Source organism: Paractinoplanes maris, assembly GCF_023544465.1.
GTDB lineage: Bacteria > Actinomycetota > Actinomycetes > Mycobacteriales > Micromonosporaceae > Actinoplanes > Actinoplanes maris.
Genome location: NZ_JALPVL010000015.1, coordinates 221,429 through 278,189, shown reverse-complemented (window position 1 = coordinate 278,189; position 56,761 = coordinate 221,429). Strand labels below are relative to the sequence as shown.

At 71.6% G+C, this 56,761-nt stretch carries 55 protein-coding genes (2 of these 55 cut by a window edge); 27 read left to right on the top strand and 28 right to left on the bottom strand.

Going from position 1 to position 56,761, the window contains the following annotated elements; translation table 11 throughout:
* Together NAG42_RS37880 and NAG42_RS37875 are read right to left on the bottom strand one after the other, a co-directional pair.
* Positions 1–278, bottom strand: the 5' end (the start) of a protein-coding gene (locus NAG42_RS37880; protein WP_250037163.1) for a ferritin-like domain-containing protein. The gene continues 640 nt to the left of window position 1, outside the view; only the first 278 of its 918 coding nucleotides appear in the window; the start codon lies at positions 276–278; its stop codon lies beyond the left edge, outside the window.
* A 248-nt stretch (positions 279–526) separates the two neighbouring features.
* Positions 527–1,537, bottom strand: coding sequence for a lipid II:glycine glycyltransferase FemX (locus NAG42_RS37875; protein WP_250037162.1), 1,011 nt, complete (start codon positions 1,535–1,537; stop codon positions 527–529).
* A 177-nt stretch (positions 1,538–1,714) separates the two neighbouring features.
* On the opposite strand from NAG42_RS37875, the gene NAG42_RS37870 reads away from it, so the two are divergent.
* From NAG42_RS37870 to NAG42_RS37825, 10 genes are read left to right on the top strand one after another with little or no spacing between them, the layout of a single operon-like run.
* Positions 1,715–2,485, top strand: coding sequence for a polysaccharide deacetylase family protein (locus tag NAG42_RS37870; RefSeq protein ID WP_250037161.1), 771 nt, complete (start codon positions 1,715–1,717; stop codon positions 2,483–2,485).
* Positions 2,478–3,620, top strand: a complete 1,143-nt coding sequence (locus tag NAG42_RS37865) for an aminotransferase class I/II-fold pyridoxal phosphate-dependent enzyme (protein WP_250037160.1) — start codon at positions 2,478–2,480, stop codon at positions 3,618–3,620. The genes NAG42_RS37870 and NAG42_RS37865 overlap by 8 nt, the downstream gene beginning before the upstream one ends.
* A 7-nt stretch (positions 3,621–3,627) precedes the next feature.
* Entirely contained in the window at positions 3,628–4,911 is a 1,284-nt protein-coding gene (locus tag NAG42_RS37860) for a glycosyltransferase family 4 protein (RefSeq protein WP_250037159.1), read from the top strand.
* Positions 4,912–4,915: 4 nt separating this feature from the next.
* On the top strand, positions 4,916–6,532 hold the full coding sequence (locus NAG42_RS37855) for a tyrosine-protein kinase domain-containing protein (protein ID WP_250037158.1): 1,617 nt from the start codon (positions 4,916–4,918) through the stop codon (positions 6,530–6,532).
* Positions 6,525–7,811 carry a lipopolysaccharide biosynthesis protein gene (locus NAG42_RS37850; protein WP_250037157.1) on the top strand — a complete coding sequence of 429 codons (1,287 nt, stop codon included), beginning with the start codon at positions 6,525–6,527 and terminating at the stop codon, positions 7,809–7,811. Before NAG42_RS37855 ends, NAG42_RS37850 begins: the two co-directional genes overlap by 8 nt.
* The gene (locus tag NAG42_RS37845) at positions 7,808–9,016 is read left to right on the top strand and encodes an O-antigen ligase family protein (RefSeq protein WP_250037156.1); all 1,209 of its coding nucleotides are present in this window, start codon (positions 7,808–7,810) and stop codon (positions 9,014–9,016) included. Before NAG42_RS37850 ends, NAG42_RS37845 begins: the two co-directional genes overlap by 4 nt.
* A complete protein-coding gene (locus NAG42_RS37840) occupies positions 9,013–10,140 on the top strand; it encodes a hypothetical protein (RefSeq protein ID WP_250037155.1) in 1,128 nt (375 codons plus the stop codon). The genes NAG42_RS37845 and NAG42_RS37840 overlap by 4 nt, the downstream gene beginning before the upstream one ends.
* Entirely contained in the window at positions 10,137–11,150 is a 1,014-nt protein-coding gene (locus NAG42_RS37835) for a GNAT family N-acetyltransferase (protein WP_250037154.1), read from the top strand. The genes NAG42_RS37840 and NAG42_RS37835 overlap by 4 nt, the downstream gene beginning before the upstream one ends.
* A gap of 9 nt (positions 11,151–11,159) precedes the next feature.
* On the top strand, positions 11,160–12,389 hold the full coding sequence (locus NAG42_RS37830; protein WP_250037153.1) for an FAD-dependent monooxygenase: 1,230 nt from the start codon (positions 11,160–11,162) through the stop codon (positions 12,387–12,389).
* A gap of 2 nt (positions 12,390–12,391) precedes the next feature.
* Positions 12,392–13,396, top strand: coding sequence for a GNAT family N-acetyltransferase (locus NAG42_RS37825; protein ID WP_250037152.1), 1,005 nt, complete (start codon positions 12,392–12,394; stop codon positions 13,394–13,396).
* A 574-nt stretch (positions 13,397–13,970) separates the two neighbouring features.
* Here NAG42_RS37825 and NAG42_RS37820 read toward each other — a convergent pair.
* The 8 genes from NAG42_RS37820 to NAG42_RS37785 all read right to left on the bottom strand — a co-directional run bounded on the left by NAG42_RS37820 (position 13,971) and on the right by NAG42_RS37785 (position 21,064).
* Positions 13,971–14,327 carry a VOC family protein gene (locus NAG42_RS37820; protein WP_250037151.1) on the bottom strand — a complete coding sequence of 119 codons (357 nt, stop codon included), beginning with the start codon at positions 14,325–14,327 and terminating at the stop codon, positions 13,971–13,973.
* Positions 14,328–14,570: 243 nt separating this feature from the next.
* Complete coding sequence (locus NAG42_RS37815) at positions 14,571–15,026, bottom strand: MerR family transcriptional regulator (protein WP_250037150.1); 456 nt, start codon at positions 15,024–15,026, stop codon at positions 14,571–14,573.
* Complete coding sequence (locus tag NAG42_RS37810) at positions 15,023–15,358, bottom strand: hypothetical protein (RefSeq protein ID WP_250037149.1); 336 nt, start codon at positions 15,356–15,358, stop codon at positions 15,023–15,025. The genes NAG42_RS37815 and NAG42_RS37810 overlap by 4 nt, the downstream gene beginning before the upstream one ends.
* Positions 15,359–15,457: 99 nt before the next feature.
* Positions 15,458–16,024, bottom strand: a complete 567-nt coding sequence (locus NAG42_RS37805; protein ID WP_250037148.1) for a GNAT family N-acetyltransferase — start codon at positions 16,022–16,024, stop codon at positions 15,458–15,460.
* A 144-nt stretch (positions 16,025–16,168) separates the two neighbouring features.
* The gene (locus NAG42_RS37800) at positions 16,169–17,272 is read right to left on the bottom strand and encodes a PLP-dependent aminotransferase family protein (RefSeq protein WP_250037147.1); all 1,104 of its coding nucleotides are present in this window, start codon (positions 17,270–17,272) and stop codon (positions 16,169–16,171) included.
* Positions 17,262–17,915: a sugar transferase gene (locus tag NAG42_RS37795; protein WP_250037146.1), complete on the bottom strand. Its 654-nt coding sequence runs from the start codon at positions 17,913–17,915 to the stop codon at positions 17,262–17,264. The genes NAG42_RS37800 and NAG42_RS37795 overlap by 11 nt, the downstream gene beginning before the upstream one ends.
* Positions 17,912–19,168, bottom strand: coding sequence for a nucleotide sugar dehydrogenase (locus tag NAG42_RS37790; RefSeq protein WP_250037145.1), 1,257 nt, complete (start codon positions 19,166–19,168; stop codon positions 17,912–17,914). Before NAG42_RS37790 ends, NAG42_RS37795 begins: the two co-directional genes overlap by 4 nt.
* A 9-nt stretch (positions 19,169–19,177) precedes the next feature.
* The gene (locus NAG42_RS37785; RefSeq protein ID WP_250037144.1) at positions 19,178–21,064 is read right to left on the bottom strand and encodes a nucleoside-diphosphate sugar epimerase/dehydratase; all 1,887 of its coding nucleotides are present in this window, start codon (positions 21,062–21,064) and stop codon (positions 19,178–19,180) included.
* Between the two features lie 338 nt (positions 21,065–21,402).
* On the opposite strand from NAG42_RS37785, the gene NAG42_RS37780 reads away from it, so the two are divergent.
* A complete protein-coding gene (locus NAG42_RS37780; RefSeq protein ID WP_250037143.1) occupies positions 21,403–22,473 on the top strand; it encodes a glycosyltransferase in 1,071 nt (356 codons plus the stop codon).
* Here the strand turns inward: NAG42_RS37780 and NAG42_RS37775 are convergent.
* Together NAG42_RS37775 and NAG42_RS37770 are read right to left on the bottom strand one after the other, a co-directional pair.
* Positions 22,446–23,003 (bottom strand): VanZ family protein, encoded by a 558-nt coding sequence (locus NAG42_RS37775; protein ID WP_250037142.1) that lies wholly within the window; start codon positions 23,001–23,003, stop codon positions 22,446–22,448. The two genes, NAG42_RS37780 and NAG42_RS37775, sit on opposite strands and share 28 nt — an antisense overlap.
* A gap of 14 nt (positions 23,004–23,017) precedes the next feature.
* Positions 23,018–23,623, bottom strand: a complete 606-nt coding sequence (locus tag NAG42_RS37770) for a response regulator transcription factor (RefSeq protein ID WP_250037141.1) — start codon at positions 23,621–23,623, stop codon at positions 23,018–23,020.
* Positions 23,624–23,970: 347 nt separating this feature from the next.
* On the opposite strand from NAG42_RS37770, the gene NAG42_RS37765 reads away from it, so the two are divergent.
* The 6 genes from NAG42_RS37765 to NAG42_RS37740 all read left to right on the top strand — a co-directional run bounded on the left by NAG42_RS37765 (position 23,971) and on the right by NAG42_RS37740 (position 30,005).
* On the top strand, positions 23,971–24,480 hold the full coding sequence (locus tag NAG42_RS37765; protein WP_250037140.1) for a SigE family RNA polymerase sigma factor: 510 nt from the start codon (positions 23,971–23,973) through the stop codon (positions 24,478–24,480).
* Positions 24,477–25,868: a hypothetical protein gene (locus NAG42_RS37760; RefSeq protein WP_250037139.1), complete on the top strand. Its 1,392-nt coding sequence runs from the start codon at positions 24,477–24,479 to the stop codon at positions 25,866–25,868. Before NAG42_RS37765 ends, NAG42_RS37760 begins: the two co-directional genes overlap by 4 nt.
* Before the next feature lie 80 nt (positions 25,869–25,948).
* Positions 25,949–26,908 carry a nucleoside hydrolase gene (locus tag NAG42_RS37755; protein WP_250037138.1) on the top strand — a complete coding sequence of 320 codons (960 nt, stop codon included), beginning with the start codon at positions 25,949–25,951 and terminating at the stop codon, positions 26,906–26,908.
* 11 nt (positions 26,909–26,919) lie between these two features.
* Positions 26,920–28,212 carry a sugar ABC transporter substrate-binding protein gene (locus tag NAG42_RS37750; protein ID WP_250037137.1) on the top strand — a complete coding sequence of 431 codons (1,293 nt, stop codon included), beginning with the start codon at positions 26,920–26,922 and terminating at the stop codon, positions 28,210–28,212.
* Complete coding sequence (locus NAG42_RS37745; RefSeq protein WP_250037136.1) at positions 28,209–29,099, top strand: carbohydrate ABC transporter permease; 891 nt, start codon at positions 28,209–28,211, stop codon at positions 29,097–29,099. The genes NAG42_RS37750 and NAG42_RS37745 overlap by 4 nt, the downstream gene beginning before the upstream one ends.
* Positions 29,100–30,005, top strand: coding sequence for a carbohydrate ABC transporter permease (locus tag NAG42_RS37740; RefSeq protein WP_250037135.1), 906 nt, complete (start codon positions 29,100–29,102; stop codon positions 30,003–30,005). It abuts the gene before it with no gap.
* Here NAG42_RS37740 and NAG42_RS37735 read toward each other — a convergent pair.
* The 4 genes from NAG42_RS37735 to NAG42_RS37720 are packed head-to-tail and all read right to left on the bottom strand — an operon-like array spanning position 29,998 to position 34,916.
* A complete protein-coding gene (locus tag NAG42_RS37735) occupies positions 29,998–30,810 on the bottom strand; it encodes an inositol monophosphatase family protein (protein ID WP_250037134.1) in 813 nt (270 codons plus the stop codon). The genes NAG42_RS37740 and NAG42_RS37735 overlap by 8 nt on opposite strands.
* The gene (locus tag NAG42_RS37730) at positions 30,803–32,119 is read right to left on the bottom strand and encodes a hypothetical protein (RefSeq protein ID WP_250037133.1); all 1,317 of its coding nucleotides are present in this window, start codon (positions 32,117–32,119) and stop codon (positions 30,803–30,805) included. The genes NAG42_RS37735 and NAG42_RS37730 overlap by 8 nt, the downstream gene beginning before the upstream one ends.
* A 27-nt stretch (positions 32,120–32,146) precedes the next feature.
* The gene (locus tag NAG42_RS37725; RefSeq protein ID WP_250037132.1) at positions 32,147–33,589 is read right to left on the bottom strand and encodes a mannitol dehydrogenase family protein; all 1,443 of its coding nucleotides are present in this window, start codon (positions 33,587–33,589) and stop codon (positions 32,147–32,149) included.
* 22 nt (positions 33,590–33,611) lie between these two features.
* Entirely contained in the window at positions 33,612–34,916 is a 1,305-nt protein-coding gene (locus NAG42_RS37720; protein WP_250037131.1) for a sigma-70 family RNA polymerase sigma factor, read from the bottom strand.
* Positions 34,917–35,066: 150 nt separating this feature from the next.
* On the opposite strand from NAG42_RS37720, the gene NAG42_RS37715 reads away from it, so the two are divergent.
* Entirely contained in the window at positions 35,067–35,648 is a 582-nt protein-coding gene (locus NAG42_RS37715) for a GAF domain-containing protein (RefSeq protein WP_250037130.1), read from the top strand.
* Positions 35,648–36,361 (top strand): GAF and ANTAR domain-containing protein, encoded by a 714-nt coding sequence (locus NAG42_RS37710; protein ID WP_250037129.1) that lies wholly within the window; start codon positions 35,648–35,650, stop codon positions 36,359–36,361. Before NAG42_RS37715 ends, NAG42_RS37710 begins: the two co-directional genes overlap by 1 nt.
* A 99-nt stretch (positions 36,362–36,460) precedes the next feature.
* Here the strand turns inward: NAG42_RS37710 and NAG42_RS37705 are convergent, their stop codons facing one another.
* The 9 genes from NAG42_RS37705 to argC all read right to left on the bottom strand — a co-directional run bounded on the left by NAG42_RS37705 (position 36,461) and on the right by argC (position 45,610).
* Positions 36,461–37,192 carry an HAD family hydrolase gene (locus NAG42_RS37705; RefSeq protein ID WP_250037128.1) on the bottom strand — a complete coding sequence of 244 codons (732 nt, stop codon included), beginning with the start codon at positions 37,190–37,192 and terminating at the stop codon, positions 36,461–36,463.
* An 83-nt stretch (positions 37,193–37,275) separates the two neighbouring features.
* On the bottom strand, positions 37,276–38,697 hold the full coding sequence (argH, locus tag NAG42_RS37700; RefSeq protein ID WP_250037127.1) for an argininosuccinate lyase: 1,422 nt from the start codon (positions 38,695–38,697) through the stop codon (positions 37,276–37,278).
* Positions 38,698–38,703: 6 nt separating this feature from the next.
* Positions 38,704–39,906 carry an argininosuccinate synthase gene (locus NAG42_RS37695; RefSeq protein WP_250037126.1) on the bottom strand — a complete coding sequence of 401 codons (1,203 nt, stop codon included), beginning with the start codon at positions 39,904–39,906 and terminating at the stop codon, positions 38,704–38,706.
* Positions 39,907–39,918: 12 nt separating this feature from the next.
* Positions 39,919–40,428, bottom strand: coding sequence for an arginine repressor (locus NAG42_RS37690; protein WP_250037125.1), 510 nt, complete (start codon positions 40,426–40,428; stop codon positions 39,919–39,921).
* Entirely contained in the window at positions 40,425–41,384 is a 960-nt protein-coding gene (gene argF, locus NAG42_RS37685; protein WP_250037124.1) for an ornithine carbamoyltransferase, read from the bottom strand. Before argF ends, NAG42_RS37690 begins: the two co-directional genes overlap by 4 nt.
* Positions 41,381–42,535, bottom strand: coding sequence for an acetylornithine transaminase (locus NAG42_RS37680; protein ID WP_250037123.1), 1,155 nt, complete (start codon positions 42,533–42,535; stop codon positions 41,381–41,383). Before NAG42_RS37680 ends, argF begins: the two co-directional genes overlap by 4 nt.
* A complete protein-coding gene (gene argB / locus NAG42_RS37675) occupies positions 42,532–43,443 on the bottom strand; it encodes an acetylglutamate kinase (RefSeq protein WP_250037122.1) in 912 nt (303 codons plus the stop codon). Before argB ends, NAG42_RS37680 begins: the two co-directional genes overlap by 4 nt.
* On the bottom strand, positions 43,440–44,612 hold the full coding sequence (gene argJ / locus NAG42_RS37670) for a bifunctional glutamate N-acetyltransferase/amino-acid acetyltransferase ArgJ (protein WP_250037121.1): 1,173 nt from the start codon (positions 44,610–44,612) through the stop codon (positions 43,440–43,442). The genes argB and argJ overlap by 4 nt, the downstream gene beginning before the upstream one ends.
* Positions 44,609–45,610, bottom strand: a complete 1,002-nt coding sequence (argC, locus tag NAG42_RS37665) for an N-acetyl-gamma-glutamyl-phosphate reductase (RefSeq protein ID WP_250037120.1) — start codon at positions 45,608–45,610, stop codon at positions 44,609–44,611. Before argC ends, argJ begins: the two co-directional genes overlap by 4 nt.
* Positions 45,611–45,746: 136 nt before the next feature.
* Here argC and NAG42_RS37660 point away from each other — a divergent pair, with 136 nt between their 5' ends.
* The 3 genes from NAG42_RS37660 (at position 45,747) to NAG42_RS37650 (ending at position 49,056) form a co-directional block, all read left to right on the top strand.
* Positions 45,747–46,421: a Crp/Fnr family transcriptional regulator gene (locus tag NAG42_RS37660; RefSeq protein WP_250037119.1), complete on the top strand. Its 675-nt coding sequence runs from the start codon at positions 45,747–45,749 to the stop codon at positions 46,419–46,421.
* Between the two features lie 34 nt (positions 46,422–46,455).
* Positions 46,456–46,689, top strand: coding sequence for a hypothetical protein (locus tag NAG42_RS37655; protein ID WP_250037118.1), 234 nt, complete (start codon positions 46,456–46,458; stop codon positions 46,687–46,689).
* A gap of 114 nt (positions 46,690–46,803) precedes the next feature.
* Positions 46,804–49,056 carry an exo-beta-d-1,3/1,6-glucosidase gene (locus NAG42_RS37650; protein WP_250037117.1) on the top strand — a complete coding sequence of 751 codons (2,253 nt, stop codon included), beginning with the start codon at positions 46,804–46,806 and terminating at the stop codon, positions 49,054–49,056.
* On the opposite strand, the gene NAG42_RS37645 is transcribed toward NAG42_RS37650, so the two are convergent.
* Positions 49,046–49,762 (bottom strand): GNAT family N-acetyltransferase, encoded by a 717-nt coding sequence (locus NAG42_RS37645; protein WP_250037116.1) that lies wholly within the window; start codon positions 49,760–49,762, stop codon positions 49,046–49,048. The two genes, NAG42_RS37650 and NAG42_RS37645, sit on opposite strands and share 11 nt — an antisense overlap.
* A 42-nt stretch (positions 49,763–49,804) precedes the next feature.
* Between NAG42_RS37645 and NAG42_RS37640 the strand changes: the two genes are divergently transcribed.
* The 5 genes from NAG42_RS37640 (at position 49,805) to NAG42_RS37620 (ending at position 55,583) form a co-directional block, all read left to right on the top strand.
* Positions 49,805–50,485 (top strand): SanA/YdcF family protein, encoded by a 681-nt coding sequence (locus NAG42_RS37640; protein WP_250037115.1) that lies wholly within the window; start codon positions 49,805–49,807, stop codon positions 50,483–50,485.
* A gap of 57 nt (positions 50,486–50,542) precedes the next feature.
* Positions 50,543–51,865 carry a hypothetical protein gene (locus NAG42_RS37635; protein ID WP_250037114.1) on the top strand — a complete coding sequence of 441 codons (1,323 nt, stop codon included), beginning with the start codon at positions 50,543–50,545 and terminating at the stop codon, positions 51,863–51,865.
* Between the two features lie 64 nt (positions 51,866–51,929).
* The gene (locus NAG42_RS37630) at positions 51,930–52,934 is read left to right on the top strand and encodes an LLM class flavin-dependent oxidoreductase (RefSeq protein WP_250037113.1); all 1,005 of its coding nucleotides are present in this window, start codon (positions 51,930–51,932) and stop codon (positions 52,932–52,934) included.
* A gap of 83 nt (positions 52,935–53,017) precedes the next feature.
* Positions 53,018–53,749 carry an ATP-binding cassette domain-containing protein gene (locus NAG42_RS37625; protein ID WP_250037223.1) on the top strand — a complete coding sequence of 244 codons (732 nt, stop codon included), beginning with the start codon at positions 53,018–53,020 and terminating at the stop codon, positions 53,747–53,749.
* Between the two features lie 10 nt (positions 53,750–53,759).
* On the top strand, positions 53,760–55,583 hold the full coding sequence (locus NAG42_RS37620) for an FtsX-like permease family protein (protein WP_250037112.1): 1,824 nt from the start codon (positions 53,760–53,762) through the stop codon (positions 55,581–55,583).
* Between the two features lie 77 nt (positions 55,584–55,660).
* Here NAG42_RS37620 and NAG42_RS37615 read toward each other — a convergent pair whose 3' ends face one another.
* Complete coding sequence (locus tag NAG42_RS37615) at positions 55,661–56,458, bottom strand: alpha/beta fold hydrolase (protein WP_250037111.1); 798 nt, start codon at positions 56,456–56,458, stop codon at positions 55,661–55,663.
* 28 nt (positions 56,459–56,486) lie between these two features.
* On the bottom strand, positions 56,487–56,761 hold the end of the coding sequence (locus NAG42_RS37610) for an alpha/beta hydrolase (protein WP_250037110.1). The gene runs 532 nt beyond the window's last position; the window shows 275 of its 807 coding nt (coding positions 533–807); the start codon falls outside the window, past its right edge; it ends in the stop codon at positions 56,487–56,489.

Sequence of the window (56,761 nt, the reverse complement as noted above, 5' to 3'; positions counted from 1 at the left end):
GTGCCGGTGCCGGTGGTCATGCTGTCGGCCAAACCGTGGCCGTGCACGGCGTAGGAGTAGAACTCGGCCTCGAGGTATTCGAGGTTGAGCGCGAAATTGAGGACGGCGCCGTCGCTGGGTCCGTCCGCGTCCTCGGCATGGGCGGCCACGGTGCCGAGCGCGCCCGCCCCGACGACGCCGAGCCCGAGCGCTCCGGCGCTCCGCAGGAATCGGCGGCGGTCCTGGCCGTTCTCGGCGCTACGGCTGATCATCTGCCCGACGAGCTTTTTTCCGAACACGAGTTGCTCCTCAGTGCTGGTGTCGACGCCCGCGGCAGGCGGGCGTGAGGGGTGGTGCTGATGGGGCTGCCGTCGCCACTCGGGCATGGCTGCGCCACGGAGTGGGTCAGCGGAGTGGGGCGGGCAGCGCCGTCGAGCGGGAGCTACACCAGTGAGGACGAACTCCGTTCATTCCGTGGTGCCGCTCGCACCCTCACCGAACGTACGAGCACGCCGGAGCGCTGTCAGCCGGACGACCAAATTGCGAATCAGCCTCGGGCGCCGGTCAGCCGGGCCACGGTCCGCTGCTTCAGGGCGAACCCCTGCTGGGCGGCGTCGCGCAGGGTGGCGACCAGCGGTGAACGGGAGCGGCGAGCCCACGGGACGGGAACCTCGACGGTCCCGTACTTGGCCTTGTAGGAGTTTCCGCCGACGAAGTCGAACTCGGTCACGCCGCGAGCCTTGGCCCAGCGCATCGCGTGCCAGATGAGTGTCTCGTTAGGACGGAGGTGCTGGTGCTCCCGATAGCTGGCCCCGCCCCAGAAATACATCGTGCGGTGATACCACGGCAGGATCGCGGTGGCGATGCAGCGGCCGTCGCCGTCGCGCGCCCGGAGCAGGAGCAACTGCCCGGACGGCCCGACGTGGCGAATGAGCGAGCGGACCCGCTCGATCGAATAGGTCGGCACCAGATTCTGCTTGGCGAAAACGTCGCGTAACTGGTCGTGGAAATCGACGGCGAATGTCGGATCGTCGACAACCTCCTCGACTGTCACTCCGCTCTTGGCGGCCTTACGGATATTGCGCCGGCAGGCGCTCGCCATCGCACCGAAGAGGGCGTCCTCGGACGGGTTCAGGCCGATCACCGCGGTGGGGGCGTCGGACCAGCGCAGGCCCAGCCCGCCGAGGTCGCCGGGGGTCAGGCCGCGGTCGCGGATCTCGAGGTGGGCGCAGCCCAGGTCGGTGAAGGCGAACGGCATCAACGCCTCCAGGGCGGCCCGCCGCGACACCCCGGGATCCAGCGTGAAGCCCACATAGGACGTGGTCCAGCCGGCCATCGGGCTGCCGAGAATGCGCAGGCCGAAGCGCTTGGTGACCAGTCCGGTGAAGTGGCCGACGGTCCGGTCGCCGTCGGTCACCCGGGCCAGCACGGGCTCGGCTCGTTGCGCCTCGGCGACGAAGCGCAGCCACGGCTCGGTGTGGAAGATCAGGCGGTCGTCGTAGCCCTCGCGCTCGGCCCAGACGTCGGCCGCCGGCGCCACCCGGTGCAGTCGCAACATGCGTCACCCTCCGTGGGGCCGGGCCCCGAAAAGGCGATGATGCGCCGCCTCGAACCCATTCCGCAAGGGCCCCGAAATTGATGTGAAGAACTCTCACGTACCTAATGACAATTGCTACTGATGCCGCGCCACCCCCATTTGCGAGGGTCGTTCCAGACCGCGAACCGGAGGGTGCCCATGCCGTCGCCGACCTTGATCAGGAAGCGCCTGAACGAGCTCGAGCTGCGCAGCCGGCTCCGGGCCCGGCCCCGGGTGCAGGGCCGCGTCCTGGCGCCGGCCGGCGCGTTCCGCCGCCTGCCGCGCGCCGCCGGGCTCTATTTCCCCTTCTACCACGACGTCCTCCCCGAATACGCCACCGACCTGCGCCGCCACCTGCTCACCTTTCGGCGGCACGGTGAGCTCGTCTCGTGGGACGAGGCCCTCGGCATCCTGGCCGGCCGGCGACCGATGCACGGCCCGGTCTTCTGCCTCTCGTTCGACGACGGGCACGCCACCTGGCGCGACGTCGTCACGCCGGTGCTGCACGAGATCGGCGTGCCGGCGATGTTCTTCGTGACCACCGACCTGATCGGCCGGCCCGGCAACCTCACCTGGAGCGACTGCCGGGCGATGGCCGCGGCCGGTTTCGACTTCGGCTCGCACACGGTGACCCACCAGCGGCTGGCCGACCAGGACGACCGGGCGGCGGCGCACGAGCTGATCGACTCCAAGCACGAGATCGAGGATGAGCTCGGCTCCGAGATCCGGGACTTCGCGGCCCCGTACGGGCATCCGGCCGTCGATTACGGCCGGCGCGACGTCGAGATCGCGCGGGGCGCGGGTTATCGCAGTTTCGCCAGCACTCTCCGCCCGGCGATACACGCCGGCGACAGCCCTCTGGCCATCAACCGGCAGGGCCTGCACCCGGCCTGGCCGCTCTGGGCGGTAAGGACGCGCATCCATGACTGATACCCGCATCTGGCTGTCACCCCCGGACGTCGGCGAGCTCGAGCGCAAGTTGCTGCTGGAGGCCTTCGACTCCAACTGGGTCGCGCCGGTGGGGCCGGACCTCGACGCCTTCGAGGCCCAGATGGCCGAGATCGTCGGCGTCCGCCACGCGGTCGCGCTCAGCAGCGGCACCGCGGCCCTGCACCTCGCCCTGGTCGCGGCCGGCGTGCGCCGGGGCGACACCGTTCTCGTGCCGTCCTTCACCTTCGCCGCCACCGCCAACGCGGTGATGTATCTGGGCGCCCGCCCGGTCTTCCTGGACAGCACCGCGGAGAGCTGGAACGTCGACCCGGCGCTGGTCACCGAGGAGCTCAAGCGGCGCTGCGCCAAGGGCCGCCCGCCCCGCGCGGTGATCGCCGTCGACATGTACGGGCAGTGCGCCGACTACGAGCCGCTGATCGACGCGTGCGACCGCTACGGCGTCGCGCTCATCGAGGACGCGGCCGAGGCGCTCGGCGCGACCTATCGCGGCCGCCCGGCCGGGTCGTTCGGGCTGGCCGGCGTCCTGTCGTTCAACGGCAACAAGATCATCACCACCGGGGGCGGCGGCATGCTGGTCACCGACGACGACGGCATCGCCCGCCGGGCCCGGCATCTGGCCACTCAGGCCCGCGAGCCGTTCCCGCACTACGAGCACCGCTCGGTCGGCTACAACTACCGGCTCAGCAACCTGCTGGCCGCGGTCGGCCGGGGCCAGTTGCAGCGGTTGCACTCGATGATCGCCGCGCGGCGCGAGACCGGCCGGCACTACCGGGCCGCGCTGGGCGACCTGCCCGGCGTCACGTTCATGCCGGTCGCCGCCTACGGCGAGGCCAACTCGTGGCTCACCTGCCTGCTGATCGACGCCGAGCAGTTCGGCGCGAGCCGGGACCGGATCCTCGAGCGCCTCGCCGCCCAGGACATCGAGGCCCGGCCGACCTGGAAGCCGATGCACCTGCAGCCGGTCTTCCGTGACTGCGTCATGCGGGGTGGCGAGGTCTGCGCCGACCTCTTCCGCCGGGGGCTGTGCCTGCCCAGCGGTTCCGCGCTCACCGACCACGACCGGGATCGCGTCGTGGCTGCCGTGCGGGCGGTAGCCGCCGGAACGAAGGGGTAGCCACGACATGCACATCGTCTACATCCACCAGTACTACTGCAATCCTCGGATGGCCGGCGGCATCCGGTCGTACGAGCAGGCCCGCCGGCTCGTCGCCCGGGGGCACACGGTCGACGTCATCACGACCGACATCACCGGCACCCCGGCCCGGGCCGGCTGGCGGCAGACCGACGACGACGGCATCCGGGTGCACTGGTATTCGGTCCCCTACAACAACTCCATGTCGTACGCCCGCCGCATCCGCGCGTTCGCCCAGTTCATGGTCGTCGCCACGGCCAAGGCGGCGTCGATCAGAGCCGACCTGGTCTTCGCGACCAGCACGCCGCTGACCGTCGCCGTCCCCGGTGTGCTCGCGGCGAAGCTGCGCCGGGTGCCGTTCGTCTTCGAGGTGCGCGACCTGTGGCCTGAGGTGCCGATCCAGATGGGCGCGCTGCGCAACCCGGTGCTGCGCAGGGCGGCCGGCGCGCTGGCGAACTTCGCCTACCGCAACGCCGAGGAGGTCGTCGCCCTCTCCCCCGGCATGGCCGCCGGCGTCGTGGCCCGTCGCCCGTCGACCCGGACGACGGTCATTCCCAACGCCGCCGATCTGGCCATGTTCGAGGTCGGCGCGGCCGACGTCGAGGCCTTCCGGCGGCGGCACGAGTGGCTGGGTGACCGGCCGCTGATCGTCTACACCGGAGCGCTGGGCGCGGTGAACGGCGTCGACTACCTGGTGCGCGCGGCCCAGCGGATGCGCGAGCTGGACCCCGAGATCCGGGTGCTGATCGTGGGGCACGGCAAGGAGTGGGAGCCGACCAAGCGGCTCGCGGCCGAGCTCGGGTTGCTCGACGACACCGTACGGATGTGGGACAAGGTGCCGAAAGCCGAGCTGCCGCTGATCCTGGGCGCCGCCACGATGTCGACCAGCTTCGTGCGGCCGATCCGCGCGCTGTGGGAGAACTCGGCCAACAAGTTCTTCGACGCGCTCGCCGCCGGACGGCCGATCGCCATCAACTACGGCGGCTGGCAGGCCGGCCTGATCGACGAGTTCGGTGCCGGGCTCGTGCTCGACCCGACCGACACCGGCGACGCCGCCGAGCAGTTCGTCAAGCACTGCCGGGACGAGTCGTGGCTGGCCCAGGCCCGCGCCGCCGCACACCGGCTCGCCGTGGAGCAGTTCTCCCGCGACCTCCTGTTCGACCGGTTCGCCGACGTCCTCGACCGGGCCGCGCACAGCAAGAACGCCTTCGGCCGGGCCGCGCACAGCAAGAACGCCTTCGGCCGGGCCGCGCACAGCAAGAGCAGGAGTTGAGAGCGTGGAACTGCGCGAGTACGTGCGGGCGTGCCGCCGCCGCTGGGTCTGGATCGTCGTGCCGATCCTGCTGGCCATGGGCGCGGCGGCCGGGCTGTCGCTGACCCGGGAGCCGGCGTACCGGTCCTCGATGATCCTGTTCGTCACCACCGGGTCGGGTGACCCGGATGCCAAGGCGAGCCGTCTCAACTCGTACATCACCCTGCTCACCGGCCCGCGGGTGGCGCAGAGCGTGGCCACCAAGCTCGGCGCGCCCGCCACCGCGGCCGAGGTCAGCAAGAGCCTGTCGGCCGAGGTCCAGGCCGGCACCGATCTGCTGGTGGTGACGGCCAAGGACGCGTCGGCCGAGCGCAGCCGCACGATGGTCACGAGCGCCACCTCGGCCCTGGTCGCGCTGGCCAAGAAACTCGATCCGCCGGTGGCCGCGGCCGACGGGCCCCCGCCGCAGATCACCGTCGCCCAGGAGGCAGTGACCACTCAGGAGCCCGGCACCCTCGTCCGCGATGTGGGCTTCTCGGCCGTGCTCGGACTCCTCGTGGGGGGAGTCGCGGTCGCGGTGCGCGAGGCCACCCGCCGGACCGTGGCCGAGGAGGACGACCTGCGCCGGCTCGGCATCGGCACGGTCGGGGTCATCTCGCTCACCGGCCGCTGGGTCCGGTCCGGGCAGGCCGATTCGGCGATCGCCGAGGGTTTCCGGCGGCTGCGCAGCCTGCTGCCCGAGACACCGAGCCTGCGCCGGGGCGACCCCCAGGGCACCGCGCTGATGCTGACCGCGGCCAACCCCAAGGAGGGGACGACCGCGGTCGCCTGCGGGCTGGCGATCGCGATGGCCGAGACCGGCGCGCGGGTGCTGCTGGTCGACGCGAACCTGCGCTCGCCCGGGGTGGGCCGCTATCTCGCGATGGAGGGCGGGCCCGGCCTGGCCGACGTGCTGGCCGGCAACGCCCGGGTGAGCGACGTGCTGCGCGACCCGCTGGACGGGCGCCTGACCGTCCTGCCGCCCGGCGACCGGCGATCCGACCCGGGTCAGGTTCTCGCCTCGCCCCGGCTCGCGGCGACCGTACGCGAGCTGACCTCACGCTTCGACATCGTGCTGATCGACGCGCCGCCGTTGCAGGGGGTGGCCGACGCGGCTGTGCTGGGCAAGGTGACCGACGGCGCGCTCCTGGTGGTGCGGGCCAACCGGACCCGTACGGCCGACGTGCAGCGCTCGACCGACCTGCTCGAGCGGGTCGGCACCCGGCTCGTCGGCGCGGTCCTCAACGCCCTGCCCCGCCGTCTGCCGACCGAAGCCGGCCCGGCCCAGCCGCGCATCCCCGCGGCGCAGGACGACGGTCTGGTCACCACGCTGCTCGGGCATCGGGAGGAGCCCGAGCAGGCGCCGGTCTCCCCGGCCAACCCGGTCAGCGGCCGGGCCCGGGTGGCCGGGACCGCGGTCGCCCGCGCCGGTCAACCGGCGAAACCGGCCGAGGTCATCCAGCAGCGGCAACCCGACGACGGCGGGACCACGCAGAAGATCGCTTTCACGCCGATGGACGGCATCACCACGCAGAAGATCAAGCCGATCAACGGCAGCGACCTGGCGCGCAAGGCGGAGAAAGCGGAGCCGAAGGATGAGTGAGCTCCAGGCGGAGCGCCCCGCGGCGGAGGTCACCCCTCCCCGGCGGACCGGCGCGATCGCCTGGGCCGGCGGGCAACTGCGCGAACCCTTCGTCCAGCTCTTCGCGTCCCAGTTGCTCACCGGCGGGGTCGCCTTCGTCGCGAACATCCTGATGGTCCGGGCCCTCGCCCCCGCGCACCGCGGCGAGGTCGCGCTCATGCTCCAGGTCGTCTATCTGGCCACCCAGTTCATGTTGCTGGGCACCGAGCGCAGCTTCGTGGCGAGTTATCACGAGATCACCCCGGCCGCGGCCGTCCGGGCGTACGGGAAGCTCTTGATCGTCCCCTGTGCGGCCGGAATCGCACTGGCCGCCGGATTCGAAATGGTGGCGCCCGGCCATTACAACCCGGGCCTGCTGGTGATCGGGCTGATCACCCTCTACACCCTGGTCGAGGTGGCCGGCCTGGCCACCCGGGCGATCGCCATCGCGGCCGGGCGGGTCGGCGACTTCCTGATCTGCCGGGTCGTCGAGGCGCTGCTGCTGCTCGGCCTGCTGGTGGTGCTCTTCGTCGCGAACACCACCACGCCGGCACTCTGGATCGTCGCCTACCTGATCGCCGGTCTGGTGCCGACCACCGTCTACATCGTCCTGTGGCTGCGCCGGCCGGCACCGGACGGATCGGCCCTGCCCGACCGCAACCGCCTCGTCCGCAAGGAGGGCCTGGCTCTCTTCCCGGCCGCCATCTCCAACATGGCGATGCTGCGCTCGGACCGGCTGGCGCTGCCGGCGCTCGCCTCGACCTCGGCACTCGGCCTCTATGCCGCCGTGGCCACGATGACCGAGCTGCTGGCCTGGCCGATCCGGGCGTACGCCGACTCGCGGCTGGGCAAGTGGCGGCGGGACCACCAGAACGGCGGCCTGCCGACCCGCCCGATCCTGCTCGCCGTCGGCCTCTACTGCGTGGTGGTCACGCCGATCGCCGCCGGTGGGCTCTACCTGCTCATCGTGCCGGTCTTCGGCCAGGACTACGCGCCGGCCAAGGCGGTCATCGTGCCGCTGGTGGCCGCGGCCGGGCTCTACGCCATCTCCCGGGTGACGCTCGGGCTGCTCATCGCCAAGGGCCGCGGCAGCCTGGTGTCGGCCGCCGAGATCACCGGTTTCGTGGTCAGCTTCGTCGCCTACCTCACGCTCATCCCGGCCTTCGGCATCCTGGGCGCGGCCTACGGCTCCCTCGTCGGCTACGGCTCGTGCCTGCTCTTCGCGCTGGTCGCCAACCGCCTGACCGGTGAACCACGATGACGTGGCTGCGCACCCCGCGGGTCTTCCTGGCGCCCGGGCTGATCCTGATCCTGGTGGCCATCGGCGGCCGGTTCACGCTCGACCGGGCCGGATACACCGATCTGGCCTGGGTCGACCTGCGGGTGGCCGGTCTGCTGGTGGCACTGGCCGTGCTGCTGGTCGACGTCGCCCGCCGGCCCCGGGTCCCGGCGGGCGGGCGACGCGAGGGCTGGCTCGTCGCCACCCTGCTGTTCTTCCTGTTCCAGATCGCCTCGGCGCTGTGGTCGCCGGCCGCCTCGCGGGTCGGGCCGCAGACGCTCGACCTGGTGCTGATGGGCGCCCTGGTCGTCGCTTTCTACGTCTACGCCGTGGGCAACCCGGAAGCGGTCGTGCGCACGGCGTTCCTGCTGTTCTATGTCGCCGCGATCGTCTTCGCGCTGGCCGCGCTCTTTGTCAACGGCCCGGGCGATCAGGGCCGGTATTCGGCGTTCGGCGGCGGCCCCAACGTTTTCGTCCGCATCGAGATCCTCGGCATCATCAGCGCGGTGGCACTGGCCCTGTTCCACCGCCGCCTGCTGCCGCTGCTGGCCACTCCGCTGTTCGGCCTGGCCGCCGTGCTCTCCGGCTCCCGGGCCGGTCTGCTCGCCGGTGCGGCCGTGGGAGCGGTGGCGCTCTTCAAGATCCGGCGCCGGTTGCACCCCGGGGCGATCGCCGGTGCCTTCGCCTTCGTCGCGGTGGCGGTGGCGGCGATCTGGGCGCTGGCCCCGCCCGCGTTCACCAACCTGTTCCAGGAGCGGTTCGTCGAGCAGACCGTGCAGGACCGTTACCTCTCCGACCGCACCGACATCTGGGCGGCGGCGTGGCGGCTGGCGGTCGAGCATCCGCTGGCCGGCGCCGGGCTGGACGGCTTCTACGGCTACATCGGAGTCAACCAGTTCGTCGAATACCCGCACAACTACGTGCTCGGCGTCGCCGCCGAGGGCGGCCTGATCGGCATCGGGCTGCTCACCGCAGCCGTACTGCTGTGGACCGCGACCGTGCGCGGCGGCGGGCTCCGGCCGCAGCTGACCGGCCTGGCCGTGGCCGCCGCCGTCTTCGTCGGGCTGAGCAGCCTGTTCTCCGGCGACTACTACGACTCCCGGCTGGCCTGGCTGTTCGCCGCGATGGCGGCGGCCGCGGCGTCGGTCCCCTCTGTTCAACCCGATCATCAGGAGGTGCCGGCGTGACCGCGCACATCGGCCGCCGGGCGTTGCTGCTGGCCGCACTCGGCTCGCTCGCCGCCTGCACCACACCACAGGACGAATCGACCGCGACCCTGTCGCCGCTGCCCGCCGAGCCCGAACCGGTGGTGAAGGCGGCCACCCTGAAGCCGGTCAGCCACTGGGCCGGGATCTTCCTGCGCGGCTGGAACTACCAGGCCGAGGTGGGGCTGCCGCTGAGCAGCTCGGGCGACAGCTGGGACCACTACGAGCTCTCCTACTCGGTCGACGCCTGCGTGGCGATGTTCCGGGCCACCGGCGAGCGCCGCTACCTCGACCGGGCCCTGCAGTTCGTCGAGAACGTGACCGGCTCGGCGAAACCCGTCCGCGGCGGCTATCTGGGGTGGACGTCGGCCAACGAGGACGGCGACGAGGTCCCGCTCTACGAGAGCTACTTCTGGCGGTACGGGACGGCGCTGCTGGTGGCCATGCGGGAGAACGAATCCGTGTACGGCAACGTGCAGTACCGCGCCCGGTTCGACCGCCTGCTGGCCTTCGCCGAGAAGAACGTCTTCGACAAGTGGCACGCGCGCGGGCCCGAGGACACGATCTATCGGGAACGGACGCACATGGCGTCGCACTGGGGTCTGATCGCGCTCAACCTGTCCCGGGTGACCGGCGACCCGGCCCGCAAAAAGCGCCTCCAGACGGTCGTCGCCGACGTCGACCAGCACGTGCCGGGGCACAGCGGCGGGCTGCGGCAACAGATGCGCCGCAACCCGGCCGAGGCGACCGCCTACTTCTGGAGCGACGTGTGGGGTTCGGCCCAGCGGCCGGGCCAGGACGTCAGCCACGGCAACGGTGTGCTGGCGTACGTGGTGGAAGCCCGCGACCGCGGCCGCTTCTGGACCAAGGCCGACCTCGCGGCCTTTTCCCGCACGCTGACCCGCGTCGTCTGGCCCAGCGGCACAACCTATCGGGCCAATGTGGACGGCACCGGCTCGGACAACGGGTGGTTCTCGGACGGGTTCGTCAAGCTCGGCCGCTCCGACCCGGCCGTCCAGCAACGGCTGGAGAGCCATCAGGTCGTCAACGACCAGTTCGCCGCCAACATGGCGCTCAACGCCTTTGTGTTAGGAGCAATCAGATGACCGCAGCGCTCGTGGGACCGGCGGCCCGGGAGTGGAAGGAGGCTCTGCACCGCACCCGGCACGACACCTACCACCTGCCCGGCTATGTCACGCTCGACGCGGCTCTGTATTCGGGCACGCCGGCCGCCTTCTGGTATTCCGACGGCGACCGCCAGCTGCTTCTCCCGCTGATCCTCCGCGACATCCCCGGCACCGGATTGCGCGACGGCCTTTCCCCGTACGGGTATCCGGGGCCGGTCAGCGATGCGATGCCCGGCGACCGCGACTTCTGGGAGCGGGCCGGCGTGGCGATGCTCGAGACGCTGCGCGACGAGGGGATCGTGACGGCCTTCGTCCGCATGCACCCGCTGCTGCCCGCGCCGCTGACCGTGCTGGGCCGGTTCGGCACGATGGTGCACCACGGCGAGACCGTCTCGATGGACCTCACGGTCAGCCTCGACGAGATGTGGAAACAGACCCGCAGCGACCACCGCAACCACATCAACCGCGCGCGACGGGCCCGCACCGAGGTGGTCTTCGACGACTGGGACCGGCTCGGCGAATGGGTCGAGGTCTACCACGACAACATGCGGCGGGTCGGCGCGTCGGGCTACTACTTCTTCAGCCACGAGCACCTGGCCGCCCTGCACGACGTGATGGGCGACCGGATGCACCTCGCGGTCGCGCTCGAGGACGGCGAAGTGGTCGGCGGCAACACGTTCTTCGAGCATCACGGCATCGCCACCGGCTACGTCTCGTCGACCCGGCGGGCGCCCAAGCGATACGCCGACGAGTTGCTCTACGACGAGGTCCGGCGCTGGTGCAAGGCGCGCGGTGACACCGTCTTCCACCTGGGCGGGGGCAAAGGTGGCGAACAGGATTCGCTGTTCTCGTACAAGGCCGGGTTCTCGCCGCGGCGGCACGCGTTCCACACCTGGCGCGTCGTGACCGACCGGATGGCGTACGAGGATCTGGTCTCCGCCGCCGGCCGGGACACCGACGAGTCCGGCACCTTCCCGCCCTACCGTTAGGAGTGCCCCATGCGGATCACCTGTGTCGGCGGTGGCCCCGCCGGTCTGTACTTCGCGGTGCTGGCCAAGCTCGCCGATCCCGGCCACGAGGTCACCGTTCTCGAGCGCAACCCGCGCGGGACCACGTACGGGTGGGGGGTCGTGTTCTGGGACGACCTGCTCGACGACCTGTTCGCCTACGACCCGGTCAGCGCCGGGCAGATATGGGAGGCGGCCTGCCAGTGGGACGAGTACGAGGTGCGGGCCACCGGTAAGGAAGTCACCCATCTCGCGGGGTACGGCTTCAGCCTGGGGCGGCACAAGCTGCTGTCCTTGCTCGAGTCCCGCGCTCTGTCGCTCGGGGTGGACGTGCGGTGGTCGGCTTCCGAGGCCGACATCCCGGACTCGGATCTGATCGTGGCGGCCGACGGTGCCGGCAGTTCCCTGCGGGCACTGGACGCGTCCCATTTCGGCACGTCGGTCGAGATGGGTGGCAACAAGTACATCTGGCTCGGGACCTCACACGTGTTCCGCACGTTCACGTTCGGCTTCGAGCGGACCCCGGCCGGCTGGATCTGGTTCCACGCCTACCCGTTCGACGACACCACGAGCACCTTCATCGTCGAGTGCACGCCCACCACGTGGGCCGCGCTCGAGCTCGACCGGCTCGACGCCGAGGCCGGTTGCGCCCGCCTCGAGACCATCTTCGCGGCCCACCTGGACGGACAGCGACTGGTCGACCACCGGGCGGACTCCGGGGGCACCGGGTGGATGAACTTCCGCCGCGTCACCAACCAGCGCTGGGACAACGGCAACGTGGTGCTGATGGGCGACGCCGCGCACACCACCCACTACGCCATCGGCTCGGGCACCAAGCTGGCCCTGCAGGACGCGATGGCGCTGGCCGACGCGCTGTCGTCGGGCGGGCCGCTGGCCGCGGCCCTGGAACGGTACGAGCATCGCCGCCGCGCCGCCCTCGCCCCGCTGCAACGGGCCGCCCTGGCCAGTAGCGAGTGGTTCGAGCGGATGCCGGATTACGCCGGCCTGCCGTCGATCCGCTTCTCCTACGCGCTTTCCGACCGCCGCGGCGAATATCCACTATGGCGCTATTTGCTGCACCGGGCTACCCAGCAGGCGGTGCCGCGGGCCATGCTTCGCTGGGCACTGAACGCACGACGATGGACTCGGGCACGCCGCCGCCCCGGCGCCGCCCCCTCCGCGCCGTCCGCCCGGGCGGCGCCCCTACCCACAGGAGGTTGACTATGGCCGATGCCGCAGTGCTGTCACCCCCGGACCCGGCTTGGAAGGAGGCACTCGACCGGGTCCGGCACGACATCTACCACGTCCCCGAGTACGTGCGCCTCGACGCCGGCCTGACCGGCGGCACTCCGGTGGCTTTCCGATACTCCGAGGCGGGACGCGTCCTTCTGGTTCCCCTGCTGCTCAGGCCGGTGCCCGACACCGACCTGCAGGACGCGACCTCGCCGTACGGATATCCAGGCCCCGTCGGCAGCAACGATGCTGCCTTCTGGTCACGCGCGGCCGGCGCGATGACCGAGCTGCTCTGCACGCAGGGTGTGGTGACCGTCTTCGCCCGCCTGCACCCGCTGCTGCCGTTCTTCCGGTCCGCGCTGGAGGCGGCGGGGACGGTGGTGACCCACGGCGAGACGGTGTCGATCGATCTCACGCTCAGCCTGGACGAGATCTGGTCGCAGACCCACCGCAGCCACCGCAACCAGATCAACAAGGCCCGGCGGGCCGGGGTCGACATCGTCTTCGACGACTGGACCCTGCTCGACGACTGGATCGAGACCTACCACGCGACCATGCGCCGCGTGGGCGCCACCGAGTTCTACTTCTTCGACGCCGCCTATTTCACCGCGTTGCGCACCGCCCTGCGCGACCACGCCCACCTCGCCGTCGCGCTCCACGACGGCCGCGTGCTCGGGGGAAACCTCTTCTTCGAGTACGGCGGAATCATGCACACCCACCTGCAGTCCACCGCCGACGCGCCGATCCACTACGCCGACAAACTGCTCTACCACGAGGTACGCACCTGGGGCCGCGCCCGCGGCAACACGGTCTACCACCTCGGTGGCGGCGTCGGCGGCTCGGCCGATTCGCTGTTCCGCTACAAGTCCCAGTTCGCGTCGGGCCGCCAGCCGTTCCACACCTGGCGGGTCATCACCGAACCCCGTGCCTTCGAGAAGCTCGTCGGCACCCCCACCCCGGAATCATTGACCGGCCGCTTCCCGCCCTACCGCTGATCCCGGCGCTCTCTCTTCCCACCAGTGCGGCCGCTGATCCGCAGCGGTTCCCACCGCCCGCCGGCTCCGCCCCGAGCCGGCGGGCGCGCCGCCGGTCGCCTGCCAGGTCGAGCCCGTGTAACGGGCCGAATTGATCCCCATCGCCCACGAATCCGGCTACCGGACGGGCAAGATCGGCCGCTTCGACGGAGGCCTGTTCTTCTGCGCCGGCTGGAACCAAAACGCGTACGTGCATCGCTCGGCCTGGTTGACACCTCGAGTGAGCGAGCCGGCGACGGCGGTCGGGTCGAGCTCTACCCCGACCACCTGGGCTTCCACGAGCCGTGGGACGGCTACTACGACACCTGACGACGCTTCGAGGTTCTGTCCCACGAACAGTGACCAACGTCCGGCGCCGTATCGACGCCCCAAGAAACCATCGAGGTGACTTCGGCCCGGCGCCGACTGGTCGTGCCGGTGTTCGGCTCGCCGCCACGTCGGATCCGTACCGGCCGCCCCGGCTTGGACCTGCTCGGTAAGCGGATTCTGACTGCCTGATGAGCCAGGCGGACGCCAAGCTGTGGACCCTTCCGGATCAGGTCAAACAGAGGCAGAACGGGTGGCCTGCCGGGTCCAGGAAGATCCGGAAAGACGTATCGGATTGATCCGGATGCCTGGTCGCACCGAGATCGACAACCACCGCCTCGGCCGCGTCGAGATCGTCGACGAGCATGTCGAGGTGCATCTGCTGAGGCCGCTCCTGGGTCGGCCACGTCGGCGGCGCGTAGTCGTCCACCCGATGGAAGGAGATGCACCGGCCGTCCCCACCGCAGGCCGAAGCCCGGTCGGCGGAGACGTCGACCTTCCAATCCAGCATCGCACCATAGAACCGGGCAAGCGCGCCAGGATCGGGACAGTCGATGACGATGAGGGGCAAGCGAACGACAGCCATGGCAGCAAGGATATTGACGAGTGCGACGCGAGCCGTCCTCGACCGTTGTCCGGGCCTGCCGCCACCCTGATCACCTCGTCGAGCCTGACACCGGCCGGATGCATCGTTGCCCGGCACCGGCAGCCTCTGCTGACCTGATGACGCAGCCTGTGGCGCGGGCGATCCCGGCTGGGCCGGTCAGCTCCGGGAACATCTCGGCCGGGGTGGGCTGGGCGAACGGGCGGCGACAGACGACGCCGGCGTTCAGCGACCGGTGGCATCGGACGCCCCTGCGGCGGGCGGGGTGGAAGCGATGGTGGCGAACGGGATGGGGCAGCACGGCTCTCCGGCGCAGGCGACCAAGTCGTCGCAACCCGCTGCGACCGCGGCGCGCAGGGTCGAGGCGATCACCTCCAGATCGGCGATCCTGGTTTCGACCTCGGCGAGTTTGACCCGGGCTCGGTCGCGAAGGCCGGAGTCCGGGCCGCTGTGCCGGTGGCCGCCGGCGGCGAGCAGGTCAGCGACTTCGTCGAGAGTGAAGCCCAACCGCTGCGCCGCCTTGATCACCCTCAGCACGGTGACGGTCTCGGCCGGATAAAGCCGATGCCCGCCGAGGCTGCGGTCCGGTTCGGCCAGCAGGCCCCGGCGCTCGTAGTAGCGCAGAGTTTGCCGGTTGACTCCGGCCGCGTCGGCGACCTGGCTGGTGCGCAACCCGGTCACGACCGGATCCCGGCCGCGGCCCGGGCGGCAAGGGCGTCGAGGACCTCGACCTGCGTGGCCGGCACCGCGACGTCCAGCCGCAGCGTTCCGTCACCTGGATGGAAGGTGAAGACAAGGAACGAGCAGCAACTGCTTTCCCTTCCGGTCAGGTCCCGGGTGGTGGCCTCGGCGGCCGGATCAAGATCCCAGCTCAGCGTCGTGGCCGACCGTCGTTGCTGACCGCGCAGCGCGGTTGCGAACAGGTCGTCGAACTCGGCCGACCGCAGCGGCCGCTCGGCAGTAGGCAACGTGCAGGCCTCGGGTACCCACGCCGGATCATCAGTGGTGGTCATGTCTCGACGGTAAGCCTGTACCCGGGTACCGGATGCAAGTCATGCACCTGTGGGGGCCCCGCGAATTGCGACGTGCGGGTCGGGCTCGACTGGTGACGCTCAGGCGGCCCGGGATTCGTACTCGTCTCGCAGCAGCCCCATCAGGAGCTCGTCGTGGAAGGTGGAGCGGTGGAAACCGGCGGCCCGGCGGCGGCCCTCCAGGCGGAAGCCGGCCTTCTCGTAGACATGGACGGCCCGTGGGTTGAACGACCAGACCTGGAGCTCGACCTTGTTGACGGCCAGCTCGTCGAACGCGTAGCGCACGGCCAGCTCGACCGCGTCGGTGCCGTAGCCGTGGCCGGTGTGCGGGGAGCCGATGACGATGGCCAGGGTGGCGATCCGGGTGCGCGGTTTGATGCCCCACAGCGTGAGGTGGCCGACCAGCTCGCCGTCGTGGGTCTCGATGCTGAAGCCGGCGCCGCTCTCGTCCTTGTTGACACTCCAGTTGCGGAACATGTCGGGGAGGCCGGCCTCGGGGACGGGCATCACGCTGTGCTGCTGAAGAACCATGGTGGCGGGCTCGTTCCACCACTGCACCAGGTGGGGCAGGTCGGCGTCGCGCAGCGCACGCAGCCGCACCAGCCGGCCCTGGAGAAGTGATTCCGCATAGCCGTCCAGATCAGACATCGAGAGCTCCCTCCGTGCGCCCGCTCCGATCTTCACACAGCGAGCCCAGGGCCGCTCGGAGCGGCCCGGCCGGCGTCACCCGGCCGCGGCGCGACAAGCTTCGACCCGCGTCACCCGGCCCAACGCGACAAGCTTCGACCCGCGTCACCCGGCCCAACGCGACGAGCTTCGGCCCGCGTCACCCGGCGCGGTGCCAACGGCGTCGGCCGGGTCCCAGAGGGTGCCTCGGTGCGTCAGCAGGATCTCGGCTGTCCGGTGCACCTCGGCCGGGCCGCAGCGGTGGTCGACGGGCACGGTCAGGATGCGCGCGGCCAGGTCGGCGGCCTCGTCGTCGCCGCTGAAGAAGCCGTCGCGGTCCTGCCGCCAGTGCACGGGGGCGAAGATGCCGGCGCTCGCCAGGTGGGTCAGCAGCGTGTCCCGCGCGGTCTCGCCGGCAGCCAGCAGCTGCACGCGGAACGGGACGGCGCCCTTCGGGGCCGGCGCTCCGAGCAGGGCTTGGAGGGCCCGGGCGTTGCGGATGTTGGCCGACCGCAGTCCCGCGATGTCGAGCAGGGGCAGCACGGCGGCGGTGAACGGGCTCGCGGGCGCGGCGCTGCCGAGCAAGGCTTGCTCTCCGCGCTGCTGCAGGGCGCGGAACGTGTCCTTGGGGACGGGACGGCCGTCGAGCCAGGCGGCCTTGAGCAGCATCGCGGTCAGCTTGAGGTGGGCGCCCTCGGCGGAGGCACCGACCGGGGAGGGCAGGTCGAGGCCGCGCGGCGACCAGAGGACGGCGCCGTCGGGGACGGGCAGGGTCTTGCGGAGCGAGGCCACGGCGTACGGGGCTGTGCTGGTCCTGGCCCACGGGCTGAACGGGTCGTGGGAGTGGTCCTCGAGCACGGTCACGCCGGGGTGGGCGCCGATCCAGTCGCGCCAGCCCGCGCCGTCCTCGCGGCCGAACAGGTTCTGGGCCAGCACGACGTCGCCCGGGGTGGCGTGCAACGTCTCCCAGCGGGGGCCGCGGTCGTCCGGGAGGTGGCGATACCAGGCCAGCGGCATGTCCTTGCTCAGCGCCTCGGCCACGCCCATGCAGAAGAACGACGGGACGTGCAGCCGGCCGGGCCGGGCCAGCCGTTGCACCAGCGCACTCATGGCCCCGCACGCGGTCGCGAAGAGCTCGCCGGCCGGGAGGTGGCCGTCCCGATCGCCGTCGAGCAGGACGGCCGGGTTCCAGTGGAATTCCGAGCCGATCTCGCGGCGGTCAGGCCGCACGTCGCACGTCCTCGGCCACCGGTGCCGGCTGCGCCCGCGCGATGTTCAGCGTGTCGACGTGCACCGGCGGCTCGCCCCGCCGGAGGTCGGCGAAGGTCCGCCCGATGATGCGCAGGTCGAGGACGGGCGACCAGTTGTCGACGTACCAGCGGTCGAGGACGAAGCGCTGCGGCCAGTCGATGTCGTCGCGGCCGTTGACCTGGGCCCAGCCGGTGATGCCGGGCTTCACCTCGAGCCGCCGGGCGTCGATCGGCGAGTAGTTCGCGACCTGCGGCAGCACGTCGGGGCGGGGGCCGACCAGCAGCATGTGGCCGGCCAGCACGTTCCCCAGCTGCGGCAGCTCGTCGAGCGACGTCCGCCGCAGGAACCGGCCGCACGCGGTGATCCGCGGGTCGTTCTCGACCAGCCCGTACGGGTCGTCGATGCCGAGTTCGGCACTCTTCGCCACCGAGTTGTGCACCATCGAGCGGAACTTCAGCATGCGGAACGGCTTGCCCCGCAGCCCGGCCCGCTCCTGCACGAAGAGCACACCGGGCCCGTCGGCGAGGCGGATCCAGAGCGCCACGCCCAGGATCACCGGCGACAGCAGGATCAGGGCGACCGCGGCGGCCAGTTGATTGATCAGACCCCAGAGAGTTCTCACATCGTCTCCACGTTCGCTCCGGTCAGACGGTGACGGGTGTCCAGCACGTACGAGGCATGGGAGGTGACCAGGTCGAGGTCGAAGACGTCGTGATCGGCCAGCAGCACCACCGCGTCGGCCGCGGCGATCTCCTCGGCGCTCAGCGAGACCCGCACCACCCGCTGGTCGACCTGCGCGTCCTCGACCACGTGCGGGTCGGCCGCGCGCACGTCGGCTCCCATGTCGAGCAGCAGCGACGCGACCCGGCGGGCCGGTGACTCGCGGGCGTCGCCGCTGTTCTTCTTGTAGGCCAGGCCCAGCAGCAGGACCGTCGAGCCGTTGACCGGTTTACGACGGTCGTTCAGCCCGGACACGAGCCGCCGGATGACGTAGTCGGGCATGTGGTTGTTGATGTCGTTGGCCAGCTCGACGAAGCGGAAGCTCTGCCCGAGCGTGCGCTGCACCCGCCACGACAGGTAGGACGGGTCGATCGGCAGGCAGTGCCCGCCCACCCCGGGCCCGGGCACGAAGCGCAGGTAGCCGAACGGCTTGGTCGACGCGGCGTCGATCGCCTCCCAGACGTCGATGTCCAGGTCGTGCGCGAACACCGCCAATTCGTTGACCAGCGCGATGTTCACGTGCCGGAACGTGTTCTCCAGCAGCTTGGCCAGCTCGGCCGTCTTGCAGTCGCCGACCGGCACGGTCTGGGCCACCACCGAGCTGTAGAACGCGTCGATACGTTCCAGCGAAGCCGGATTGATGCCCGAGACCACCTTGGGCGTCGTCTCCAGCGTCCACTCGCGGTTGCCCGGGTCGATGCGCTCGGGGCTGTAACCGAGGTAGAAGTCGTCGCCCGCGATGAGCCCGGAGCCTTCCTCGAGCAGCGGCGCGACCAGGTCGGTCGTCGTGCCGGGATAGGTCGTCGACTCGAGCGCCACGGTCGCGCCCGGCCGCAGGTATCGGGCCAGCGTGCGAGCCGACTCCTCGATGTACTTGAGGTCGGGCGTGCCCTCGCGCAGCGGCGTCGGCACCGCGATGACCGCGATGTCGAAGCCGGCGCACGAGCGCGGGTCGGCCGACGGCTGGAAGGTCCCCTGATCGAGCAGCTCCCGCAACTCGGCCGAGGAGATGTCGTCCACGTAGGACTCGCCAGCGGCCAGCCGCTTGATCCGCTCGTCGTCGACATCGAAGCCGACCACGCTGTGCCCCACCCGGGCGGCCCGGACGGCGAGCGGCAGCCCGACATAACCCTGACCGACGACTACCACACGCATGACGACCCCTTAGCTGGCTTTCAGGAACTGACGGGCGACGGACAACGCCGGGCTCTCGGCGAGCCAGCGCATGACAGCGGTCAGCTCGGGCCGCGACGCCGTCGGGATGAGCAGGGAGAGCGCGGCCCCGTCGAGCGGCGGCACCGGCACCTGCGAGATCAGCGGGTGGTTGGGGCGCAGGTCGGGCTCGTTCGCGCCGAACAGGCTCTCGTGCATTTTTTCGCCGGGTCGCAGCCCGGTGTAGACGATCGGGATGGGCCGCTCGGCGGCGTCGGCCAGCCGACGGGCGACATCGGCGATGCGCACCGGCTCGCCCATGTCGAGCACCAGCACCTCGCCCGCGCTGTCGAGCGCACCGGCCTGCACGACCAGCCGTACGGCTTCCTGGACGGTCATGAAGTAGCGCGAGACCTCGGGGTGGGTCACGGTGATCGGGCCGCCCGACTCGACCTGGGCGGCGAACGCGGTGAGCACCGAGCCGCGGCTGCCGAGCACGTTGCCGAACCGGACGCTGCAGAACGTGCCGTCGCCGGCCTGGTCGGCCGCGGCGGTGAGCCGTTCGGTGATGCGCTTGGAGTAGCCGAGCACGCTGCCCGGGTCGGCCGCCTTGTCGGTCGAGATGTTGACCAGCCGCTCGACGCCGTGCCGGAGCGCGGTCTGCAGGATCTGGTAGGTCCCGAGGATGTTGGTCTTGAGCGCCTCGGACGGGTGCATCTCGAGCAGCGGCAGGTGCTTGAGCGCGGCGGCGTGGAACACCACCTGCGGCCGGTGCTCGGCGAAGACCTCGTCGAGGCGTTGCTGGTCGCGGATGTCGGCCACGACCAGGTTGCGGTCGTCGAGCAGGCCACGGCCGTCCATCGAGAGCTGGACGGCGTGCAGGCCCGACTCGTCGCGGTCGAGCATCACCAGGGCGGCCGGCGAGAACCGCATCACCTGGCGGCACAGCTCCGAGCCGATCGAGCCGCCGGCCCCGGTCACCAGCACCCGGCGGCCGGCGAGGTAGCCGGCGATCGCCGCCAGGTCGATACCGATCTCGCGCCGGCCGAGCAGGTCGGCGTGGGTGACCGGGCGGATGTCGCCGACGCTGACCGTGCGGCCGAACAGCTCGACCACCGGCGGGACGACCTTGACCTCGACGCCGGCCGGGCCGGCCAGCTCGGTCAGCTCGCGCACCAGCTCGGCACCGGCGCTGGGGATGGCGATGAGCACGACGTCGGCCTCGAACCGGCTGACCACCTGGGCCAGCGCGTGCCGGGTGCCGGCCACCGGCACGCCCATGATCTGCAGGGTGCGCTTGGCCGGGTCGTCGTCGAGCAGCGCGACCGGGACGTAGGGGCTGGCCGGGTCGCGCAGCATGGCCCGGACGACCTGGGTGGCCCCCTCACCGGCACCCATCACGACGACGCGGCCGCCCTCGGCCGGTGAGGGCCGAAGCCGCTGGTCGCGGGTCAGCCGTACGGAATAACGCGCACCCGCGGCGAGAACGAGCGCGATCAGGCCGGCCGCGATGATGGCCGACCGGGGCACGAGCCGGCCGAGCAGCGTGTCGAGGACGAACAGGACCGGTGTGGTGACCGCCACGGTCTTGGCCAGCGCCAGGATCTCCTCGAAGCAGCCGTACGCCCATCGCCCGGTGTAGAGGCCGAAGCGCAGCCCGACGGCAGTCTGGACGACGGCCCCGACCGCGGCGAGGGCGAGCACCCCGGTGAGGTGGACCTCGGCGAGATCACCGTCGTGGCGCAGCACCGTGGCGATCAGCAGGGCGGCGGCCAGGGCGAGCGCGTCGACGCCGGCCCGGGCGGAACGGCCGAAGAGGATCGTCCGGATCAGTGGGGTGCCCGGCCATCGGATCCCCGCGTCGGTGTCCTCGGGGGGCGCCGCACTCCGCAGCTGCATGCTTTCCTCCTTGAGCGCACCCGGGTACTTTCTTCAGCAGGCAAGGAATGGGCGTCAGGAAATTGCCGAATATGATCCGAAGCGCTTTCATCACCCTGCGGCATCGAGAGTGCCAGGAGCCTTCAGGCGAATACAGTGCCTATTGTCATGCCGCTTGTGAGAACTTCTCACGTTAGTGCCACACCGCACCTGACCAGCCCACATCCCTCGTCAGAGACGTGAATATCTCTCAGATTCAACATGACATTTGCAACTGTCCGGCAATGGCCGGATCTGCGAGCGTCCCATTCAGAGCAGGCAATCGGATTACCGACAATGACACGGTGAAAGTGGGAAGAATGGCACGGGTGCTGCATGTGATCAGCGCCCGGGCCGGCGACGGAACCGAGCACCAGCTGCGTCTCCTGATCCGCCACCTGCCGCAGGAGAGCGAGGTGGTCACGCTGTCGCCGCCCGGGCCGGTCCTCGACGCGCTGCGGGCCGGCGGCACGACCGTGCACCAACTGATCAGCAATCGCGATGTGGACCCGGGGGCGATCCGCCGGTTGCGCCGGCTCGCCCGTCGCGGTGGATTCGACGTGGTCCACACCCACCTGTTCCGGGCGAGCGCGCAGGGCCGGCCGGCGGCCTGGCTGGCCGGGGTCGCGCGGGTCGTCGCCACCGAGTATCACGTCGACGACAGCCGCCACTCCGCCCTGTTCTATCGGGCCGGCGAGCGCCTGGGCCAGGTCACCATCGCGGTGTCGGCGGCCATCGCCGACCGCCTGCGCCGGTGGGGCGTGCCCGACGAGCGCCTGGCCGTCGTACCCAAGGGACTCGACCTCACCGAGTTCCGCTTCGACCCCACCGTGCGAGCCGCGGCCCGGGCCCGGTTGCAGATCGCGCCGGGCACTCCGGTGATCGGCGGGATCGGCCGGCTCGAACCCGGCAAGCGGTTCGACACGCTGATCCGGGCGGTCGGCGAGGTGCCCGGCGCGATCCTGCTGCTCGTCGGCACCGGCTCGTCCCGGCACGCCCTGGAACGGCTCGCGGCCATCGAGGGGGTGACCGACCGGGTGCTGTTCGCCGGTCCGGTGCGGCACGCCCGCGAGATGCTGTGCGCGATGGACGTCTTTGTGTCACCGGGCCGCGAGACCTCCGGGCTGGCCGTCCTCGAGGCGATCGCCGCCGGGCTGCCCGCGCTCTATGCCACCTGCGCGCCGCTGGACGGGATGGACGTCGACGGTGCGCGGCGCCTGACCGCCCACGATCCCGAGTCGCTGCCGCGCGGGTTGCGAGCCGAAGTGCTCTGCCTGGCCGAGCGGTCCGGCGGCCGGCTGGCCGCGAGGTCGGCCGGCGACCGGTACGACGCCGGGCGGGTCGCCGCCGAGGTCGGCGAGCTCTACGAACGGACCGCCGGCTCGGCCTGACGAGGCTCCGCGGCCCGGCGGACGGCGGGAATCGTGAGCAGCCGCTGGAAGGCGAGCCAGCCCAGCCAGGCCCCGAGCGTGTTCGCGATGAGATCGTTGGTGTCGGGCCACCGGCTGCCGTGCAGCAGGAGCATCATCAGCTGCGTGGTCTCGATGACCAGGCTGAGCAGGAAACCGGTCAGCACGACCCGCTTGCGGTCGCGCACCCCGAAGACGACGTGCAGCGCGGCCGCCAGGGGCAGCGTCATGCCGACGTTGAGCACGAAGTCGCTGGGCTGCATGGTCACGAACGGGATCAGCAGAATGCGGAAGAGCTCGGGCTCACCGGCGCCGGCACCCCAGCTCAGTCTCATCGGCAACATCGTCGCGCCGAGGACGGCCACCGCATACCACCCCGCGAGCGACAGGGCGACGAACCGGCCCCGGGCCCACTCCCCACGGCGGCGCAGGACCACCGCCGCCGCGATCATCAGACCCACCCCGAGCGGAATCATGACCGGCAGCGCGGGGACCTCGAGACCGGTTGGCACCGGACCAAGACTACCTACCGCAGCCACCCGTCCTTGCGGGCGATCCGGATCGCGTCGAGGCGGTTGCGGGCGCCGGTCTTCGAGATGATCGCCGAGAGGTAGTTGCGGACCGTGCCGCCGGAGAGGAACAGCCGCTTGGCGATCTCCTTCACCGGCTCGCCCTCGGCCGCCAGGCCCAGCACCTCGAGCTCGCGCGTGCTCAGACCCTTGTCGGCCAGCAGCGAGGCGGTCTGCAGCCGCGCCGACACCACGCGCTCGCCGCCCGCGAGCCGGCGGACCGAGTCGGCCAGCAACGCCGCCGAGGCGTCCACCGGCAGGAAGCTGAGCGGGCCGGACCGATGTCGCGGCGGCAGCATGCCCCTCTTGGTGGGATCACAGAGCAGCAGCAGCGCGCACGACGGGTTCGTCGAACGCACGGCATTGGCGACCGGCAGCACCTGGCTCACCATGTATTGCGTGTCTATCACGATCACGCCGGGCCACATCTCGGCCGCCACCTGGGGCAGGTCGAGCCCGAAGGGCAGCGTGCCGATGAAATGCAGGTCGGGGCTGGGCTCGAGCAGGGCCCGGACCGGGACACCGAAATATCCTTCGTCTCTGGCCACCGCGACTCGGATCATCACACCACCTCACCGATGGACGCCAGCACCCGTGCCCGGATCGTGGATCCGGCAGGCACCCCGGAAAGCTTTTTCCTGTGTACTCCTGCGTGTCTATTCGGCGCATCCATGCCATCGGATGGGTCGTCGTCGCGAAGAACTTCGATCCAGCCAGGTCACGACTCGTCTGTGCCACCGGACAGCTCGCCGGTGGCACCTCCCCACCGTAACGTCTTCGTCACATACCGGATACCGCCCTGTCCGATCAAACGACCCAAGTACACCGGTTCTCCTGAGCAGCCGGCCGCTCGGCGGAGCAATCCACAAAGGACTCAACCTTTTCCGGCCCGGGAGGCGTTGAGCGCAGCATGTCGACACATTCACCGGCGGAGGACTCCTTCCGCGCCTTCGTCGAGCAGCAGTGGGGGCCGCTCGTGCGGGTGGCCTATCTGCTGACCGGCGACCGCGGCCACGCCGAGGATCTGGTTCAGGCGGCACTGGAGAAGACCCACCGCAAATGGGGACGGGTCTCCCAGATGGAGGCGCCGGTCGCCTACGTGCGCAAGGCGATGGTGAACACCGCCACCTCGTGGCGCCGGCGTCGCCGGGTCAGCGAGGTGCCGCTTCTGGTCACCGACTCCCCCGCGGCCGACGCGTACGGGTCGATCGAGCAGCGGCAGCAGGTGGTCGCGGCGTTGCGCCGGCTGCCGCCGCGGATGCGCGCGGTGCTCGTGCTGCGCTACTTCGCCGACCTGGGCGAGGCGGAGGTGGCCGATCTGATGGGGTGCTCGGTCGGCACCGTCAAGAGCCAGGCCTCGCGGGGGCTCGACCGGCTTCGCGCGCACCTCAATCCCGTACCGGAAAGGACCCGGGCATGACCATGGACACCGAGTCAGTGCTGAAGAACGTGCTCGCGGCCGAGGCCGAGATGCTGGACGTCGGTGGCGACGCGTGGGCGGGTTTCGAGCGCCGCGAACGCCATCACCGGAACAAGCGGCGCGCGGGTGTCGCCGGAGTGGCCGTGCTGGTGGCCGCGGCGGCCGGCGTGCAGGCGGGCTTCGTGCCGCTGCCCGGCTGGGCGCCCGGCATCCAGGTCGCCGGCTTCACCACGGTGCTGGGCGACGGGCCGGTCCGCGGGTCGCTGGCCGGTGACAAAGCCCTGCTCGACGGCGTACGGCAGAGCATGCAGGACGTTCAGGACCCGGGCGAGACCTGGCGCATCGCCGACCGCAAGGCGATCAAGTTCGTGTACGCGGCCGACGTCGGCTCCGAGCGGCTCGTGCTCGCGCTGGTGCCGTTGCGGTTCGGCTTCCTGGAGGACAAGGCCCTGATCTGGTACGCCGGTGAGGCGGGCGCCCCGGCCGCGAAGCTCACCGAAAGCGGGCGGGTCGACGGCGGCGACGCCGTGGTGACCTACGGCGGGACGACCTCCGACAAGCCGGGCACCCTGGTAGTGGTCGGTCCCCCCGGGTCCACCGTCTCGGTGAGCCAGGGCTTCCGCTACACGCCCGAGGGCACCGTCGAGCACGGCCCGGCCCGGCCGCAGCCGGCCGGCACCGGGCTGGCCGAGATGATCCTGCCCCCGTCGCCGATCCCGCCCGAGGTCAAGGCCACCGTCACGCTGGGCGCGGACGTCATCTACGAGGGCGGCGCGGGCGGCGGGTGGGCGAGCAACTCCGACGTCGCCCCGCAGGACGTCAGCGAGGCGACCGTCGCGGCGGCCCTCGGCGACCGGACGTTCGACCGGGCCACGTTGCGGGCCTGGGTCTCCGGCGCCATCCGCGACGCCCGGGTCACCGCGGCCGGCACGGCGGTCACCGTCCGCTGGACCGGAACGGTGAACGGGCAGCCGGCGGCGCTGTTCACGATCCAGCCCAGGGGCGGCGGGGTGCTCGCTTACGCGCTCCACGGTTCGGCCGACTCGTACCGCCAGGACCTGCGGCTGCTGCTGCCCGTGAAGGGTGCGGCGGAGCGGCCGATCGCCTGGCGGCTGCGCGCCGACGGTAACGACAACCGCACCGACCAGGTGGTGGTGACCGCGCCGGCCGGGGCGGACAAGGTGACCCTGCGGATCGGGGCGGCGGCGGCCGTGCCGCTCACGCTGGACGAGACCGGGGCGGCCACCGTGCCGGTCCCGCCGAGCGCCGAGGCGCACGTCACGGCGTACGGGAAGAACGGGTCGACATCGGAGACGCCGGTGCCGCTGTTCGAGTCGGACTCGGGCGGCCTGCCCGGCGACACCCCGAAGACGCGGGTCGTCGGCTAACTCCACGTGACCAGGATTGCCGGGCGGCCGACGCCCGGCAATCCGGTGTTTCCCGCGTCCGGGATCGGGAAGGCCGGGCGATGGTGCACCGACTCATCCTGGACACCGATGTCGCCATGGGCGCGCCCGGCTCGGACATCGACGACGGCTTCGCCATGGCGCTCACGGTCGACGTGACCGATCAGCAGTTGGAGCTGGTCACCACGGTGAACGGCAACATCGACGTCGACACCTCCACCGCCCTGGCCCTGCACCTGCTCGACCGCCTGGGCCGGCCGGACATACCCGTCGTCCGTGGAGCCGCCCGACCGCTGCGCCGGCCGCTGCACGACCACCCGGCCCGCGATCGGGTGGCCGACGTCCGCGAGCATCTGACCCCGCTCAAGCCGGCTCCGGGGCGCGCGGCCACCGCCATCGTCGACCTCGTCTGCGCCAACCCGGGCGAGATCACCATCGTGGCGATCGGCCCGCTGACCAATGTGGCCCTAGCGCTGGCGCTGGAGCCCGACGTGGCGACCGCGGTCAAAGAGATCATCATCATGGGCGGCGCGTTCCTGCGGACCACGAGCATGCTGGCCATGCCGGGCGAGTTCAACATCTGGATCGACCCCGAGGCCGCGGCCATCGTGCTCAACAGCGGGGCACCGCTGCGGTTCCTCGGGCTCGACGTGACCCTGCAGGTCGAGCTGAACCGGGCCGACGCCGACCGGCTCACGGCCACCGGCCGGCCGTTCGCCTCGTACGCCGGTCAGTGCGCCCACGCCTGGATCGACTACCTGCGCGAGGCCTATCCGGGCCGCGAGTTCTGCACCGCTCCCATGCACGACCCGCTGGCCGTGGCCGTGGTGAGCAAGCCGGGCCTGGTGACCTGGCGGCCGGCCCGGGTGGAGGTCGAGATCTGCAGCGACATCACCCGCGGGGTGACCGTGGCCGACCTCCTGACCTCGCGCAACCCGCCCGAGCCGAACTGCATGGTGGCCACCGAGGTGGACAGCGTGGCGTTCATCGAATTCTTCCTCAACCACGTCTACTCACTCTGAAGGGCTCACGAATGCATCAGAATCGGACGTTCGCGCTGACTGCCGCGGCGATACTCTCCCTCGCCGCGGCCGGCTGTGGCGACGGTGGTGACGACTCCGGCCAGGACGCCGGCGGGAACACCACGCTGACCTTCGTCAACGCGCAGGACCCGGGGACCTTCGACAAGGTCATCGCCGCCTTCGAGAAGGCCAACCCGACAATCAAGATCAAGCAGCAGGCCGTGCCGTTCGACGACCTCAACTCGACGGTCCAGTCCCGGCTGGGCGCCAAGGACGCCGACATCGACCTGTACGACGTGGACGAGCCGCGCCTGGCCGCATTCGCCTCGCGCGGCTTCCTGGAGCCGCTCGACGACCTGCGCGGCCAGGCCGAGGGCAAGATCGACCCCAACGCCCTCAAGATCACCTCGTACGACGGCAAGCAGTACGCCATGCCGCGCTGGACCTCCACCCAGCTGCTCTACTTCAACAAGGACCTGCTGGCCAAGGCCAAGGTCGCGGCGCCCAGCAGCGACCCGGCCCAGCCCATCACGTGGGAGCAGGTGACCGCGGACGGCAAGAAGGCCCAGGACGCCGGAGCCAAGTACGGGCTGATCTTCGACCAGGTCGACCGCTACTACCAGCTGCAGCCGCTGGCCGAGTCGCTCGGCGGCGGCCCCGGCCTCAGCGGAGCCGACCTGCTCCAGCCGGATGTGACCAACGCGGGCTGGACCCGGGCCTTCACCTGGTATCACGACATCTTCCAGAGCGGGGTGGCGCCGCGGGGCATCAACCCGGAGCAGACGCCCGGGTTGTTCGCCACCGGCGGCACCGCGTTCTTCGCCGGCGGGCCGTGGAACGCCGCCGCGTTCGACAAGGAGAAGAGCGTCGACTACGGCGTCGCGCCGTTCCCCCGGTTCGCCCCGGGCAAGCCGGCCACCTCGACCGACTCCTGGTCGACCGGGATCAGCCCGTTCTCCGACAGCAAGGACGCGGCCAAGAAGTTCCTCAGCTACATGACCATCGACGCGGCCGGTGCCACCGCGACCACCAGCAACAACATCCCGGTCCAGAAGGAAGCCTTCCAGACCTACCTCAAGAACCTCGGGGCCAAGGGCGAGCGGTACCAGCAGATCGCCGACATCATCGAGCAGTCGCTGGGCGCCACCGCGGTGTCCCGGCCGATCACCACCGGGTTCGTCGACTTCGAGTCGGTGATGAACAAGGCGTTCGCCGACATCCGCAACGGCACCGACGCGACCACGCGGCTGACCCAGGCTGGTCAGGAACTGGATCGCGACCTGGCCAAGTACCGCACCAAATGAGCACCGTGCCCACCAGGACCAGCCGGCGGCTGGGTGACCTGCCGATCGCGCTGACCTTTCTGCTGCCGGCCCTGCTGGCAGCCGTGCTGCTGCGTTTGTGGCCCACGGCCAAGGCGGTGTGGGACAGCCTGCGCAGCACGGCCCTGGGCGTCGAGCCGACGCACTGGGTGGGCGTCGAGCAGTACCGCACGCTGCTCGACGACCCGGCGTTCCTCAACTCGCTGAAGATCACCCTGCTGTTCGGGATCATCGTCAACCCGCTGCAGATCGCGGTGGCGCTCGCGCTGGCCGTCCTGTTCAACGAGCGGATCCGCGGCGCCGGCCTCATGCGGACCCTGGTGTTCCTGCCCGTCGCCATCCCGCAGAGCGTGTCGGCTGTCATCTGGGCCGTCGCGTTCCGGCCGGACGGGCCGCTCAACGGGGTGCTGGCCCGGCTGGGCATCGCGCCGCAGGGCTTCCTGACCTCGCCCGGACAGGCACTGGCCTCGATCATCGTGGTCGTCTCGTGGATCGGGGTCGGCTACTGGATGATGTTCCTGATCGCCGGTCTCAAGGAGATCGACCCCACCCTGTACGAGGCGGCGTCGCTCGACGGCGCCGGCCGGTGGGCCCGGTTCCGCGGCATCACCCTCCCCCAGCTGCGCCGGCAGCTCGCTTTCGTGCTGGTGGCCGACACCATCTCGAATCTGCTGGTCTTCGCCCCGGTGCAGATCCTGACCGGCGGGGGGCCGAACGGCCGGACCGATCTGATCATGAACAACGTCTTCGAACGCGCCTACGTCCGGGCGGACGCGGGCGCCGCGGCGGCCGGAACCGTGATCGTCGCGGTCATCGCCCTGGCCATCGTGCTCGTCCAGTTCCGGTTGCTGTCGAAAGGAAGTGACTGAGTGTCCACCCAGACGCAACGACGGCCGCCGACCGGCAGCAACCCCGGAGCAGTGCCGGCCCCGGCCGGACCGGGCCGCCCGAGGCAACGGCCCCGGCTGGGCATGGTCGTGCTGGGTTCGGTCATCGCGGTGCTGTTCGTCCTGCCCCTGTGGTGGGCGGCGGTCAGCGCGCTGCGGCCGCAACGCGAGACGTTCGCGACGCTCTCGCCGGTGTCGCTCTGGACGCTGCTGCCGCGCGGGCTCACGATCGGCAACTTCGACCGGTTGTTCGACGCGGAGTTCGGCCGGGCGCTGCTCAACTCGACCGTTGTCACCGTGGCCACGCTGGTGATCGGGCTGGCCATCTGCGCGACCGCGGCGTTCGCCCTGGCCGTGCTCCACTTCCCCGGGCGCGGCGTCGTCTTCGCGGTGATGGTGGTGTCGTTCCTGATCCCGTTCGACGCGATCGCCATCCCGCTCATGTCGATCTTTCGCGACGCGCACCTGGAGAACACGTACCTGGCCCTGGTGCTGCCGGGCGTCGGCAACGGTTTCGCGGTCTTCCTGCTGCGCGGCTTCTTCCTCGGCGTGCCGGTCGACCTGGCCGAGGCCGCGCGGGTCGAGGGTCTGGGGTGGTGGGGCGTGTTCTGGCGGATCTATCTGCCGCTGTCGCGGCCCGCGCTGATCGGGGCCGGCCTGATCCTGTTCGTCTTCCAGTGGCAGGCGTACCTGTGGCCGCTGCTGATCGCGCCCGATCCCGAGATGACGGTCGCGCCCGTGGCCATCGCCCAGTTCGCGGGCCAGCAGGGGGTCGACTTCGGCGCGATCTTCGCCGGGGCTGTGCTGACCGCGCTCGTACCGCTGCTGATCCTGCTGTTCTTCCAGCGGTACTTCACGCAGTCCGTGTCGTCGTCGGGGCTCAAGTAGTGGTGCGATAGGCGGCCGACAGCAGGTCGCGCAGCGGCTCGAAGAGTTCTTCGGGAGCGGCCAGGATGTCCCCGCTGCGCGGCCAGGTGCCGTCCGACCGGCCGTCCAGGTCGCCCACCACTCCCCCGGCCTCCCGCACCAGCAGGACGCCGGCCGCGAAGTCCCAGGGTTGCAGGCCGGGCAACCAGGCCGCGTCCGCGCGGCCCCCGGCCACCCGGGCCAGCGCGGCCGCCGCACTGCCGCCACGCCGCAGGTCCCGCACCCGCGGCGTCAGGACGGCGACCATGTCGGCCGCCCGCGGGCGCTGGTCGGGACGCCCCAGGTTCACCTCGACCAGTGCCCGGGAGAGGTCCTGCTCCCTCCGGACACCGGCCGGTGCCTGATCGGTGCGCGTGCCGCCACCGTCGCACGCCTCGGTGATCCGGTGCAGCACCGGCTCGGCCACCACACCGGCGAGCAACCGGCGGCCCGAGGTCGCACAGGCGGCGACGCTGACCGACCAGTCCTCCCGGTCGTACAGATAGCTGGTGGTGCCGTCGATCGGATCGACGAGCCAGTGCACCCCCGACCGGCCCGGAGCGGTGCCGGACTCCTCGCCGAGCACGCCGTCGTCCGGGCGGCATTCCGCCAGCACGGCCCGGATCGCCTCCTCGGCGTCCCGGTCGGCCTGGCTCACCAGGTCGGCCGGGCCGGCCTTCTCCTCGACGCGCAGGCGGCTCGCCCGCGACCGCCAGTCAAGGGCGACCTGGGCGCCGGCCAGCGCGGCCCGGCGGGCGACGCCGAGCAGCTCCTCGAGGTCAGCCACGAACCTGCTCCGCCCCGGTCAGGGCGGCCCAGGTCTCCCGGCCCAGCACGGCCCGGACCAGCGGGGACAGGGCATCGCCGACCCGCGAGCGCAGGCGGTCGCCGAGGGCGCCCATGGTGCTCAACGAGCCGCTGACGCACCGCAGACAGGCGCTCATCACCACCACCCAGGGCAGAACCGCGGCCACCGGCTCGAACCCGAGGATGACAGCCAGGACAGCGGCGCCGGCCGCCGCGATCGGCACCCGGTGGCGCGCGACGGCAACGGTGGCCAGCGTCGCGAGCCCGCCCGTCAACGCCACGACGCTGCCCTCCATCATGGACACCGGTCCGCTCAGCAGGCGCCCGGTGAGGGCGGCGCCCGCCCCGGCGACGACCGCGGCCAGGTTCCACGGGGCGGTGAGCGCGGTCCGGCCGCGCAGGGCGCGCCACCCGGTGACCGAGCCGTCGGCCGGGCCGTCGAAGTGCCGCGGGTCCACCCGCCCGGGGACCCAGCGCACCAGGGCCAGCAGGTGCTCGCGAGCCTGCCCGGCTTCACAGGACCAGGTCAGGCGGCCGTCCCGCAGCCGCCCGTGCGCCGTCGACTCGATCGCCCACCGGCTCGTCACGAACGCCACCCCGTACGCCCACAGCGTCACGCCGGCCGCCACCCCGACCGCGGGCGCCCGCGGCAGGTCGATCACCAGCGCCAGCCCGGTCAGACCCCGGACGACGTACCCGGCACCCACGATGATCCACAACAGCACGATGGCCGGCCGGACCGGCGCCGGCACCTGGCCCGAACGCCCCGTGCCGGCCGCGCGCAGCGCCTCGTACGCCACGGCCACCCCGAAGACGCCGAGCACCATCCACCCGATGAACGGACCCAGGCCCAGCCCCGGCAGCAGCACCGGCAGGGCCGCGGCCACCAGCAGCCGGAGCCCCGCGACGGCGGCACTGGCGGCGATGTTGGGCCGGGCCCGCTCCAACGGCCCGGGCAGGCGCCCGCGCGCGGCCTCAGCCGGATGACGCTGGTCGGCGGCGAACCCCCGGATGTCGTTCCACTGATAGCGGGCCGGATAGATCAGCAACTCCAGCGCGGCCAGGACGACGGCGGCGCGAAGCACCGTCGTCAGGTCCACCCCGCCGGTCGCCAGGGCGGCCAGCCCGAAGGTGAGGGGCATCAGCAGCGCCTTGAAGAGGTCCTTGGGGCGCGGCACGAGCAGGTAGCCGAGCAGGGTCCGGCGCCGGACGGGCGCCGGATCGGCGGGCGCGACGAGGCGGACCGGCGCGGAGTCCATGGTGGACCCCAGAATCGATGCGGTGGTCATGGCGTCGCCTTCCCACCGGCCGGCCGGTCAAACGGCCGGTTCCGACAGCAGCATCGTGGCCAGGTAGTCGCAGACGGTGGCGGCCGGTCCGTACATCTCAAGGTCGTGCAGGGCGCACCCGATCGCCGCGACGAGCTCCGGGTCGTCGCCCAGCGCGCCGAACAGACCGCTGCGGGCCAGCAGCGGACGGGGATCGGTGCCGCCGGCGCGGGCCAGCGCCCGCAGCTCGTCGGCCAGGCGGTCACGCACCTCGAGCGGCGAGCCGTTGAGGTCGTACCCGCGCAGATAACAGAACCAGGCAGCCACGGCGAGGGCCAGCAGCGGCGTGGACCGGCCCTGCCGGCGAGCCTCGGCCAGCGTGGGCAGCAGGTAGGCGGGCATCTTGGTCGAACCCCGCCCGCACAGCCGGGCCAGCTGATCGCTGATCGCGGGGTTGGCGAAGCGGCGCAGCACGGTTGTCTGGTAGCCGGCCAGATCGACGCCGGGCACGGCCGGCAACAGCGGCGCGATCTCCTCGCTGAACAGCACGGCGAGGTAGTCGGCGACGACCGGATTGGCCATGGCCTCGCTGCTGGTGCGGTAGTCGCCGGTCAGGCAGCCGAGGTAACCCAAGGCGCTGTGGCCGGCGTTGAGCAGCCGGGTCTTCATCAACTTGTACGGGGTCACATCCGGCACGAACTGCACGCCGACCCGCTCCAGGGGCGGACGCCCGTACGGGAAGTCGTCCTCGACCACCCACTGCCGGAACGGCTCGGTGACCACCGGGGCCCGGTCGGCCACGCCGAACCGGGCGGCCACCAGCTCCCGGGCGGCGTCGTCGCTGCCCGGAGTGATCCGGTCGACCATCGAGGCCGGGAACGAGACGTGCGCGTCGATCCAGCGGGCCAGGCGCCGGTCACGGGCCGCGGCCAGCTCGAGCACCATGGCGCGGGCGGCAGCACCGTTGTCGTCGACGTTGTCGCACGAGAGCACGGTGAATCCGGCCAGCCCGGCCTGCCGCCGCCGGCTCAACGCCTCGACCAGATACCACGCCGCGCTCGCCGGCCCGGCCGGCCGGCGGTAACCGTCACCGGTGATCGTGAGGGTGATCAGCCGGACTCGCCGGTCGGCCAGCGTGCGCAGCACCGCCTCGGGATCGTCCGGGGCATACCGGTAGCCGACCATGGACCCGACGACCCGTCCGGTGTCGCCGCGACCGTCCCGCTCGACCACGGTGAACAGGCCGTCCTGGGGGCCGAGGGCGTCTCGCATGGTGGTCGAGCGCAGCCCGACGCCGATCTCACCCCAGTCGCTGTTGCCCAGCCGGGCCAGGTCGTCCAGGTACACCGCCTGATGTGCGCGGTGGAACCCGCCTACTCCGAGGTGCACCACGGCGGGCGTGAGCGCGGCCCGGTCGTAGACGGGCACGGCCAGCCGGTGCTGGAGGGACGGGAGGGTGCGATCGGCGAGGGGGAGACAGTGGACGGGCACGGCGATTCCCTTCGGCTTCCGCTCACGCCGGCTTCCGCGCACGGCGACGCGACCCGGTGGTGACCGGGCCGGCTGCCGAGTGGGGTTCTGCCTCGCGTTCGGGCCCGGCGGCCCGATGTGCGGTGGCGGCGCATGCCCACCGCCCGTCCGGCGAAACAACCGATTCGGTGGGGGGCCGGACGTCGGGCCGCAACAGCACACCCAGGCCCGAGACGGCGGCGATCCGCCGGACGAACGGTTGCAGATTCACCGCGGTGACCTCGACCCGGCGCCCGCGGCCCGCCTCGTACACGGCGAGCAGGGCCGCCACCCCGGCCGCGGCCAGCAAGGGAACCCCGCCCAGGTCGATCGCCAGCCGGGAGCCCGCCGGCGCCCGCCGCACCAGGCGGAGCAGCACCTCGCGCAGGCGGGGACCGTTGTCCTGGTCCACCTCGCCGACCAGGATCACCCGCAGGCCGGCCGGCTCGCGCCGGACGGTGACGACCGGGTTCGTCTCGGCCGTGTCCGTGCTCTCCGCGGGCCAGGCCGGCGTCTCCTCGGTCAGCATGCCGGCTCGCAACCAGGCCAAGGTGCGGTTGAGCAGCCGGGACACGTGCATCTGCGAGATGCCGAGGTCGCCGGCGATCTCGAGCTGGGTGCGGTTGCCATAGAAGCGTTCCAGCAGGATGCGGCGCTCCCGGGCCGGTAACTGGTCGAGCAGCCGGCGCAGGGTCACCTGCTCGGGCACCAGGTCCAAGGTGTGATCGCTTCCGCCGAGCAGGTCGCCGAGCTCACCGCCGCCCTCACCGACCGGCAGGCTGAGGGACACGGGCCGGTAGCCCTCGCGGGACCGGCGGGCCTCCTCGACGTCGTCCTCGCTGACGCCGCAGCGCACGGCGAGCTCGGCCCGGGTGGGTGGCCGGCGCAGTTCGGCCGTGAGCTCGTCGCCGGCCCGGGTGATCACCCGGGAGAGGTCCTGCAGGCGGCGCGGCACCTGCAAGCCCCAGCTGTGATCGCGGAAGTACCGCTTCAGCTCGCCGATGATGGTGCTGACCGCGTACGCGGTGAACGAGCCGTTATCCGGGTCGTACCGGTCGACCGCCTTGATCAGCCCGAGGCGGGCCACCTGCTCGAGGTCGTCGGCCGGCTCACGGCCGTGGCGGTAGCGGCCCGCCAGCCGCCCGGCGAACGGGAGCAGACGGCGGATCGTCTCGTCGCGCAGGCGCGCGGCCTGAGCCGGCGACAGACCCGCACGGTCGAGAACATACTGCTCGGCGAGGTGGTCGAGGTCGTCGTAGATGTCGACCGGCCGCGACGGCATGGTGTGGCCAATGTGGTCCTGGGGCATGCGTCATCTCCATGACAACAGCTCCGCGGACACAGGGCGGATCGGTCAGATGCCCGCAAGTGTAACCACGACCGCGGCGTCCCGGCCCGTTTCGGGACGCGAATGGGGGGGACTCGCCATCTGGATCACGACATCGACGAAGGAGCCGCCGTGCCGGTCGATCAACAAGCTTTGGCGGCGACACTGCAGAACCTGCTGAGGAACGTCGACCTGCCGCCCGGCACCGAGGGCCAGTCGCTGATCGAACACCTCGATCGGGTGGTGCAGGCCGCCCAGAACGTGCTCGGCGTCGACGGCGCCGGCCTGATGCTGCTCGACGAGCGAAATCTTCTGCGGGTGGTGGGCGTCACCGATGACGCCGGGGCCGCCCTCGAACGGGGCCAGCAGCACCTCGACCTGGGCCCGGCCATCGACTGTGTGCGCTCGGACGCCGTCATGGTGGTGCCCGACCTCGCCGAGTCGGCCGCCTACGCCGCCCTCTGGCGGTGGCTCGAGGCGAGCCGGACCGACGGCGAACCGCCGGTGCGGGCGGTTCTCTCGGTTCCCGTCCGTGTCGCCGGCAGCGTGGCCGGCACTCTGAACGCCTTGGGGGCGCGACCGCACAGCTGGACCGCCGAGCAGATCACGGCGGTGGAGGCCTACGCCGGCATCCTCGGCGTGATGCTCCGGCTCGGCTCCGGCGTGCCTGGTGCCGCCACACCGCCCGTGCAGTCACCCGGAGGTACCGCCTGATGGCCGCCATCGACCCGCAGTCGCTGGCCAGCAGCCTGCGCCGGCTGCAGACGACCCAGCACACCGACATCAGCACCGCGGTGGAGGAGGCGGTGCGGGCCTGTGCGGCGCTGTTCCAGGTCAGCGGGGCCGGCCTGATGATCGCTGACGAGATGAGCAACCTGCACTACATCGCGGCCAGCGACGGCGCCGGCCGCATCCTGGAACACGTGCAGAGCGAGACCGGGACGGGCCCCTGCGTCGAGGCGTTCGTCCGCAACGACGTCGTCGCGGCCGATGACCTGGGCGACGACCCGCGGTGGCCGGCCATCACGCCCACGCTGACGCGGCACGGGATTCGCGCCGTCCTGGGCTGTCCGCTCCGGCTCGGTGGCGTGCCGGTCGGCACGCTGGACGTCTACCTCGGCGAACCGCATCGATGGGAGGAGGCGGAGCGGGCCGCGCTGGCGTCCTACAGCGACGTCATCGAATCGGCCCTGAGCACCGCCATGACCGCCCACCAGGCCGGCGTGCTGGCCGGTCAGCTGCAGTACGCACTCGACTACCGGGTGGTCATCGAACGCGCCGTCGGCTACCTGATGGCCTCGCACGGCGTCGACGCGGTCACCGCCTTCGACGTGCTGCGCCGCGCCTCCCGTGACCAGCGGCGCAAGGTGGCCGAGGTCGCGCGGGAGCTGCTCGACACCGGGGCGATCGAGGTCCGCCGGCGCTGACCGCTCAAGCCAGTTCGGCCTGCGCAGGCGCGTTCGGCCCGCGCAGGCGCGATCGACCCGCTCAGGCGCGATCGACCCGCTCAGGCGCGATCGACCCGCTCAGGGCAGCTCGGCCCAGGACTCGATCACCTGGGACACACCCGCCGCGACCAGGTCGGCGCGGCGGGCCTGGCGCTCCGCCGGGGCCACGAAGGCGAGGTTGCCGACAGTCGGGATCCCGGCGGCGACCGACGACCGTGCACCGGGCACCGAGTCCTCGATCGCGACCGCCTGGGCCGGTGACACCCCGAGGCGGTCGAGGGCGTACCGGTAGACGGCCGGGTCGGGCTTGCTGGTCGGCCGGGGCAGCGAGTCCTCGGCGCTGAACCGGAGGTCGGCGGGCACCAGACCGGCCAGGTCGGTGGCCCGGAAACACTCGTCGAGCCGGGCCAGGGCGCTGGAGCTGACCGCGGCGAGCCGGTAACGGGCGGCCAGCCGGTGCAGCGACCGGAGCACCTGCGGGTCGGGGCGCAGGACCCGGCCGAGGTACTCGGTCACGAGCTTCTTCTCCTCGGCCACCCAATCCTCGAGCAGGTCGGCGGTCAGGGCCTGCCCGCCGAGCACGACACCGTGCTCGGCGGCGAGGTCGGCGGCCGTCGTCCGGAAGTTCTTGCCGGTCGTGGTGAGCCGCAGCTCCTCGGCGGTGTAGGTGCGGCTGATCCCGAGCGAGGCCAGGAAGCGGTTGGTCACGTCGGCCGACGCGACGAACGCCGGCTCCTCCGAGGGGAACAGGTTGCCGTCGGCGTCGAGCAGCACCGCCTGGACGTCGGGGGCAGTCAGCGGCCGGCTCATTCTCTGATCACCCGACCGGCCTACCCACTGCGCCGGCTGCTACACACGGGAAGCCGGTCGCGCGACCGGCTTCCCGCGGTTCGTCAGCGGGGCACCACCTTTTCGACCGCCCACTGGCGCCAGGTGTCGAGGCGGTGCTGGACCTGGGCCAGCTGGTCGGCGACCGGGCCGGGGCCGGTGGAGCCGGGGGTGATGCGGGAGGCCAGGGCCGACTCGACCGTGAGGACCTGGCGCACCGACGGGTCGAGGTGCTCGCTGACCGTCTTGAGGTCGTCGTCGGTCAGGTCCTCCAGTTCGCACTCGCGCACCGAGCACAGCGCGACCAGCTTGCCGGTGATCTCGTGCGCCTCGCGGAACGGCACGCCCTTGCGGACCAGCCAGTCGGCGACCTCGGTGGCCAGCGAGAAGCCCACCGGCGCGGTGGCGGCGAGCCGGTCGACGCGGACGGTCATGGTCGAGACCATGCCGGCCAGTGCGGGCAGCAGCAGCTCCAGCGTCTCGATCGCGTCGAAGACGGGCTCCTTGTCCTCCTGCATGTCGCGGTCGTAGGTCAGCGGCAGACCCTTGAGCATGGTCAGCACCGTGACCAGGCCACCGATCAGCCGGCCGCTCTTGCCGCGGGCCAGCTCGGCGATGTCCGCGTTCTTTTTCTGCGGCATGATCGACGAACCGGTGGCGAACGCGTCGTCCAGCTCGACCCAGCCGAACTCGGTCGACGTCCACAGCACGACCTCCTCCCCCAGCCGGGAGAGGTGGACGCCGATCAGCGCGGTGATGAAGAGGAACTCGGCCACGAAGTCCCGATCGGCCACGGCATCCATCGAGTTCGGTGCGGGCGAGGTGAAGCCCAGCTCCTTGGCGACGGCGGCCGGGTCGAGCGGCAACGACGAACCGGCCAGCGCGCCGCTGCCGAGCGGCGACACGGCCGTCCGCTTGTCCCAGTCGCGCATCCGGTCGAGGTCCCGCAGCAGGGGCTGCACGTGGGCGAGCAGCCAGTGCCCGAACGAGACGGGCTGCGCGTGCTGCAAGTGGGTCATGCCGGGCGCGGGCGTGTCGACGTTGCGGGCGGCCTGCTCGGTCAGCGCGTCGGCCAGCTCGACCAGCGCCACGGCCACCCCGCGGGCGTGGTCGCGCAGATAGAGCCGCAGGTCGGTGGCGACCTGGTCGTTACGCGAGCGGCCGGCGCGCAGCTTGCCGCCGAGCGTGCCGAGCCGTTCGAGCAGGCCGCGCTCGAGGGCGGTGTGCACGTCCTCGTCGTCTATGGTCGGCCGGAACTCGCCGGACGCGCAGGCCGCCTCGAGATCGTCCAGGGCGGCCAGCATCTGACCCAGCTCGTCCGGGTCGAGCAGCCCGGCCGCCGCGAGCACCCGGGCGTGCGCCCGCGAACCGGCGATGTCGTACGGGGCGAGGCGCCAGTCGAACTGGACGCTCACCGAGAGACGGGCCAGGGCGTCGGCGGGACCACCGGCGAACCGGCCACCCCAGAGAGAAGTTTTTTCGGTCACGGTGCGTCAGTCTGCCAGTCGCGCGTCACGGGCCGACGCCATGCGTGAGGGCAAGCCCCAGAGCTGCACGAACCCCTTGGCCAGAGTCTGGTCGAACGTGTCGCCGGTGTCGTAGGTGGCCAGTCCGAAGTCGTACAGGCTGGACTCCGAGCGACGGCCGGTGACCGTGGCCCGCCCGCCGTGCAGGGTCAGGCGCACCTCGCCCGAGACGTGTTCCTGGCTGTCGTCGATGAAGGCGTCCAGCGCCTGCTTGAGCGGCGAGAACCACAGACCGTCATAGATCAGCTCGCCCCACCGCTGGTCGACCGAGCGCTTGAAGCGGGCCAGGTCACGCTCGACGGTCACGTTCTCGAGCTCCTGGTGGGCCGCGATCAGAGCGATCGCGCCCGGGGCCTCGTAGACCTCGCGGCTCTTGATGCCGACCAGGCGGTCCTCGACCATGTCGAGGCGCCCCACGCCCTGGGCGCCGGCCCGCCGGTTGAGCTCGGTGATGGCCTGGAACGGGGTCACGGTCTCGCCGTCGATGGCCACCGGGTTGCCCCGGTCGAAGGTGATGACGACCTCGTCGGGGTCGCGGGTGACCGCCGGGTCCTGGGTGTAGGAGTAGATGTCCTCGATCGGGGCGTTCCAGATGTCCTCGAGGAAGCCGGTCTCGACCGCGCGGCCCCACAGGTTCTGGTCGATCGAGTAGGGCGACTTGTGCGACACGTCGATCGGCAGCCCCTTCTCCTCGGCCAGCGCGATCGCCTTGTCACGGGTCCACGCGAAGTCCCGGGCCGGCGCGACCACCTTGAGACCGGGCGCGAGGGCGCCGATGCCGACCTCGAAGCGCACCTGGTCGTTGCCCTTGCCGGTGCAGCCGTGCGAGACGACGGTGCCGCCGTACTGCTTGGCCGCCTCGACCAGGTGACGCACGATCAGTGGACGGCTGAGCGCCGAGACCAGCGGGTAGCGGTCCATGTAGAGGGCGTTGGCGCGCAGCGCGGGCAGGCAGAAGTCGGCCGCGAACTCCTCGCGGGCGTCCACCACGACGCTCTCGGCGGCCCCGCAGTCGAGGGCCCGCTGCCGGATGAGCTCCATGTCCTCGCCGCCCTGGCCGACGTCGAGCGCCACCGCGATGACCTCGCCGCCGATCTGGTCGGCCAGGTACGGAATGGCTACGGAGGTGTCGAGGCCTCCGGAATAGGCAAGAACGACCCGCTCGGTCACGGGGTGCTCCTCTCAGAAGTGTCGGTATTCCGCGGTCTGCTTCTCGGTGTGGTGACCGGCCCACTCGGCGAGCTTGGCCGCCAGGGCCTTGCCCCCGATGGCATCGCGGGCCACGACCAGGATCGTGTCGTCGCCGGCAATGGTGCCGACGACATCGGTCAGGCCGGCCCGGTCGAGGGCGCTGGCCAGGAAGTGCGCGGCACCCGGCGGGGTGCGCAGGACGGCGATGTTGCCGCTGGCGTCGACACCGGTGAGCAGCTCGCGCAGCAGCCGCAGCAGCCGGGCCGGGCCCTGCTCGGTGGTCTCGCGGAGCGGGCGCTTGCCGTCCTCGGGGATCAGATAGGAGCCGCTCACCTTGACGGCGCCCAGCTCCTCCAGGTCGCGCGAAAGGGTGGCCTGGGTGACCTGCACACCCTCGCCGGCCAGCAGATCGGCCAGTTCGGTCTGCGAGCGGATCGCCTTGTCACGGATCAGTTCGACGATCCGTGCATGCCGACCGGCCCTGGTCACCGGCCCGGTCATCGCTCGTCCACCCGATTTTCGCTCGCCGCGTCCTCGTTGGCCGCCAGCAGCCAGGCCAGCAGCGCCTTCTGGGCATGCAGCCGGTTCTCGGCCTGGTCGAAGACCGCGCTCTGGGGGCCGTCCATCACCTCGTCGGTGATCTCCTCGCCCCGGTGGGCGGGCAGACAGTGCAGCACGATCGCGTCGTCCGACGCGGCGGCCAGCAGCTTCTCGTTGACCTGGTAGGGCCAGAACGGGGTGAGCCGGTCGAGGCCGTCGTCCTCCTGGCCCATCGAGGTCCAGGTGTCGGTGGCCAGCACGTCGACGCCGTCGGCGGCCTCGAACGGGTCGCGCAGGACCTCGACCGAGCCGCCGGTCCAGGCCGCGATCTCGGCCGCGCGCGACACGACCACGGCCGCCGGGTCGAACCCGGACGGCCCGGCCACCCGGACGTGCATGCCGGCGGTGGCCCCGGCCAGCAGGTAGGAGTGGGCCATGTTGTTGGCCGCGTCACCGACGTAGGCCAGCTTGCGGCCCGCCGTCGAGCCGAGCCGCTCGCGGATCGTCAGCAGGTCGGCCAGCAGCTGGCACGGGTGGAAGCCGTCGGTCAGCGCGTTGATCACCGGCACGTTGACGTCGGAGGCCAGCTCGGTCAGGCGCTCGTCCCCGGTCGTCCGGAAGACCATCGCGGCCACATAGCGCGAGACCACCCGGCCGGCGTCGCTCAGCGACTCGCCCCGGCCGAAGTGGGTGGCGTGAGTGTCCACGATCATCGGCTGGCCGCCCAGCTCGGCGATGCCCGCCTCGAACGAGAGCCGGGTGCGCAGGCTGACCTTGTCGAAGAAGACGGCGACCGCGCGCGGGCCGGTCAGCGGCTGGTAGGCGAACCGGTCGGCCTTCATCTCGGCGGCCAGCTGGAGCACCGTGCTCTGCTCGGCCGGCGACAGGTCGTCGTCACGCAGGAAATGGCGGGTCACAGCACACCCTCCAGAGCGGCGATGAGCGCGTCGGCCTGCTCGGTGCTGATGATCAGCGGCGGGGCGAGGCGGATGACGTCGGGCTGCGGGGCGTTCACGAGGAACCCGGCCTCCTGGAGAGCGGCGGCGAGGCGACTCGCCTCGGGTGCGGTGAGCACGATGCCGAGCAGCAGTCCGGCGCCGCGCACATTTTTGATCAGCGGGTGGTGCAGACCCTCGATGCCGCGGCGCAACTGCTCGCCGACCCGCTTGACGTGGTCGAGCAGGCCCTCGCCGGCGATCGTGCGGATCACCGCGAGCCCGGCCGCGCAGGCGATCGGGTTGCCGCCGAACGTGGTGCCGTGCGAGCCGGGGGTGAACAGCTCGGCGGCCCGGCCGAAGGCGACGCAGGCGCCGATCGGCAGCCCGCCGCCGAGGCCCTTGGCCAGGGTGATGATGTCGGGCTCGACGCCCTCGCTCTGATGGTGGAACCAGTGGCCGGTGCGCCCGACGCCGGTCTGCACCTCGTCGAGCACGAGGAGCGCGCCCTTGGCCGTGCAGATCTCCCGCGCGCCGGCCAGGTAGCCGGCGGGCGGCACCACGACACCGTTCTCCCCCTGGATGGGCTCGAGGATGACCATGGCGGTCTGCTCGGTGACGGCGTCGCGGAGGGCGGCCAGATCACCGAAGTCGACGTGGGTCACGTCGCCCGGCAGCGGCCGGAACGGGTCGGACTTGCCGGGCTGCCCGGTCAGGGCGAGCGCCCCCATGGTCCGGCCGTGGAAGGCGCCGTGGGTGGCGACGACGTGGCTGCGCCCGGTCAGGCGGGAGAGCTTGAAGGCGGCCTCGTTGGCCTCGGCGCCCGAATTGGTGAAGATCACGCGCCCGGCCCGGCCGGCCAGGGCGAGCAGCAGCTCGGCCAGCGCGACCGGCGGCTCGGCGACGTAGAAGTTGGAGACGTGGCCCAGCTGCTGGATCTGCTGGGTGACGGCGGCGACCACGGCCGGGTGGGCGTGGCCGAGCGCGTTCACCGCGATGCCGCCGAGGAAGTCGACGTACTGCTTGCCGTCCTCGTCGGTCACCACCGCGCCCTCACCGCGCACGAGGGCCGCCTGCGGCGTGCCGTAGTTCTTCATGCCGGCGTGCGACCACCGCTCGATCAGCGAAGTCATGCCTTCAGTCCATTCTTGGGTGGCGGCGGGGTGGTGGGAAGGGACGGGACCACCATGGTTCCTATTCCCTCCGGGGTGAACACTTCGAGCAGCGTCGAGTGGGCGACGCGGCCGTCGATCACGTGGGCCGCGGGCACGCCGCCGCGCACCGCGCGCAGGCAGGCCTCCATCTTGGGCACCATGCCGCTCTCGAGCCGGGGCAGCAGCTTGGCCAGCTCGTCGCCGTCGATCTCGGTGACCAGCGACGACGTGTCGGGCCAGTCGGTGTAGAGGCCCGGGACGTCGGTGAGGACGACCAGTTTGTGCGCGCCGAGCGCCTCGGCCAGCGCGGCGGCTGCGGTGTCGGCGTTGACGTTGTGCACCACGCCGTCGGCGTCGGGGGCGACACTGGCGATCACCGGGATGCGGCCGGCGGCGATGAGGTCGTCGACGGCCGACGTGTCGACGCGGTCGACGTCGCCCACGAGCCCGATGTCGACCGTCTCGCCGTCGATCAGCGCGCCCCGGCGGACGGCGGTGAACAGGTGAGCGTCCTCGCCGGAGAGCCCGACGGCGAGCGGGCCGTGCCGGTTGATGAGCCCGACCAGCTCGCGGCCCACCTGCCCGGTCAGCACCATGCGCACGACCTCCATGGCCTCGGGGGTGGTGACCCGCAGCCCGCCGCGGAACTCGCTCTCGATGCCGAACCGGTCGAGCATCCGGCTGATCTGCGGCCCGCCGCCGTGCACGACCACCGGGCGGATGCCCGCGTAGCGCAGGAAGGCCATGTCGGCCGCGAACGCCTGCTGGAGCTCCGGCTTGATCATGGCGTTGCCGCCATACTTGATCACGATGGTCGAGCCGTGGAAGCGCTCCAGCCAGGGCAGCGCCTCGATGAGGACCTCGGCCTTCTCGACGGGGCTGGTCACGACGAATACGCCGAGTTCTCGTGCACGTAGGCGTGCGACAGATCGGTCGTCCAGATCGTCGCCTCCATCTCGCCCTCGCGCAGGTTGATCGTGATCGTGACGTCGCGGCCGCTCAGGTCGACCTTGGACCGGTCGTCCGCGGCGGCACCGCCCTTGCAGATCCACACGTCGTTGATCGCCACGTCGACCCGGTCGGGCTCGAAGCGGGCCGTCGTCGTGCCGACCGCGGCCAGGATGCGTCCCCAGTTGGGGTCGTTGCCGAACAGCGCCGTCTTGACCAGGTTGTTGCGGGCGACCGTGCGGCCCACCTCGACCGCGTCGGCCTCGCTGGCCGCGCCCTTCACGTCGATGGCGATGTGCTTGGTCGCGCCCTCGGCGTCGGCGATGAGCTGCTGGGCCAGGTCGTGGCAGACCTCGGTGACCGCCGCGGCCAGCTCCTCGGCCGTGGGCTGCACGTCGGAGGCGCCGCTGGCCAGCAAGAGCACGGTGTCGTTGGTGGACATGCAGCCGTCGGCGTCGATCCGGTCGAAGGTCACCCGGGTCGCGTCGCGCAGGGCCGCGTCCAGCACCTCGTTGCCGGCGCTGGCGTCGGTGGTGAGCACCACGAGCATGGTGGCCAGGGCGGGGGCCAGCATGCCGGCGCCCTTGGCCATGCCGCCGACCGACCAGCCGTCGCGCTGGACCACCGCGCTCTTGGCCACCGTGTCGGTGGTCATGATCGCCTCGGCGGCGGCGACACCGCCGTCGGCCTTCAACGCCTTGGCCGCCGCGGCGACACCGGGCAGCAGCTTGCCCATCGGCAGCAGCTCGCCGATCAGGCCGGTCGAGCAGACCGCCACGTCGCCGGCGCCGATCAGCTGCGGCTTGGGGCCACCGCGCAGCACGGCGGCGGTGTGCTCGGCGGTGGCGTGCGTGTCGCGGAAGCCCTGGGTGCCGGTGCAGGCGTTGGCACCGCCCGAGTTGAGCACCACGGCCCGGACGACACCGCCCTTGAGCACCTGCTGGCTCCACAGCACGGGCGCCGCCTTGACACGGTTGCCGGTGAAGACGCCGGCGGCGGTGAAATCGGGGCCGTCGTTGACGACCAGGGCCACATCGCGGTTGCCGGAGGGCTTGAGGCCGGCGGCGACGCCGGACGCGCGGAAGCCCTTGGGGGTGGTGACGGTCACGGTGCGACTCCGAACGGGGACAGGCCCATCGTCTCGGGCAGGCCGGACATGAGGTTGGCGCACTGCACGGCCTGGCCGGCGGCACCCTTGCCGAGGTTGTCGAGAGCGCTGACCACCACGATGCGACCGGAGTCGACGTCGACGGTGGCCTGCAGGTGGCAGGAATTGGAGCCGGCGGTCGCGGCCGTGTGCGGCCACGTGCCCTCCGGCAGGACGTGCACGAACGGCTCATCGGCATAGGCCGCCGCCAGCACCTCGCGCGGGTCACCCTCACGAGCGAAGCGCGCTGTGACGGTGGCCAGGATGCCGCGCGGCATCGGGGCGAGCACGGGCGTCATCGACAGCGACGTCGCGCCGGTCGCCTGCTTGATCTCGGGAACGTGCTGGTGGGCACCCACCTTGTACGGCGTGAGGTCGCCCATGACCTCGCTGGCCAGCAGATTCACCTTGGCACTGCGGCCCGCGCCGGAGGTGCCGGAGGAGGCGACCACGACCACGTCGGCCGGGTCGGCGAGGCCCGCGGCGATCAGCGGCGCCAGCGCGAGTGTGACGGTGGCCGCATAACACCCCGTGTTGGCCACCCGGTCGGACGCCGCGATCAGCTCACGGCGGCCGGGCAACTCGGGCAGCCCGTAGGTCCACGTGCCGGCGTGCGCACCGCCGTAATAGCGCTCCCACAGAGCCGCGTCCCGCAGCCGGAAATCGGCCCCCAGATCGACGACCTTGACCGACTCGGGCAGCTGGGCCGCCAGGGCCGCCGACTGCCCGTGTGGCAGGGCGAGAAACACCAGGTCAGCCTCGCTGAGACCGGCCGCGTCGGTGGTGGTGAGCGTCAGGTCGAGACCCGCCAGCTGCGGGTGCACGGCGGTGACGTGCAGCCCGGCCTGCGAGTGTGCCGTGGCGGCCACGAGATCGAACTCGGGGTGACCGGCGAGCAGGCGCAGCAACTCGCCCCCCGCGTATCCACTGGCTCCCGCGACCGCTACCCGAATCCCCATACTGACCTCCGCATGACTATGCAGAAGACCGTATCAACCCCGCCTGGTCGGAGCAACTGCGTTCACCCACGAGTCGCTGGTCACATCGTGACGCTCAGCGCTGGCACCGGCACGCAACCTGCGGTGTCCTCGACAGATGAGCACGCTGGAGACGTGGCCGCGCGGATCGCTGCTGGCCGAGCTCACCGAACCCACCGTCCGGACCCTGCTGCGGCTGGGTCCGGAGCAGAGCATGCCGACGGGTGGCGTCCTCACCCGTGAGGGCAGCGACGAGTCGCACGTGCTCGTCATCCGGCGCGGTGTGGCCAAGGTGTCCACCAGCCAGTCCCTGATCTCGATCCGCACGGCCGGTGACCTGGTCGGCGAGATGGCGGCGCTCGACGGCTCGCCGCGCTGCGCCACGATCACGATGGCCGTCCCGGGCAGTGTCGTGATGATCCCGGGTGAGAAGTTCACGACCTTCCTGACCCGGCATCCGGACGCCGCGGTGGCGCTGGCCACCATGGTCGCCACCCGCCTGCGCCGGTCGAACCGGCGGCAGACCGACTTCACCGTCTATCCGATCCGGGTCCGGGTGGCCCGGATCATCGCCGAGCTGACCGAGCAGCACGGTCAGCCGCTCGGCCACGGCGCCCTGGAGCTGGGCGTTCGCCTGACCCAGCCCGAGCTGGCGGCACTGTGCGGCGCCGCCGAGGGCTCGATCCACAAGGCTCTGCGCGAGCTGCGGGACGCCCACCTCGTCAGCACCCGTTACGGCCGCATCACCGTCTGGGATCAGCACCGCTTGCGCACCGCGGGGCGGCTGGGCTGAGCACCGGCCGTCCTCAGGTGGTAAGACTTGGCGCATGGTTGACAAGACGATCATTGCGATCCGGGAGACCGCCGAGGCGTACGCCGAAGCTGTCCGCACCACCCAGCGGTTCTTCGACCGGCTCGAGGACACCGCCGACCCGTCCGTGCTGGTGGAGTATGCGACGCTGGCCGAGCGGGAGAAGGAGGCGGCCGAGGCCCGGCTCGACGCTCTCGAGGCGGCCGGCATCGAGGCGCCGAGCATCGATGAAAGCGACCCGGACAACTAAGTGAACAGTTCCGGAACCAGGGCGGGGTCCCGTAACCGGTTCCGGGCTGGAAGACTCCGGGTTGTTCGTGTTTCTATGACCGTGCCACCGCGGTCTTGACGACCGGAGGCGCACGTGCCTGCTGACGTCCCTTATCGGGATGCATCCCTGCCTGTCGACCAGCGGGTCGACGACCTGCTGGGCAGGATGACCCTGCCCGAAAAGGTGGGTCAGATGCTGCAGCTGGATGCCCGGGGCGACGTGAAGGAGATCGTCAGCGAGATGCTGGCGGGCTCGATCCTGCACACCTCCCCGGCCAAGATGCTCGAGGCGATCGACCTGGTCGCCAAGACCCGGCTGCAGATTCCGCTGCTCACCGCGGAGGACTGCATCCACGGCCACTCGTTCTGGCCGGGGGCGACGATCTTCCCGACCCAGCTCGGCATGGCGGCGACCTGGAATCCGGACCTGATCGAGCGGGTCGCCCGGGTCACCGCCGTCGAGGTGGCCGCCACCGGCATCCACTGGACCTTCTCGCCCGTCCTGTGCATCACCCGTGACCTGCGCTGGGGCCGGGTCGACGAGACGTTCGGCGAGGACCCGTTCCTGATCGGCGAGCTGGGCTCGGCGATGATCCGCGGCTACCAGGGCGGCGGCCTCGACGACCCGACCGCGATCCTGGCCACGGCCAAGCACTTCGCGGGTTACTCCGAGACCCAGGGCGGCCGCGACGCCAGCGAGGCCGACCTCAGCCCGCGCAAGCTGCGCTCCTGGTTCCTGCCGCCGTTCGAGCGGGTCGCCAAGGAGGGCTGCCGGGTCTTCATGCTCGGCTACCAGTCGATGGACGGCGTGCCCATCACCGCCAACAAATGGCTGCTCAACGATGTCCTGAAAGAGGAGTGGGGCTTCACCGGCACGCTCGTCACCGACTGGGACAACGTCGGCCGCATGGTCTGGGAGCAAAAGGTCTGCGCCGATTACGCCGAGGCCGCCGCGGTCGCGGTGAAGGCCGGCAACGACCTGGTCATGGTCACCCCGGGCTTCTTCGAGGGCGCTCAGGAAGCGGTCGAGCGCGGTCTGCTGGCCGAGGAGGAGATCGACGCGGCCGTCCGCCGTATCCTGCGCCTCAAGTTCGAGCTGGGCCTGTTCGAGAACCCGCGCGCGCCCTCCGAGGAGCGTCAGCGTGAGGTCATCGGCACGGCCGAGCACGCCGAGCTCAACCTCGAGGTCGCCCGCCGCTCGCTGGTGCTGCTCAAGAACGACGGCGTGCTGCCGATCGAGCCGGCCGGCAAGTTCCGCCGCATCGCGGTGATCGGCCCCAACAGCGACAGCGTCTCGGCCCAGCTCGGCGACTGGGCCGGCGACTCCGGTCAGGTCGACTGGATGCCCGACGGCCACCCGCGCGAGCTCACCGAGACGGTGCTCGACGGCTTCCGGGCCGTCGCCCCGGCCACCTGGGTGATCGAGCACGCCCGCGGGGCCGAGATCGAGCGGCTGGTGACCGACCCCGAGGGCGCGACCTATCCGGACGGGCAGCCCCGCCCGCCGATCTCGGTCGGCGCGCCGGTCGACCATCACCTGATCGACGTGGCCCGCGACAAGGCGGTCCGCTCCGACTACGCGGTGGTCGTGGTGGGTGACACGGTCAACCTGACCGGCGAGCACAAGTCGACCGCCACCCTCGAGCTCCAAGGCGGCCAGATCGCGCTGCTCGACGCGGTCGCCGCCACCAAAACCCCGATGATCGTGGTGCTGGTCAACTCGAAGCCGTCGGTCCTGCCCCCGTCGGCGCTCGGCGCGGCGGCGATCATCCAGGCCTTCAACCCGGGCATGCGCGGCGGCCGGGCGATCGCCGAGCTGATCCTGGGCGCGATCGAGCCGAGCGGGCGGATGCCGCTGTCGGTGGCCCGGCACGTCGGGCAGCAGCCGGTCTACTACAACACCATCCGGGGTCAGCACGGCAACCGCTATGCCGACCTCACCCAGGACCCGCTGTTCGTCTTCGGCGAGGGCTTGACCTACACCACATTGACGTACGGGGATCTGACCGTCACCACGCCCTCGGTGGCCGCCGACGAGATCGTGCGGGCCAGCGTCACGCTCACCAACAGCGGCGCCCGGCCGGCGGTCGAGACCGTGCAGGCGTACATCAGCGACCTGGTCACCTCGGTGACCTGGGCCGGCCGGGAGCTGAAGGCCTACCGCCAGGTCGAGGTGCCGCCGGGCGAGAGCGTGACCGTCGAGCTGGAGCTGCCCGCGTCGGCCTGCTCGCTGGTCACCGCCGACGGCCGCCGCATCGTCGAGCCGGGCGACTTCGAGCTGCTGGTCGGCCCGAGCTCGCGCGAGCGGGACCTGCTGCGGGCACCGTTCCGGATCGTCAGCGAGTGACCTGGTGAGCGGCGGCCAGAGGCTTCGAGCGGAAACCTAATTTCCGGTACGTGGCCACGGCCGCGACATTCCAGTGGTCGGCGAGCAGCGCGACCCGGTCGCGGCCGATCAGCAGCTCGCTGGTGACAAAGGCGCAGAGCGTCGCCGCCCGCCCTCGACCACGCTGGTCGGAGCGGGTGGCGACGCCGCCCAGCAGCCCGACCCGGGGCGACGACCAGGCGTCCGCGGCGACGGCGGCCAGCGTGCCGTCCTCGGCCCGGAGCCCGGCCCACCGGGTGACCCCGGGGAGGCCGGGACGGGCGTACGAGTCCGGGAAGTCCCTCTCCAACAGCGCCGTGACCTGCGGCAACTCGTCGTCGGCGAGCCACTCGCCGGCACTGTTCCCGGATGGCGGGGAGGCGGTCTCCATCCACGCGAAGGTCCCCGCGACCGACAGTCCGGGCAACCGTTCCGCGGTCTCGACGACCGTCGCCTCGTAGCCGAACGGCCGATACTGCGGCCCGACCTCCGGCAGCACCCGTTTCAGCAGGACCGCCAGGGGGCCGGGCTCGCCGTGGATCGCCAGTCGGTCGCGGCGGGACAGCGCGGGGGCGGCCACCACGACCGCGCCGGGCTCGGCCCAGACCCGTACGCCCGGGCGGCCGGCCGCCCACAGCATGAAGGGATCGTCATCGGTGGCGGCGGCGACATCATCGAGGCGGGACACCGGCCCATCATGGCGTTGACAGCGGCTGGCATCCTCTGGCGGGTGCCGATCATCACGCGCCGCCGCCTGCTCCGCCTCACGATCCTCGCAACCGTGGCCTCCGTCGCGCTGGGCGGGCTCACCTGGGGCGGCAGCGAGTTGTGGGTGCAGGCCGCCGCCCGGGGCCACGTCTACAGCGAGGCCGACGTGCCCGCCGCCCCGGTCGCTCTCGTGCTCGGTGCCGAGGTCTACGCCGACGGCCAGCCCTCACCGTTCCTGGCCGCCCGCCTCGACATCGCCCGGCGCCTGCTCGACGCGGGCAAGGTCAAGGCCATCCTGGTCTCCGGCGACCACGGCCGCTGGGAGTACGACGAGCCCGGCTCGATGGAGGTCTACCTGATCGCCCACGGCGTGCCGGCCTCGCGGATCGCGATCGACTACGCCGGCTTCGACACCTACGACTCGTGCGCCCGGGCCAGCCGCGTCTTCGGCGTCCGCCAGGCCGTCGTCGTCACCCAGACCTATCACATCGACCGCGCGGTCGCCCTCTGCCGCAGCCAGGGCGTCGAGGCCACCGGCGTCGGCGACGACACGGTCAAGATCTATCAGGAGCCGTGGCGCAACTCGGTGGTCCGCGAGCGGGGCGCCGTCGTCAAGGCCGCCGCCGACGTCATCACCCAGCGGGACCCGGTCTTCCTGGGCCGCCAGGAGACCACCGTCCACGACGCCGTGGCCGCCTCCTGACACTGTTTCCGTAGCGACCCGGCGCCTTAGAGTGAGACATCGGCGACGGGAGATCTCATGCGGTCCGATCTGGCTCGGGTGCGGGTACGCCTTTTCTGGTGGGGCGACACGACCGGACGTCTGGTTCTGATCAGAACCATCGATCGACGCGACACCGGCACCTGCGAGATCTGGTGGTCCGATCAGGTCACCCGGCACGATGTGGCGGCGACCGAGTTCCTCCTGCGACCTGCCCAGTGGCAGCAACTGCTGACGGGGACGCCGGTGGCCTACGCCGGCCTGCCGATTCCGCTGTATCGGCTCGCGACCGACGACGATCCCGACGATCAGGAAGCGATCGGCGGTGCCTGGGAACGCCCGGATTTCCACCTCCTGACGTCGATCCACACGCTGACGCAGACCGGGCCCGAGTCGACGGTGGTGATCGGCGCCGATCGACCGCTCCTGGGCACGCATGAGTTGGCGCGGCTGTTCCGCCCGAGCGCCGGCTCGGCGTCGGAGGCCTTCGCCGGTCTGAGCGCCGAAGCACCGGCCCCACGAGCCGACTACGACGTCGCTCTCAGCGATGTGCGCGGCGTGGTGATCGGCGACGACAACCAGCAGATCAACCGTTTCGAGGTCACCGTGCGGGACGTCGACTTCGACCTCCGCAGCGTCCTGGCCCGGCCCGGGGTCAGGCAGGCCATCGCCGAGGTCACGATGGATCCGGACGATGTGGGCCGCCGCGACGCGCTGATCGCCGCGCTCAGCGACCCGGGATGGTCCGTCTCCTGGCATCCGGCCCGGCTGACCGTCACCGATCCCGGAGCTCCGGAAGCGCCCGGGTTTCTGGGCAGCCTGCTGGGATTCAGCTTCGGCGTCATGGTCGGCGACGGCGGTCACCAGCGCAACCACTTCACCTACGTGACGTCCAGCCTGCCGGGGGTGCAGGATCTGCTGCGGGGCAACCAAGAGCTCGCCCGTGCGGTGGCCGGGCTCGTCTGCCCGGAGGGTGCGGCCACCGACACGACCTCGCTGCTGGCCACCGTCAACAGCGTCGTCCAGGACCTGCCGGTGGATTTCCGCAACAACCGGGTCCAGGGGATCAGCCTGACACCGTACGCGGAGATGAGCCTCATGCACGTCGACGGGGCGATGGTCGGTGAGGGCAATCGTCAGCTGAACACGGTCGGCGTCGAAAGCGCCTTCGTGGTCGGCGACTTCACCATGCCTCGCCCGCCGGCCTTCGAGGCTCCGAGCCCCGGGACGGAACTGTACGAGCCCTTCTGGCCGGCCGAGACGACGACGGAGCTCGACCTGGACCTCCCGTTCCGGGACACGCCGCCGACCCCGGACGAATGGGATGGACACCCCGGCCCCGGCGACCGGTCGCTGTTCTAGGCCTCCGGGGTGGGCCGCGAAGGTCACAGTCCCCGGCGGCGATCATCCGTGGCAGGGTGGAGGCGTGACGTCGCGACCTCTGCGGAAACTGGGCTTTCTCACCATCGGGCTGTTCGACCGCGACGATCCGCGGGCCGGGCACGAGTCGACGCTCGAGATCATCCAGCTCGGTGAGGAACTCGGCTTCGACAGCGCCTGGGTCCGGCACCGGCACCTGCAGTACGGCATCTCGTCACCCGTCGCCGTGCTGGCCGCGGCCTCGCAGCGCACGTCGAGGATCGAGCTCGGCACGGCGGTGATCCCGCTCGGCTGGGAGAACCCGTTGCGGCTGGCCGAAGACCTCGCGACCGTCGACGTGCTGTCGGGCGGGCGCCTCAACCCGGGCCTCAGCGTCGGCCCGCCGATGAACTACGACACGGTCAAGGAAGCTCTCTATCCCGACACGGCCGACGTCGAGGACTTCACCTACCGCCGGGTCGAGCGGCTCCTCGGTTTCGTGCGCGGCGACCGGGCCAGCGACTTCAGCGGCAAGCAGGGCGTGGTCGAGGAGTTCTCCGACCGGGTCGAGCCGCACTCCCCCGGCCTGATCAAGCGGATGTGGTATGGCGGGGCCAGCCTGCGCTCCGCCCAGTGGGCCGGCGAGCACGGCATGAACTTCCTGACCAGCAGCGTCGTCAAGGCCGAGGAGGCCGGGGACTTCGCCGAGATCCAGCTGTCGCACATCCGCGCCTTCCGCGCGCACCACCCCGACGGCGAGCGCGCCCGGGTCTCCCAGGGCCTGGTCGTGATCCCCACCGATTCGGCGACTCCGGAGCAGAAGACCAAATACGCGGCGTACGTCGACAAGCGCACCCCGCGCACCCGCGAACCCCAGGGCCCGGCCCGCATGCTCTTCTCCCGCGACTACGTCGGCAGCTCGGCCGAGATCGCCGAGCAGTTGCACGCCCACGCCGCGTTCCGCGAGATCGACGAGGTGGCCTTCGCGCTGCCGTTCAGCTTCGAGCACCCCGACTACGTGCAGATCCTCACCGACATCGCCACCCACCTGGGCCCGGCCCTGGGACGGTAGGGGTGTTACCACTACCGTCGATTCGGTGGTAGGCCGCAGCGACTCGGGGCCGCCGCGAAATTAGCGTCGACGTCATGACGACGATGACGACGACCTCGGCCGCGGTGACGCTGCACGGGGTCAGCCGGGTCTTCGGCCGGGGGCCCGCCGCGGTCCGGGCCGTCGACGACGTGACTCTCGACTTCCCGCGCGGTGGGTGGACGGCGGTGATGGGCCCGTCCGGCTCGGGCAAGTCCACCCTGCTGCACTGCGCGGCCGGCCTCGAACGGGTCGACACCGGCCGGGTGCTGCTGGGCGACACCGATCTGACCGCGGCCGGCGACGCTGACCTGACCGCTCTGCGCCGCACCCGGATCGGGTTCGTCTTCCAGAGCTTCAACCTCATCGGCGCGCTCACCGCCGAGCAGAATGTGGCCCTGCCGCTGCGACTGGCCGGTAAGCGCCCGTCGCGCTCGGTCGTCCGCGCGACGCTCGACGCCGTGGGCCTGGCCGACCGGGCCCGGCACAAGCCGCGCGAGCTCTCCGGCGGCCAGCAGCAGCGGGTCGCGATCGCCCGGGCCATGGTGACGCGACCCGAGGTGCTCTTCGCCGACGAGCCCACCGGCGCACTCGATTCCACCGCCGCCCGTACGGTCCTGGACCTGATGCGGGCGATGGCCGACGCCGGCCAGAGCATCGTGATGGTCACCCACGACCCCGGTGCGGCGGCCCGGGCCGATGCCGTGGTCTTCCTGCGCGACGGCCGCGTGGTCGACCGGCTCATCGGGGCCGACGCGCGCGAGGTCGCCGACCGGCTCGCCGCTTGGGAGCGTTGAGATGCTGGGGATGAGCCGGGCCGGCCTGGCCGAGCGCTGGACTTTGTTTGTGGGCGCGCTGCTCTCGGTCACCCTCGGGGTGGCGCTGGTGCAGTCGTCACTGTTGCTGCTCATCTCGGCGGCGACCCTCGACGGTGCTTCGGCCGACGAGGCCGCGGTGCCCATGCTGGGCATCGTTCTCGGCGGGGCGGTGTTCCTGGCCGGCTTCGTGATCAGCTCGACGTTCGCGTTCACCGTCGACCAGCGCCGCCGTGATCTGGCTCTGCTGCGACTGGTCGGCGGCAGCCGCCGGCAGGTGCGCCGGCTGCTGCTGGGTGAGGCGCTGCTGCTCGGGCTGGGCGGCGCCGCGCTCGGGGTGCCGGCCGGGCTCGGCGTGATGGCGGTGCAGACCTGGCTGATGCGCCGGTTCGCCTTCGTGCCGGCCGGCTTCACCGGCGAGTGGCGCATGTGGATCCTCGGGGTCTCGGTCGGCACGGGCGTGGTGCTCGCGGTGGCCGGTGTGCTCGTCGCGGCCCGGCGCGCGGCCGGGGTGCGGCCGCTGGAGGCGCTGCGGGAGAGCGGCCCGGCGGCCCGGGTCATGACGGCCGGGCGCTGGGTCGCCGGCCTTTTCTTCTTCGGCGGCGCGCTGGCGCTGGTCATCGTGGCTCCGCACGGCGGCCCGGCCGGCGGTCAGGCGATGGCCATGAACGTGGCGATGCCGGCCGCGGTGGCGGTGGTGGCGTTCGGGCCGCTGCTGGTTCCGCTGCTCGCCCGGCTGATGCCGTTCGGCGGGGGTGTGCTGGGCTCGCTGGCCCGGGCCGCCGTCCGCGACGCCCGGCGACGGTCGGCCTCGGTGGCGGCCCCGCTGATCGTGCTGGTCGCGCTGGTCATCGGGAACACGGGCGCCGGGGCGTCGTTCACGGCGAGCGGCATCGACGAGGTGGCCCGCTCGACGCACGCCGATTTTGTGGTGGAGGGCCGGGTGCCCGCCGGCTCGGTGCCGGGAGTGTCCACCGTGTCGGTCGAGACCTCGCTGCCGGCCCAGGTCACCGTCGGCTCCGGCGAGGACCAGGAGACCACCGACGTGACCGCCCTGGTGATCGACCCTTCGGCGTACGCGGCGGTGCACGGGACCCCGGTCGACCTGCGGGGTCGTGCGGTCGCCCGGGGGCCGGGCGGTGAGGTGCCGTCGAGCGGGCCGGTGCGGGTCCGCGTGGCCGGGGCCGATCTCGGGGAGCTGCCGGTGGTGGCCGCCGTGCCCGAGATGCTCAGTGGTGGCGCGAGCCTGCTGCTGCCGACGGGTCTGGTGCCCGCCACCGGTCCGACCACCTCGTTCGTGACGCTCGCGCCCGGGGCTGACGCTTCCTCCGTAGGGTCCCGGCTGACCAGCATCGGCCCGGTCTCCACCATCGGCGACTGGCTGCGGGCCGACGCCGAGCTGCGCAACTCGACCAACGACAAGGTCCTGCTGGTCGTGCTGGGGCTGGGCGGTCTCTACGCCCTGATCGGCGTCGTCAACTCCATCGTGATCGGCGCCGCGACCCGCCGCCGCGAGTTCGCCGAGGCCCGCGTGACCGGCCTGACCCGCGGCCAGGTCGTCCGGGCGGCACTGCTCGAGGCGTACGCCGTGACGGGTGCCGCCCTGCTGCTGGGCCTCCTGGCCGCGTCGGCTGCTTTCGTCGCGGTGCTGTCCACGACGTCCGCCGTGACCGGCGTGGCCACCCTCGACCTGCCGTGGCCGCTCTTCGCCGCCGTGGCCGCCCTGATCCTGACCGTCACCGGCCTGACCAGCCTGATCACGTCGTGGTCAGCCACCCGCCACCCACCCGTGACCCTGCTGGCCGCCCGCGAGTGACCGCGGACCGGCTTGCTCGACCGACGACGGCGTGCCGCTGGGCCGGGGCTCAGCGGCACACGTCCGGATCGGCGCCGTCAGCGAGCCGCGGCCTCGATCAGGCGGGTGACCTGCTCGGGGTGGCTGACCATGGCGGCGTGCGACGAGTTGACCTCGACGGTCCGGGACTTGGCCCGGGCGGCCATGAAACGCTCCAGGTTCGGGGCGATGGCCTTGTCGTTCCGGGCGACCAGATACCAGGAGGGAATCGTCTTCCAGGCGGCCGCGGGGGCCGGCTCGGCGAAGGCGGCCGCGTTCACGGGTTCCTGGGTGGCGGCCATGGTGGCCGCCGTGGCCGGGTCGACGTCGGCCGCGAAGACGCTGCGGAACTTCGCGGGTTCGAGGTAGAGGTCCGCGCTCTGCGGTCCGGTCGGGACCTGCTGGAGCGGAAGGGCGGCGATGGGGTCCGGCACCGGCTTGGCGCTGAGCGCCCCGACGGTCTCCCCCTCGTCGGGGGCGAAGGCCGCGATGTAGACGAGCGACTTGACCGCGGGATCACCGGCCGCGGCCGTGCTGATGACGGCTCCGCCGTACGAGTGGCCGACCAGGACCACCGGACCGCCGATGAAATCGACCAGGCTCTTGACCGACGCGGCGTCGGTGGCGATACCGCGCAGCGGGGTCGCCGCGGCGCGGACCGGGTAACCGTCCCGGCGGAGCCGCTCGATGACGCCGTTCCAGCTGGACGAGTCGGCGAACGCGCCGTGCACGAGCACGATGGTCGGCTTGGCCTGGTGGTTCGGGGTGGCGTCGGCGGGCAGGGCCAGGGCGAGACCGGCGGCGATGGTGACCGCGCTGAGGGCACCGCCGATGGTGCGGTGGATGGACTTGCGCATGGTGGGACACCCTTCTTGGTGCTGTTTCTCAGAGGGACTGCTGCTTCAGCCAGGACAGGGAGGCGTCGGCGACTTCGCGCCAGCCCGGATCGATCGTCAGCGAGTGGGCCCGGTCGGGGAACTCGAGGAGGTCGGTGACGGCGTCGGAGTGCCGGTACTGCTTGAGGGTGGCCCGGGTGATGCTCTCCGGAACGGTGTGATCGCGACCGCCCATGATCAGCAGCAGCGGTCCGCGCATCTCGTTCCCGGTGTCGACCTTCGCCGGCGAGTGGGGGTCGAAGTTGGCCGCGGCCGCCTCGAACA

Bases quoted from the DNA above. Each gene is read 5' to 3' on its own strand.
- NAG42_RS37860 (WP_250037159.1), top strand. From the start codon at position 3,628: ATGCACATCGTCTACATCCACCAGTACTACTGCAATCCTCGGATGGCC.
- argC (WP_250037120.1), bottom strand. From the start codon at position 45,610: ATGGGGATTCGGGTAGCGGTCGCGGGAGCCAGTGGATACGCGGGGGGC.
- NAG42_RS37690 (WP_250037125.1), bottom strand. From the start codon at position 40,428: ATGACCGGGCCGGTGACCAGGGCCGGTCGGCATGCACGGATCGTCGAA.
- NAG42_RS37720 (WP_250037131.1), bottom strand. From the start codon at position 34,916: ATGCCCCAGGACCACATTGGCCACACCATGCCGTCGCGGCCGGTCGAC.
- NAG42_RS37705 (WP_250037128.1), bottom strand. From the start codon at position 37,192: ATGAGCCGGCCGCTGACTGCCCCCGACGTCCAGGCGGTGCTGCTCGAC.
- NAG42_RS37850 (WP_250037157.1), top strand. From the start codon at position 6,525: ATGAGTGAGCTCCAGGCGGAGCGCCCCGCGGCGGAGGTCACCCCTCCC.
- NAG42_RS37820 (WP_250037151.1), bottom strand. From the start codon at position 14,327: ATGGCTGTCGTTCGCTTGCCCCTCATCGTCATCGACTGTCCCGATCCT.
- NAG42_RS37755 (WP_250037138.1), top strand. From the start codon at position 25,949: ATGGTGCACCGACTCATCCTGGACACCGATGTCGCCATGGGCGCGCCC.
- NAG42_RS37660 (WP_250037119.1), top strand. From the start codon at position 45,747: ATGAGCACGCTGGAGACGTGGCCGCGCGGATCGCTGCTGGCCGAGCTC.
- NAG42_RS37875 (WP_250037162.1), bottom strand. From the start codon at position 1,537: ATGTTGCGACTGCACCGGGTGGCGCCGGCGGCCGACGTCTGGGCCGAG.
- NAG42_RS37845 (WP_250037156.1), top strand. From the start codon at position 7,808: ATGACGTGGCTGCGCACCCCGCGGGTCTTCCTGGCGCCCGGGCTGATC.
- NAG42_RS37825 (WP_250037152.1), top strand. From the start codon at position 12,392: ATGGCCGATGCCGCAGTGCTGTCACCCCCGGACCCGGCTTGGAAGGAG.
- NAG42_RS37620 (WP_250037112.1), top strand. From the start codon at position 53,760: ATGAGCCGGGCCGGCCTGGCCGAGCGCTGGACTTTGTTTGTGGGCGCG.
- NAG42_RS37865 (WP_250037160.1), top strand. From the start codon at position 2,478: ATGACTGATACCCGCATCTGGCTGTCACCCCCGGACGTCGGCGAGCTC.
- NAG42_RS37790 (WP_250037145.1), bottom strand. From the start codon at position 19,168: ATGCGTGTGGTAGTCGTCGGTCAGGGTTATGTCGGGCTGCCGCTCGCC.
- NAG42_RS37835 (WP_250037154.1), top strand. From the start codon at position 10,137: ATGACCGCAGCGCTCGTGGGACCGGCGGCCCGGGAGTGGAAGGAGGCT.
- NAG42_RS37805 (WP_250037148.1), bottom strand. From the start codon at position 16,024: ATGTCTGATCTGGACGGCTATGCGGAATCACTTCTCCAGGGCCGGCTG.
- NAG42_RS37625 (WP_250037223.1), top strand. From the start codon at position 53,018: ATGACGACGACCTCGGCCGCGGTGACGCTGCACGGGGTCAGCCGGGTC.
- NAG42_RS37785 (WP_250037144.1), bottom strand. From the start codon at position 21,064: ATGCAGCTGCGGAGTGCGGCGCCCCCCGAGGACACCGACGCGGGGATC.
- NAG42_RS37765 (WP_250037140.1), top strand. From the start codon at position 23,971: ATGTCGACACATTCACCGGCGGAGGACTCCTTCCGCGCCTTCGTCGAG.
- NAG42_RS37635 (WP_250037114.1), top strand. From the start codon at position 50,543: ATGCGGTCCGATCTGGCTCGGGTGCGGGTACGCCTTTTCTGGTGGGGC.
- NAG42_RS37870 (WP_250037161.1), top strand. From the start codon at position 1,715: ATGCCGTCGCCGACCTTGATCAGGAAGCGCCTGAACGAGCTCGAGCTG.
- NAG42_RS37680 (WP_250037123.1), bottom strand. From the start codon at position 42,535: ATGACTTCGCTGATCGAGCGGTGGTCGCACGCCGGCATGAAGAACTAC.
- NAG42_RS37655 (WP_250037118.1), top strand. From the start codon at position 46,456: ATGGTTGACAAGACGATCATTGCGATCCGGGAGACCGCCGAGGCGTAC.
- NAG42_RS37710 (WP_250037129.1), top strand. From the start codon at position 35,648: ATGGCCGCCATCGACCCGCAGTCGCTGGCCAGCAGCCTGCGCCGGCTG.
- NAG42_RS37760 (WP_250037139.1), top strand. From the start codon at position 24,477: ATGACCATGGACACCGAGTCAGTGCTGAAGAACGTGCTCGCGGCCGAG.
- NAG42_RS37770 (WP_250037141.1), bottom strand. From the start codon at position 23,623: ATGATCCGAGTCGCGGTGGCCAGAGACGAAGGATATTTCGGTGTCCCG.
- NAG42_RS37750 (WP_250037137.1), top strand. From the start codon at position 26,920: ATGCATCAGAATCGGACGTTCGCGCTGACTGCCGCGGCGATACTCTCC.
- NAG42_RS37780 (WP_250037143.1), top strand. From the start codon at position 21,403: ATGGCACGGGTGCTGCATGTGATCAGCGCCCGGGCCGGCGACGGAACC.
- NAG42_RS37810 (WP_250037149.1), bottom strand. From the start codon at position 15,358: ATGACCACCACTGATGATCCGGCGTGGGTACCCGAGGCCTGCACGTTG.
- NAG42_RS37745 (WP_250037136.1), top strand. From the start codon at position 28,209: ATGAGCACCGTGCCCACCAGGACCAGCCGGCGGCTGGGTGACCTGCCG.
- NAG42_RS37615 (WP_250037111.1), bottom strand. From the start codon at position 56,458: ATGCGCAAGTCCATCCACCGCACCATCGGCGGTGCCCTCAGCGCGGTC.
- NAG42_RS37830 (WP_250037153.1), top strand. From the start codon at position 11,160: ATGCGGATCACCTGTGTCGGCGGTGGCCCCGCCGGTCTGTACTTCGCG.
- NAG42_RS37730 (WP_250037133.1), bottom strand. From the start codon at position 32,119: ATGACCACCGCATCGATTCTGGGGTCCACCATGGACTCCGCGCCGGTC.